Below are 56,528 nucleotides of genomic sequence, written 5' to 3'. Positions count from 1 at the left end.
CCGGATCTGGGCCTGATCTTCGAGCCGCAGATCCTGTTGCCGATCCTGGGGCTTTCGGCCCTTGCCCTGTTGCCCATGGCAATCAAGCTCCTGCGGGGCCGCCCCGGCCTCTGACCCTTTCGCGAAAGGACCGACCATGGCCCGCATCAAGACGGATATCTGCATCATCGGCGCAGGCTCGGGCGGGCTTTCGGTCGCGGCGGGGGCGGTCCAGATGGGGGCCGATGTGACCCTGATCGAGGGGCACAAGATGGGCGGCGATTGCCTGAATTACGGCTGCGTGCCGTCCAAGGCGCTCTTGGCGGCGGGCCACCGCGCCCATGCCGTGGCCAGGGGCGGGTTCGGGACGGCGGGCCATGATCCCGTGCCCGATTTCGCCGCCGCCAAGGACCATGTGCAGGCGACCATCGACACCATCGCCCCCGTGGACAGCCAGGAACGGTTCGAGGGCCTGGGCGTCCGCGTGATCCGGGCCGAGGCGCGCTTCATCTCGGAAACCGAGGTTCAGGCGGGCGATACGATCATCACCGCCCGCCGGTTCGTCATCGCGACCGGCTCGCGCCCCTTCATCCCGCCCATTCCGGGACTGGCCGACACGCCGCATCACACGAACGAAACCATCTTCGCGCTGCGCGAGCGGCCCGACCACCTGATCATCATCGGCGGTGGCCCCATCGGGATGGAAATGGCGCAGGCCCACCGCCGCCTTGGCTGCCGCGTCACCGTGATCGAAGGGGCGCGGGCGCTTGGCCGCGACGATCCCGAAGCTGCTGCAGTGGTGCTGGACCACCTGCGCGCGGAAGGGATCGAGATCGTCGAAGGGGCCGAGGTCACTTCCGTCTCCGGCACGGATGGCGCGATTCGCCTCGAAACCGGCGATGGCCGCCGCGTCGACGGCTCCCACCTGCTCGTTGCGGTCGGACGGCAGGTGAATACCGACAGGCTCGACCTTGACCGCGCGCATGTCGCCCATGACCGGCGCGGCGTCACCGTCGACAGCGGCCTGCGCTCGACCAACCGCCGAGTCTATGCCGTGGGCGATGCGGCGGGCGGGCTGCAATTCACCCATGTCGCGGGCTACCATGCGGGCGTCATCATCCGTTCGATGCTTTTCGGCCTGCCCGCCCGCGCGCGGACCGACCATGTGCCGCGCACCACCTATACCGACCCCGAACTGGCGCAGGTCGGCCTGACGGAGGCCGAGGCGCGCAAGATCCACGGCGACCGCCTGTTCATCGCCCGCGCCGATTTCGCCCATAACGACCGGGCCATCGCCAATGGCCAGACGACCGGCTTTTGCAAGGTCATGGTGGTCAAGGGGCGGCCCGTGGGTGCCACGATCGTCGGGCCGCAGGCGGGCGAATTGATCCAGATATGGGCGCTGGCGCTGGCCAATCGGCTCAAGATGTCGGCCATCGCCGGCATGATCTCGCCGTATCCGACACTGGGGGAGATTAACAAACGCGCCGCGGGGGCCTATTTCTCTCCCAGATTGTTCGAAAGCCCCATGGTCAAGCGCATCGTCCGTCTGGTGCAGCGCCTGCCCTGAGGTCTTCGGGCCAAGGATAGGCTGGGACCGCGTGAGACATTCGCTATCAGGGCGCTTTCTGATCCTGACCATCATCTTCGTGATGCTGGCCGAGGTTTTCATCTTCGTGCCCTCTGTCGCCCGCTTCCGCGAGGATTACCTGCTGGCCCGGCTTGAACGCGCGCAGATCGCCTCGCTTGCGCTTCTGGCGACGGACGGGATGATCTCGGACGAGCTGGAACAGGAACTTCTGGAGAATGCCGAGGTTCTGAACGTCGTGCTCCGGCGCGATGCCGTGCGCCAGCTGATCTTGTCCAGCGACACGATGCCCGCGGTGGCCGCCACCTATGACCTGCGCGATCCGATGCCCTGGGTGCTGATGCGCGATGCCCTGGCGCGCCTGGCCAATCCCGAGGCGCAGGTGATCCGCGTGATCGGCGAACCCGTGCGGGATGCGGGGCTGCTGATCGAGATCACCATGCCGACCGAACCCTTGCGGATGGCGCTGATCGACTACGGATTGCGCATTCTGGCGCTCTCCGCCGTCATCTCGATCTTCACGGCGCTTTTGCTGTTCGTCGCCGTGCGCCGCCTGATGGTCACCCCGATCCGGCGGTTGGTCGATGCGATGATGCGCTATGCCGAAGCGCCCGCCGACGCCACCCGCATCATCCGCCCCGAGGGCCGCGTGCGCGAATTGCGCAAGGCCGAGGATGCGCTGCAGGCGCTCCAGAAAGATCTGACCGGCGCGCTCAAGCAACGCGAAAGGCTTGCGCAACTGGGCGAGGCGGTCGCAAAGATCAGCCATGACCTGCGCAACATGCTGTCGGTCGCAACCCTTGTCGCCGACCGGCTCGAGGCGTCGAACGACCCCACCGTCCAGCGTATCGCGCCGCGTCTGGTCAATTCGCTGAACCGGGCCATCAACCTGACCGAGGCGACACTTGCCTTTGGCCGCGCCGAGGAGCCGCCGCCGAAGCTTGACCGCGTGGCGCTGCGCCCGCTGGTCGAGGATGTGGTCGAGAATGACCGCCTGTCGGCGGACAGCGCCGCCATCGCCTATCTATGCGAGGTGCCCGCCGGCATGATGCTGCGCGCCGATCCCGAGCAATTGCACCGCGTCCTGTCCAATCTTGTGCGCAACGCAAGGCAGGCAATCGCCGCCACGGGTGCGTCGGGCGAGATCAGGATCGGGGGCTGTGAAACCGCCGAAGGCTGGAAGATCACGGTCAGCGACACCGGCCCCGGCCTGCCGCAGAAGGCGCGCGACCACCTGTTCAAGCCGTTCCACGGCGCGGCGCGCAAGGGTGGTTCGGGGCTTGGGCTTGCGATCTGCGCCGAGCTGTTGCGCGGCCATGGCGGTCGGTTGGAGCTTGCCGAAAGCACGGGAACGGGGACGCGGTTCGAGATCATCTTGCCGCTTGGACTGGCGACCTGAGCAATCGGGATTTCCCCCTTGCAAGCCTCCGACAGCGGCGCTAAACCCCGCCCTCACGCACTGGTAGCTCAGTTGGATAGAGTACTTGACTACGAATCAAGGGGTCGGGGGTTCGAATCCTCCCCAGTGCGCCACTCCCCCTTTTTGCGCTATCGCTGCTCAGGTTACCTGAGCGGGACACTCCCCCAGATCACAGAGTTTCTGCTGCGACCCGAGGGCGTGGGCCGGGCGGTTTCGCCCGTGGCGTGACGCGGTCGGGCGTCTTGCTGCGGGGGCAGGTGCGGCCTGCACCGGGGGTATCTTTCGATTCGGTTTTGGGGATCGGTTACGGTTTCCAGCCGCCGGGAAAGTGTAAGGTTTGCCTTACCAATCCGAGGCAAACCTTAAAAGTTCATTGAAATTATGTTATTAGAATCTTTCTGCGCGGGACATAAATGTAAACCTTGATTGACAGTCCACTCGGTATACACTCGTCTTCAGAGAGGGAAGCGCGTGGGTCCCGGTTGCCCCGTTTCGGGTGTCGGGCTTGCAGACGAAAGAAGAACGACCGTGACGACCGATCATACTGACGTGGCGGAGGGGCAGGGCGGCTGCTCGCACCGGACCGCCGATCTGAACGATCTTGCGACAAGGGCCGTCGCGCGGCTGTGTGCCGAGCGGATGGCCGCGGTGGCCGATCCGGTTCTTGTCCCCGCCCAAGAGGTCCTGGGCGATCCCTGCGCGGCGGCGATGGCTTTCGCGCTTTGCGACGAGGATGATCTGGCCGCATCGGTTCTGGTCGACGAGCTTTTGGAGGCGGGATTGTCGGTCGAGGATCTGTGTCTCGATCATCTGGCCCCGGCGGCGCGGCGGTTGGGCGATCTTTGGGATCGCAACCGCCTGCCCTTTACCGATGTCGCCCTTGCCACCGCGCGCATCCAGACCTTGCTGCGGCGCTTGCCGATGGGGCGTGCGACGCCTGCCTGCACGCATGCCAAGGGGGCCGTCTTTGCCGCCGTGCCGGGGGAACAGCACACGCTGGGCGTGATGATGGCCGCCGACCTGTTCCGTCGCAACGGATGGGATGTCGGGCTGCTGGTGGGTTTGACCCATGACGAATTGATCGACCGGATCGCCCGCGACGACCGCCCGGTGATCGGGCTGAGCTGTTCGGGGACGCATTCCTACGCCGCGCTTCGCCGGTTGGTCGGGGCCTTGGCCGCGATGCGGCCCGATGCGCATCTGCTGTTGTCGGGGCAGGTGGCGCTGGATCAGGCAAAGGTCGCCGATCTTCCGGCGCAGGTGGCGGTGGTTGCCGATCTGTCGGCGGCCGAGGCCGAGATGAAGCGGATCGGGGCGCTGTTGTCGGCGCCACGGGCACGCCACGGGCAGCGCCGCTCGGGTTCGGCAGCCTGAGGCGCAGGCTGCGGATCAGACCATAAGTTCCCGCACGGGGATGAAGGGAAAGAACGTGCCCTGCGACCAGAGGCCGAACCAATCCTCGCCCCCACCCTCGGTTTCGACGCGATGCGCCTCTCCGATGTCGACCAGGCGGTAGAAGCTCTTGCGGTCGATCAGCGCCTCGAGCCCCGCGCGGACATGGACATAGGGGCTGGGTTCGCCCGCATCATCGCGCAGGACGCGGATCGGGTTGTCGGGCCCCGCCACGACGCTGTCGCCCACATTGGTGGTGAAGGTCACGACCTGCGCAGGCCCCGATCCTTCGTCCGTGACGGTGAAATCCTGCGCGACGAAGGGCGCATCCTCGACCCGGATGCCCACCTTTTCGACGGGGGTCACGAGGAAATACCTGTCCCCTTCGCGTTTCAGGATCGTCGAGAAGAGCCGCACAAGGGGCGCGCGCCCGATGGGCGTGCCCTCGTGAAACCATGTCCCGTCACGGCGGATTTCCATGTCGATATCGCCGCAAAAGGGTGGGTTCCACAGGTGGACCGGCGGCAATCCGCCTGCCTTTGCGGCGTCTTTCGTGGCCTTGAGAAGGGTTTCGAGGCCCGATCCCTCCGAGCCCGTCACGATCTTTTGTGTGGTGTCTCGCTTTGCCATTTGTGGTCCGCGGAATAGGTCTGTTACCACACCTACATAACCATCCAGCGGAGCATTGCCATGTCTGACCCCGATGCGCTTGTGGCCGAGATCGAAGCGCTGGGCGCGAAACTGGGCGAGGCGAAGGCCTCCATCGCCAAGCGGATCATCGGTCAGGACGAGGTCGTGAACCTTGCCCTGTCGGCGATGCTGTCGGGCGGTCACGCGCTGCTGATGGGCCTGCCGGGGCTGGGCAAGACGCTGTTGGTCGACACCCTGTCGACGGTGATGGGATTGTCGGCCAACCGCATCCAGTTCACCCCCGACCTGATGCCTGCCGATATCCTTGGGTCCGAGGTGCTGGAGACGGCACAGGACGGCAGCCGCAGTTTCCGCTTTCTGCCCGGTCCGATCTTTTGCCAGCTCTTGATGGCCGACGAGATCAACCGCGCCAGCCCCCGCACGCAATCGGCGCTGTTGCAGGCGATGCAGGAACGCGAGGTCACCATCGCGGGTGATCACAAGCCGCTGCCGCGACCGTTCCACGTGCTGGCGACCCAGAACCCCATCGAGCAGGAAGGGACCTATCCCCTGCCCGAGGCGCAGCTTGACCGGTTTCTCGTCAAGATCGACGTGGCCTATCCCGACCGGGATACGGAGCGCGGCATCCTGCTGGCCACGACCGGCACGGAAGAGGCGACATCGCATGCGGTGTTCACCCCCGAGGCGCTCATTGCCGCGCAGGGCGTGGTGCGGCGCATGCCGGTGGGCGAAAGCGTGATGGAGCTGATCCTTGATCTTGTGCGCGCCTGTCGCCCCGAGGCGGAGGAAGCGCCCGAGATCGTGAAGAAAACCGTGGCATGGGGCCCAGGGCCCCGCGCGGCGCAGGCGCTGATGCTGACGGTGCGGGCGCGTGCGCTTCTGGATGGGCGGCTTGCGCCCTCGCCCGAGGATGTGGCGGCGCTGGCGCGTCCGGTTCTCAGCCACCGGATGGCGCTGAGTTTCGGCGCGCGGGCCGAGGGTGCTGTTCTGGAGCAGGTGATCGACGAGGTCACGGCCCGTGTCACCCGGATCGGTCTTGCGGCTTGAGTGACGCAGCGCTCCATACGCCCGAAAGCCTGCGCTCGCGGTCCGAGGCGGTCGCGGCGACGCTGCCTGCGCTGATGGCCGATGCGCAGCATCTGGCGGCGACGGTGCTGTTGGGGGTGCATGGGCGCAAGCGGGCCGGGATGGGCGATGAATTCTGGCAATACCGTCCCGCGCAGGCCGGCGATGGCTATCGCCAGATCGATTGGCGCAGATCGGCGCGGTCGGATGGGCATTTCATCCGCCAGACGGAATGGCAGGCCGCGCAATCGGTGATGCTGGGGGTGGATGATGCCGCCTCCATGACCTTCAGCGGGCATCGCAACCGCCCCTCGAAGCTGCGCCGGGCGCAGACGCTGGCCATGGCGCTGGCGATTGTCGCGGTGCGGGGCGGCGAGCGTGTGGGCCTGACCCATCTGGCCGAACCGCCGCGCGGGGGCACGGCGCAGCTGATGCGCATGGCCCAAGCCCTGATGGAGGGGGAGGCGCCCGGCGATTACGGCGCGCCCAAGCCGCAGACGATGCCGATGGGCGGGCGCGCGGTGTTCCTGTCGGATTTCTTTGGCGATATCGCCGCCATCGAGGCGGCGCTGGGCCGGGCCGCCGACCGCGAGGTCAAGGGCGCGCTGGTGCAGGTTCTGGACCCCGACGAAGAGGTGTTTCCCTATGACGGGCGCACCGTCTTTGAATCGATGACCGGCGCGATCCGGTTCGAGACGCTGAAAGCGCGGAGTTTGCGCGAGGCCTATCTGGCGCGTTTGGCCGAGCGGAAGGCGCATTTGCAGGACCTGTGTCGCCGCACCGGCTGGCGGTATCATCTGCATCACACCGATCAGCCGGCCGAGCCCACGTTGCTGTGGCTCTATCGTGCGCTGGAAAAGGTGCGCGGATGATCGGATCGCTTGCCTTTGCCACGCCGCTTTTGCTGACCGCGCTCATCGGGCTGCCGGTGTTGTGGTGGATCCTGCGCGCGGTGCCGCCTGCGCCGATCCGGCGGCGGTTTCCGGGTGTGGCGTTGCTTTTGGGTCTCAAGGATGACGAGAGCCAGACCGACAAGACGCCGTGGTGGTTGTTGCTGCTCAGGATCGCGGCGCTGGCGGCGGCGATCATCGGGTTTGCGGGGCCTGTGTTGAACCCCGCGACGGTGCGCACGGGCGAGGGGCCGCTTCTGATCGTGATGGATGCCAGCTGGGCCTCGGCCCGCGATTGGTCGGACCGGATCGAGCGGGCGGGGCTGTTGCTGGACGAGGCGGGGCGCGCGGGGCGGCCCGTGGCGGTCGTGGCGCTGACCGATCTGCCGCCGGGCGATCTGCCGCTGCAATCGGCCAATGCCTGGGCGGCGCGGCTGCCTGCGCTGGTGCCCCGGCCCTTTGCGCCCGACATGGCGGCGGCTGTGGAATGGGCGGCGGGGTTGGAGGGGCCGCTCGAGACATGGTGGATCGCCGATGGCCTGGATCATCCGGGCCGGGACGGTGTGACCGAGGCGCTGCGCGCGCTGGGGCCCTTGTCCGTGTTCCAGGGCGACCGCGACGTGGTGGGTCTGGCCCCGGCCCGGTTCGAGGATGGCGCGGTTCGCGTCACGCTGACCCGGCTGGGCGGGGATCTGCCGCTGACGCTGGAGGTGGTGGCCCATGGTCTGGATCCCGCGGGCATCCCAAGGGATCTGGCGCGCAGCGCGGCGGCGTTCGAGGCGGGCGCGACCGAGGCTGTGGCCGAATTCGACCTGCCGCCCGAGTTGCGGAACCGGATCACGCGGTTCGAGATCGCGGGGTTGCGCGGGGCGGGGGCCGTGACGCTCGCCGATGACGGGTTGCAGCGGCGGCAGGTGGCCTTGATCGCGGGGGGCGCGACGGATGAGCAGCAGGCGCTGTTGTCGCCGCTCCATTACCTGCGCCAGGCGTTGGAGCCGACCGCCGATCTGATCGAGGGGGCGCTGTCGGACATGCTGCTCGCCAGCCCCGATGTCATCATCCTCGCCGATATCGCCACCCTGTCCCCCGAGGAAGAGGCGGGGCTGACCGATTGGGTGGAGCGCGGCGGGCTTTTGGTGCGTTTTGCCGGGCCAAGGCTGGCCGCATCCGATGTGGCGCGGGACGAGGCGGGGCTCTTGATGCCCGTGCGCCTGCGCGAAGGCGGGCGGAGCGTGGGCGGCGCGATGAGCTGGGGCGAGCCCAAAAGCCTGCGCCCCTTTCCCGATACCTCGCCGTTTTTCGGGCTGGAGATCCCCGGTGACGTGGAGATCAGCGCGCAGGTCATGGCGCAGCCCGATCCCGAGCTTGCCGCGCGCACCATCGCCTCGCTCACCGATGGCACGCCGCTTGTCACCCGTGCGGGCCATGGGCGGGGATCGGTCGTTTTGTTCCATGTGACGGCCAATGCCGAATGGTCGAGCCTGCCCCTGTCGGGGCTGTTCGTGCAGATGCTGGAGCGGCTGGCGATTTCCACCCGTCCCGCGACGCCCGAGGCGGCCGAGCTGGAGGGCACGATCTGGACGCCCGACCAGGTGCTGGACGGGTTCGGGACGCTGCGCGATGCGGGCACAAGGCCCGGTGTGCCGGGCGAGACCCTGGCCGAAGCGCCGCTTTCCGCCGATCTGTTGCCGGGGCTTTACGCCTCGGAGGCGCGGCGGATCGCGCGCAACGTGGTGACCGCCGAGACGGTGCTGGCCCCGGCAAGCTGGCCTGCCGCCGTTCCGGTCGAGGGTATGAGCGTGATCGCCCCCACCGATCTGATGGCCGGTTTCCTGACGGGGGCGCTGGTGCTGCTGTTGATCGATGCCATCGCGTCCCTGTGGTTGGCGGGGCGGCTGTCGGGGTTTGCGCGGGGGGCTGCGGTTCTGGCGCTGGTCGCCACGCTGCCGCAGGGCGGGCAGGCGCAGGATCTGTCGCCCGAGGATGCGCGCGCGCTTTTGGCCACATCGGAGGTGACGCTGGCCTATGTGCTGACGGGCGATGCGCGGATCGACGACACGTCGCGCGCGGGGTTGCAGGGCCTGTCGAACACGCTGTTCCAGCGCACCTCGGTCGAGCCGAGCGCGCCCATCGGTGTCGACCTGGAACGCGACGAGCTGGCCTTTTTCCCGATGCTCTACTGGCCGGTCACGGCAGAGCAACCCCTGCCCTCGGCGGCGGCCTACCGGCGGCTCAACGATTACCTGCGGTCGGGGGGGATGATCGTGTTCGACACGCGGGACGCCCATGTCGGCGGCTTCGGATCGGGCACGCCCGAGGGGCGGCGGCTGCGCGCGCTGGCGGCTGCGCTTGATATTCCGCCGCTCGAACCCGTGCCGCCGGATCATATCCTGACGCGGACCTTTTACCTGTTGCAGGATTTCCCCGGTCGCCATCTGAGCCGGGATGTCTGGCTGGAAGCCGCCCCGCCGGATGCCGAGGCGGTGGAGGGGATGCCGTTTCGCAATCTCAACGACGGGGTCACGCCGGTCCTGATCGGGGGCAATGATTGGGCGGCGGCCTGGGCGCAGGATGAAACGGGCCGCCCGCTTTTCCCCATCGGGCGGGGGTCGGCCGGCGACCGCCAGCGCGAGATCGCGCTGCGGTTCGGCGTCAACCTGGTGATGTACGTGCTGTCAGGGAATTACAAATCCGATCAGGTGCATGTGCCCGCGCTTTTGGATCGGTTGGGGCAGTAGCATGGCGCAGACGATCCTGTTCGATCCGCTCTTGCCGATGCCGGTGATCTGGGCGCTGGCGGGTATCGTGGTGCTAGTCATCGCGCTGGCGCTGTGGCGGGGGCTGAACGGCTGGCCCTTTCGCCTGTTCGCGGCGGGGGCCTTGCTGGCTGCCCTGTTGAACCCGTCGCTGCAGACCGAGGATCGCGAGCCCATCACCGATATCGTTCTGGTCGTCGTCGATGCCTCGGCCAGCCAGCGGATTTCGGACCGCGCCGATCAGAGCGCCGAGGCCTTGGCCTCGCTGGAGGCCGAGATCGCGGCGATGGGGATGGAGATGCGGCTGTCGACCGTGGCCGATGCCCCCGACAATGGCGGCACGCTGTTGATGGCGGAGCTGAACCGGATGCTGGCCGAGGAACCGCGCGCCCGGATCGCCGGTGCCATTCTCGTCACCGACGGGCAATTGCACGATGCGCAGCTGGTGCCCGATCTGCCCGCGCCGCTGCATGCGCTGCTGACGGGGCGCGCGACGGATTGGGACCGGCGGCTGGTGATCGAAACGGCTCCGGCTTTCGGCATCATCGGCGAAGAATTGATGATGACGCTCCGGATCGAGGATCAGGGGTCCGTGCCCACAGGCCTGTCGGGCCGGGCCGAGATCGCCATCGCCATCGATGGCGGCGAAAGCCGGACCTTTGTCGTTCCGACGAACGAGACGCTGCAATTGCCCCTGACGCTGGAACATGCGGGCCAGAACGTGGTGCAATTCACCATTCCCGAGGCTTCGGGCGAACTGACCGACCGCAACAATGCCGCCGTGGTGCAGATCAACGGCATCCGCGACCGGTTGTCGGTTCTGCTGGTCTCGGGCGAGCCGCATCCGGGCCAGCGCACCTGGCGCAACCTGCTCAAATCGGACCCGTCGGTCGACCTGGTGCATTTCACCATCCTGCGGCCCCCGGATCGGCAGGACGGCGTGCCGGTGACGGAATTGTCGCTGATCGCCTTTCCGACGCGGGAATTGTTCATGGATTCGGTCGATGATTTCGACCTGATCATCTTTGACCGCTACCAACGGCGCGGCATCCTGCCGATGCTCTACATCGACAACATCCGCCGCTACGTCGAGGATGGGGGCGCGCTTTTGTTGGCGGCGGGGCCGGATTATGCCTCGGCGGCGTCGCTTTACCGGACACCCCTGGCCGATATCCTGCCCGGACGGCCCACGGCGCGGGTGATCGAGGCGCCGTTCCTGCCCGAGATTTCCGATCTGGGTCGTCGTCATCCGGTCACGGCGGGGCTGGAGGCCGAGCATGAGCCGCTGGAGGGCAGCGATCAGCCCTGGGGCCGCTGGATGCGGCAGATCGAGGTGACGGAGCAGTCGGGCCAGACGGTGATGACCGGCAATGGCGGCGCGCCCTTGTTGATGCTGGACCGGGTGGGGCAGGGGCGTGTGGCGCTTCTGGCGTCCGACCATGCGTGGCTGTGGGATCGCGGCTACGAGGGGGGCGGCCCGCAGCTGGAGATGCTGCGCAGGTTGGCGCATTGGATGATGGGCGAGCCCGATCTCGAGGAAGAGGCGCTGGTGGCCGAGGCCGATGGCCAGACCATCCGCGTGACGCGCCGCACGCTGGCCGAGGGGGTGGGCGCGTTGCGCGTGACCGCGCCCGATGGGTCCGAGACAGAGATCACGCTGGAGGAAACCGCGCCGGGGCGGTTCACTGCCGAGATCGAGGGGGCGGAACAAGGGCTTTACCGCCTGGCCGAGGGCGATCTGGACACGGTGATCGCGCTGGGCCCGGCAGCGCCGCGCGAGTTCGAGGAAACGATCGCGAGCGGCACAAGGCTGGAGCCGTTGACGGCCCCGCTGACGGGGGCGGTAATGCGGCTGGAGGACGGGATGCCCGACCTGCGGCGGGTGGCCGAGGGGCGCAATGCCTCGGGGCGGGGGTGGATCGGGCTCACGCCGCGCGAGGCCTATCTGACGGTGGATGTGACGGTCACGCCCCTGATCGCGGCCTGGCTGTTCCTGCTGCTTGCGGCGGCGCTGACCGTGGCGGGATGGCTGCGCGAGGGGCGGCGGTAGGGGGTTGCGTCAGGGCTGGGGCCCGAGTGTCAGCATCCTTCCCTGCGACCAACGGATCGCTTCGAAACAGGTTTCTGCACCGCTCGCCCCGCACCAGCCGCCGTCGCGGGCCAGCAACAGGATCGGTATGCTGTTCCATGCGTCCAGACGCCAGCCTTCGACTTGAAAATCCCAGCTTTCGGATCCGACCACTGCGATCAAGCTGCAGCCGCCCGAGCCGCAGTAAAGGCTGGCCGCCGAGGTGCAGCTGAAGCGGGCGGTGTCGACCAGCCGGTCATTCGTGCCGTCGCCATCCAGATCGGCTTCGGTCACAGCATTGCCTGCGTCGAACCGGCCATTTTCGAACCCTGCGCAGTCGGCCTCCGCCTCGGACAGGATATCGGCCACCGGGTCGGCCTGGGCGGCGAACGGCAGGGCAAAAACGAGGATGGTGACGCACAGAAGATTGAAACGTGTCATCGCGTTCTCCCTTGCGCAGCGACTACGCGGGAGTGTGCCGTCAAAATGGTTTGAACACCACGATGATCAGCACGCCGATGGCGCCGAAGACGCTGATCTCGTTGAAGACCCGCAGGTAGAAGTCGCTTTCGGTGAAGATGCCGCGCCGGGCGCGCAGCACGAGCCGCCCGGTCCAGCCGTAATGCGCGGCCAGGAGCGTCACGAGGCCGAGCTTGGTCCAGACCCAGATCGGGTAGCCCCAGAACCAGCCGAGCCAGAGGCCGGTGAGGATGGCGATCACGCCAAGCCCCAGCGAAAAGCGGTAGATGCGGATCGTCAGATCGCCGGTCGGGCCGAATTCCCCCAGCCGCGCATGTTCGCGCTTCCAGAAGATGATCGCACGCGGCACCGCGAAGATGCCCGTCATCCAGCCCAGCACGGCCAGAAGGTGAAGAACCTTGATCCATTCCATGCCCGCAGTTGCCCAGCATTCGCGGGGCGCGGCAAGGCGCGGAGTTGTCTCAGGGCATTTTTCGTTGCCTAATCGTCGTATTGGTTATATTTCTTTACCAATTCAGCGATGAGGAGGATCGCGACATGGAGATGCCGACCCCGGACGCCGCCATTTTATCGCGCAAAAGCAAGATCGTGGAGCTTTTGCGCGCGGCCTTGCCCAAGGCTGCGGTGATTCACGACGAGGCGGAGGTGCGCGCCTATGAATGCGATGCGCTGACCGCCTACCGCTGCCCGCCGCTGGCCGTCGTCCTGCCCGCCACCACCGAGGAGGTCGCCACGGCGCTGCGGATTTGCCATGCCGAGGGCGTTCCGGTCGTGCCGCGCGGTTCGGGAACGTCGCTGGCGGGTGGGGCGCTGCCCACGGCCGACAGCGTGATCCTCGGCGTCGCGCGCATGAACAAGGTGCTCGAGACCGATTACGACAACCGCTTCATCCGGGTGCAGACGGGCCGGACCAACCTGAGCGTGACGGGGGCGGTGGAGCAGGAGGATTTCTTTTACGCGCCCGATCCGTCGAGCCAGCTGGCCTGCGCCATCGCGGGCAATATCGCGATGAATTCGGGCGGCGCGCATTGCCTGAAATACGGGGTGACGACCAACAACCTGCTCGGCGTGACCATGGTCACGATGGCGGGCGAGGTGCTGGAGATCGGCGGCGCGCATCTGGATGCGGGCGGTTATGACCTGTTGGGGGTGATCTGCGGGTCCGAAGGGCAATTGGGCGTGGTGACGGAAGCCACGCTGCGCATCTTGCGCAAGCCCGAGGGCGCGCGGCCCGTCCTGATCGGGTTTGACAGCAACGAGGTGGCGGGGGCCTGTGTCTCGGACATCATCAAGGCGGGTGTTCTGCCGGTCGCCATCGAATTCATGGACCGCCCCTGCATCGAGGCGACGGAAGCCTTTGCCAAGGCGGGCTACCCGATGTGCGAGGCGCTCTTGATCGTCGAGGTGGAGGGCAGCGCGGCCGAGATCGACGCGCAATTGGGCCTGATCGCCGGGATCGCGCGCCGCCACGACCCGGTGGAACTGCGCGAGGCGCAATCGGAGGACGAGGCCAAGCGCATCTGGCTGGGCCGCAAATCGGCCTTTGGCGCGATGGGACAGATCAACGATTACATGTGCCTTGACGGCACGATCCCGGTTTCCGCGTTGCCCTACGTGCTCAAGCGCATCGGCGAGATGTCGAAGGAGTACGGTTTGGGCGTGGCCAATGTGTTCCATGCGGGCGACGGCAACATGCACCCGCTGATCCTGTTCGATGCCAACAAGCCCGGGGATCTGGAACTGTGCGAGGCTTTTGGCGCGGATATCCTGAAGCTGTGCGTCGAGGTGGGCGGATGCCTGACCGGCGAGCATGGCGTGGGGATCGAGAAGCGCGACCTGATGGAGACGCAATTCGCCCCCGCCGACCTGGAGGCGCAGATGCGGGTGAAGGATGTGTTCGATCCCGCATGGTTGCTGAACCCGGCCAAGGTCTTTCCGCTGTCGGTGTCGCGGGAGCGCCGCGAGAGACAGGTCGCCGCCTGACGGCGCCGATCCGCCGGGAGGTTCTGTCTGCCCCTGCCGGACCCACAAGTCCCCAAGCCGGGAGGTTCTGTCTGCCCCTCCCGGACCCACGAGCACCCAAGCCGGGAGGGGCTGTCTGCCCCTCCCGGACCCACCCCGAGAGTTTTCCTGCCAAGATGAAGGATGTGGTCGATGTCGAGCCCCGCCACCGAGAGTGAACTGAGCGAGATGCTGGCCGGCGCCAAGGGGCCGCTCCGCGTGGTCGGGGGCGGGACGCGGCCCGTGGGCCGGCCCGTCGCGGGGGAGGTTCTGTCGGTCGCGGGTCTGTCGGGGATCGAGCTTTATGAACCCGGTGCGCTGACCATCGTGGCCAAGGCGGGCACGCCCCTGGCAGAGGTCGAGGCGGCGCTGGCCGCCGAGGGGCAGCGCCTGCCCTTCGAGCCGATGGATCATCGCGCGCTCCTGGGCACCACGGGCGCGCCCACGATCGGCGGCGTGGTGGCGGCCAATGTCTCGGGGCCGCGGCGCATCCAGGCCGGGGCCTGCCGCGACAGCCTGATCGGGGTGCGGTTCGTCGACGGGTCGGGTGCCATCGTCAAGAACGGGGGCCGGGTGATGAAGAATGTCACGGGCTATGACCTCGTGAAGCTGATGGCGGGCAGTTGGGGCACGCTGGGGGTTCTGACCGAGGTCGCCTTCAAGGTGTTGCCCGCCCCCGAGGCGGCGGCGACGCTGAGCCTTGCGGGGCTTTCCGAGCTGCAGGCGGTGGAGGCGATGGCGGTGGCGCTTGGCTCCCCCTTCGAGGTGACGGGGGCGGCGCATCTGCCCGAGGAGGGGCGGACGCTGTTGCGGATCGAGGGCTTCGCCACGAGCGTGGCCTATCGGGCCGGGCGGCTCGCTGACCTGATGGCGCCCTTTGGCGGGGTCGAGGTGGAGGAGGGCGCCGAGGCCGTGGCGCGGCGCTGGCAGGCTTTGCGCGATGTCGAGGCGTTTGCGGGGCAGGCGGGCGATGTCTGGCGCATCTCGGTCAAGCCCACGGATGGGCCGGGGATCGCTGCGCGCATCGGGGGCCGGGTGATGTTCGACTGGGGCGGCGGGTTGATCTGGGCGCTGGTGCCCGAGGGCACCGACCTGCGCGCCCGGTTGGGCGCATTCGCGGGCCATGCCACGCTGCTGCGCGCCGCGCCCGAGACGCGGGGCCGGATCGCGCCCTTCCAGCCCGAGCCTGCGCCGCTGGCGGCGATTGCGGCAGAGCTGAAGCGGCGTTTCGATCCGCGCGGCATCCTGAACCCCGGCCTGATGGCGGCATGAGGGGGCGGAGGACGATGATCGACACCCTGTCCGTGGCGCTGGCTTCGGCGCTTTTGTTCGGCGCTTTCGCGCTGATGTCGGATCGCAAGCGCGGCGCGTTCCTGGCGCAGGGGGCGCTGGTCGTGGCGGTCGTGGCGATGTTTGTCGCGATCACGGCGCGCGGCACGCTTGCGGGTCTTGCGCCCGAGCGGCTTGCGGCCATCGCCACCGGGCTGATCGCGGCGGCCGTGGCGGGGATGCTCTACCATCTTTATCTCGGGCGGTTCGAGCGGGTCTGGGCCGCACGCGCCGTGTTCAGTGCCGTCTATCTCGGGCTTGCGGGCCTGTTCGGCCTCGTCTTCCTCTCCCTGTTCTGAAAGCGCGACCATGCAGACGACATTCACCCCCGACCAGTTGAAGGACCCCGCGATCCAGCGGTCGAACGAGGTTTTGCGGTCTTGTGTGCATTGCGGGTTCTGCACGGCCACCTGCCCCACCTACCAGGTTCTGGGCGATGAGCTGGACAGCCCGAGGGGGCGCATCTACCTGATCAAGGACATGCTGGAAAAGGGGCGTCCGGCGGATGCCAAGACCGTGCAGCACATCGACCGCTGCCTGTCGTGCCTGGCCTGCATGACCACCTGCCCGTCGGGCGTGCATTACATGCACCTGGTCGATCACGCGCGGGAATATATCGAGCAGACCTACAAGCGGCCCCTGTTCGAGCGGGTATTGCGCTGGGTGCTGGCCAGGATCCTGCCCTATCCGACGCGGTTCCGGGTGGCGTTGCTCGGGGCCAAGATCGGGCGGCCCTTTGCCTTTCTCATGCCCGATGCGCGGCTGAAGGCGATGTTGGCCATGGCGCCCAAGGTCATCCCGCCCGTCAGCCGCAACGATGATCCGCAGGTTTTCGAGGCCGAGGGCGCGCGCAAGATGCGGGTGGCGCTGATGACGGGCTGTGCGCAGCGCGCGCTCAACACCGATATCAACGATGCCACGATCCGGCTTTTGACGCGGCTGGGCTGCGAGGTGGTGATCGCCGAGGGGCAGGGATGCTGCGGCGCGCTGACCCATCACATGGGCAAGACGGGCGAAAGCCATGCGACGGCGGCGAAAAACATCCGGGCCTGGCACCGCGAGATGACGGGCAAGGGCCTCGATGCCATCGTGATCAACACGAGCGGCTGCGGCACCACGGTCAAGGATTACGGGCATATGTTCCGCAACGAGGCGCTGGCGGGGGAGGCCGCGGCGGTCAGTGCCATCGCGATGGATGTGTCCGAGGTGCTGATGAAGCTCGACCTGCCCGAGGGGCGGATGGGCCACAAGGTGGCCTATCACGCGGCCTGTTCGCTGCAGCATGGCCAGAAGATCAAGACCTATCCCAAGGACCTGCTCAAGCGCGCGGGCTTTACGGTGGTGGAGCCCGCCGACAGCCATCTGTGCTGTGGATCGGCGGGGACCTACAACCTGATGCAGCCCGAGATCTCGGGGCAGCTGAAGGCGCGCAAGGTCGAGACGCTGGAGGCGACGGCACCCCAGATCATCGCGGCGGGCAATATCGGCTGCATGATGCAGATCGGGTCGGGGACCGATATTCCCATCGTCCATACGGTCGAATTGCTGGATTGGGCGACGGGCGGGCCACGGCCGGCGGCGCTCGATGCGGCGGGCAAGCGCGAGGTTGCGGTGCCGATCCTGCGGTGAGGCGGGGCTTGGTGTGGGGGTCTTGACCGGGGGGCTTGACGGGGGGCTTTCGCCTTCCCAGCTAAGGGGGGCAGGGGTGCCGCGATGCGGGCCCCCGCGCTTTCACCAAGGGTCGTGCCCGGCATGGGGCGGCCCGAGAACCTCAAGTTGTCGCTCGATGGAGGATGACAGATGCGAACCTATGACCTTTCCCCGCTTTACCGTGCCAGCGTCGGTTTCGACCGGATGGCCGATCTTCTGGACCGCGTGATGTCGCAAGACACCTCCGCGCCCAGCTATCCCCCCTACAATATCGAGAAGACCGGCGAGGATGCCTATCGCATCTCGATCGCGGTTGCAGGCTTCACCGAGGCCGAACTGGGCGTCGAGCAGCGCGAGACCGAACTGGTCGTGACCGCGCGCAAGGCCAAGGACGAGACGCAGCGGACCTATCTGCATCGCGGGATCGCCACGCGCGCTTTTGAAAAGCGGTTCCAGCTGGCCGATCATGTGCGCGTGACCGGCGCGCTGCATGAGAACGGGATGCTGCATATCGATCTGGTCCGCGAGGTGCCCGAGGCGCTGAAACCGCGCCAGATCGAGATTTCGCGCGGCGCGTCGCGGGTGATCGAGGCCGAAACGGCCTGAGCCTGTCGCGGGTGAGCATGGGAAAGGGCGGTCCGGTCGGGTCGCCCTTTTGTCATGGGGCGAGGCGGCGGAGCATCAGCGCCCCGGTGAGCGGTGCGGCGACGCAAAGCGCGATCACCGCGCCATGGCCCATGAGATCGGCCAGCACCGCGCCGAGACCGGGGGCCACGGCAAAGGCGAAAAGCGACAGGCGGGCGACCGCGCCCGCGCTTTCGCCGAAGCCCTGTTCGCCCATCGCCTCGCGGATCACGACGGGCCGCAGGATCGAGATGACGCCGTTGCCCACGCCCTGCGCGATGGCAAAGGCCAGCGCGAGCGCGGGCACGGCGGCGGTGGCCCCCAGCAGGACGGAGGCGGCGGCGAGCATGAGAAAGGCGCCGAGCACCACGGCCCGCGCTGCCACCCGCGCGCCCGCAAGGATCAGGAGAACGCGGCCCGCCACCTGCGCGGGGCCGATGGTGGAGGCGGCAAGGATGGCAAGGGGTGTGGGCACGTCGAGCGCCGCCATGAGCGGCATGAGATTGCTCAGGACGATGCCCACCCCGAGCGAGGTGAGCGCGAAGCCCCCGGCGATGGGCCAGTAGCCGGGGCGGTTGCTGACGCGCGTGCGGGGGGGCGCGGGGCCGGTGGTGGCGGGGGTTCGGGCCTTGGCCTCCCCCTCGAGCCTGTGGGCGGCATAGGCGACCATCGGCAGGACCAGAAGGGCGACAAGGCCCGCCAGCACCCAGACCGAGGCGCGCCAGCCCGCCAGCGCCGTCACGAAAGCCGTGAGCGGATAGGCAAGTGTCGAGGCAAAGCCCGCCGCCAGCGTGATCGCGGTGATCGCGGCCCGCGCACGGGCGCCGCGTGCGCGCGTCACGACCGAGAAACAGGCGTCATAGAGCGTGAAGCCCATCATCAGGCCGAGCCACCCCCAGACGAGGTAGAAGGCCCAAAGCGTTTGCACCTGCGTCAGCGCGGCAAGCCCCGCGATGGCCCCGAGCGTGCCGAGCGGAAAGCCCCAAGGGGCCAGACCCCGGTCGATGGCCCGCCCGACCCAGGGCGCGGCAAGCCCCTGCAGCCCGAGCGCGAGGCTGAAGGCCCCGAGCGCCGCTGTCGCGGACCAGCCGAATTCATCCTGCCAATGCAGCACGAGCGCCGGAAAGCTGTAGAAGATCGCGGCCCAGACGAGCGTTTCGGCGACCATGAAGGCCAGCACCGGCCCGTCGCGCCAGATCGGTGGCGCATCCGTCATGCGATCAGAACCATTGCCCCGGTTCCATCAGGCCCAGTTCCATCAATTGCAGCGAGGACCAGTGAAAGGGCGTGGATTTGTGCCACCGGAAATCGCTGATGTCGTAGCGCGATCCGGGGTTGGTGCGCAGCGCCTTGGCCACCCGGAAGGAACAGATCGCGGCGGTCAGCGAATGATGCCACGGGCAGGCATAGGTGTTGAGTTCCTCGTCGTTGAGCGTGTGGTCCTCGAGAAGGCGCAGGCCGGGACGCGCCTGGAACAGGCCGATGCGGTCGATCTTGCGCTTGGGATTGGGCACATGTTCCTCGAACCGCCAGCGCAGGCCGCCGTAGAAATCGAGTTGCCGGTCCTTGGGGTTGCCGTGTTCGTCCGGTCGCCCCTCGGCGTAATAGCCCGAACTGTCGAGCATCGCGGTGTCGAGCGAGACCGCATCGGGATAGAGCCGGAGGTCGGGGGCATAGAGGTCGATCACATAGGTCAGGATGGCGAAACGGCGTTCTTCCATCACCCAGGTGAACATCTCGCCCACGCTGCGATCCTCGCAGAAGGGATAGAACAGGTATTCCCCGTTGTAGCAGTAATGCAGCCATTCGCCGGGCATCTTTTCGATCAGGATGTTCACGGCGGCCTGTGCCGCGCCGGGGGCGCGGCTGCGGGCGCGGATGACATGCTGCTGGGATTTCACGCCGGCGGGGGGCGGTGGCACGGCAAGGTCGGGGGGCGCCAGCACGAAGATGTGGCGAAACCCCAGGGACCGGACATGTTCGAGGGTCGATGCGACCTCGACCCGATCCTCGGCGATGACAAGCGCTGCCGGACCCTTGCCGAAGGTGCCGGGCCGCACGGCGTCGAATTGATCGAGAGTGTCGAAATCCATCGGGAACGACCGTGCCTTGCCTAAACTGATCTCATCGTGACTGCCGGTGCTGACCTGCGGCGCACCTTGGCGCGAGCGGCGGGGGAATTCAATCGCGCGCATCGGTTGAAGCCGGGCGCTCTGCGCTGTACATGCCGCAGATCAAGGTTTCCTGAAGATATGGCCGGATGCGCGCGATGACCGAGGCGAAAAAGCTCTACGTCAAGACCTATGGCTGCCAGATGAATGTCTATGACAGCGAACGCATGGCCGAAACGCTGGGCGCGCAGGGTTACGTGCAGGTCGACACGCCCGAAGCGGCGGACATGATCTTGCTCAACACCTGCCATATCCGGGAAAAGGCGGCGGAAAAGCTCTATTCCGACCTGGGGCGGCTGAAGCCGCTGCACGAGGAAAAGCCCGATCTCAAGATCGGGGTGGCAGGTTGCGTGGCCCAGGCCGAGGGCGAGGAAATCATGCGCCGGATGCCCATCGTGGATCTGGTCGTGGGGCCGCAGACCTATCACCGCCTGCCCAGGATGATGGAGGCCGTGGATCGCGGCGAACGCGCGCTCGACACCGAGTTTCCCGAGGAAGACAAGTTTGCCCATCTGCCCAAAGATCGCCGCACGCGGCGCGGGCCGACCGCCTTTCTGACGGTGCAGGAAGGCTGCGACAAATTCTGTTCCTTTTGCGTGGTGCCCTATACCCGCGGGGCCGAGGTGAGCCGCCCGGCGCCCCGTCTTTTGGGCGAGGCGCGCGAGCTGGTGGCGCGCGGGGTGCGCGAGATCACGCTTCTGGGCCAGAATGTGAACGCCTATCACGGCGCGGGTGCGGAAGGATCGGAATGGGGTCTGGCGCGGCTGGTGCGCGAATTGGCCCGGATCGAGGGGTTGGACCGTATCCGCTACACCACCTCCCATCCCAATGACATGGAAGACGATCTGATCGCCGCACATGGCGAGTGCGACAAGCTGATGCCCTATCTGCATCTGCCGGTGCAATCGGGGTCGGACCGCATCCTGAAGGCGATGAACCGCAAGCATACCGCCGAAAGCTATATCCGCCTGATCGAGCGCATCCGGGCGGCGCGGCCCGACCTGGTGCTGTCGGGCGATTTCATCGTGGGCTTTCCCGGCGAGACGGAGGCGGATTTCGAGGCGACGCTCGATCTGGTGCGGCAGGTGGGCTATGGCAGCGCCTATACCTTCAAGTATTCGGCCCGTCCCGGCACGCCGGCCGCCGAACGCGCGCCCGTCGATGCGGCCGAGGCCGATGACCGGCTGCAACGCTTGCAGGCGTTGATCACCGAACAGCAGCGCGCCACGCAAAACGCCATGGTCGGGCGGCGTGTGCAGGTCCTGTTCGAGAAACCGGGGCGCATGGAGGGGCAGATCACCGGCAAATCGGAGTATCTGCACGCGGTCCACGTGGAGGGGCCCGAGAGCCTTTTGGGTCAGATCGCGGCGGTGGATATCCTGGCCTCCGGTCCGAATTCGCTGGCGGGGCGGTTGGTGGGTTGAACCGCGCAGGGCGGTTTTTGCGGCGCATCGCGCCCTGCCGTCGCGGGCGTGTTCGGGCAGCGGTGACATCCCCGCCCGTTTTGTTTCCGGATCGGCAACATACCACTTAAGTTTTTTCTTCCCCTTTCGGGGGTTGCTGCTATCGTGCGGCAATCAATGGCGTTTTCGCGTGGCCCCCTGCCAGGGGCCTGATCGCGCCGACCGGGCGAGTAGGAAACTGGGGGAATTTGTTGTGATGACCGGGATGTCACGCATGCTTTGTCGGGTCGTGGGTGGGGCGGCTCTTTTTGCCAGCGTGCTGGCCTTGGTGCCGGGGACTGCGATGGCGCAGGATCGCAGCGGCGTCACCGGGCGGGTGCAGCCCGGTCTGTGGATCGATCCCGACGGCTGCATGCATTGGGTCGCCGATGGCGGTTCCGAAGGCTACATGGAAGGCCGGGTGAACCCGCAAAACGGCATGCCCGTCTGCCTTGACGTCAATACCTGCGCGGTGACCAACACCGATGTCCTGTTCCAGACCGACAGCGCGCGGTTGACCCATTCGGGCCGGGCGCAGCTGGAACAATTCTTCCGTTCGGCGGGGGCCTTTGCCTATGCGGTCTACGGGCATACCGACAGCCGGGCCTCGGACGAATACAACATGGCGCTGAGCCAGCGCCGCGCCGCCGCCGTCGCCGATGTCGCGCGGTCTGTCGGGGCACGGGTCGCGCGCGAGATCGGTTTCGGCGAACGCCGCCCCGCCGCGTCGAACGCCACCGCAGCGGGCATGCAGCAGAACCGCCGCGTCGAAATCGTGTGTTATCGCTGAGGGTTGGGTATCATGGCACATATCATCAAGAGCGGTGTACTGGTCCTTGCGATGCTCGGCCTATCGGGCTGTATCGGCGTGCGCCCCTCGACCGGGTCCGGCAACGAGGTCGTGGCGGTCGGTGAGGATCGCGGGATCGACAGCGGCAGCCTGAGCCAGCTGGAGGCGGGCATCTACATCGACCCGGACGGCTGCCATATCTGGATGATCGACGATGGCCTCGAAGGCTATTGGTCGCGGCGGCGCGACCCGGTCTCGGGTCTGCCGGTCTGTACCCCCGTGGCCGCGCCCAATTCCATCGTGGGCGATTTCCGCGCGGGCAGCCGCGGGCGCGATTGGGTTCCGGCGGGGCGCTGAGCGACGGAACAAGCGGATCATTGTGACGGGCACCTTGGCGGGTGCCCGTTTTTCCGTCGCGGATGGGACAGGATCAAGAAACTTTGACGACAAGGACCACAACCTGTTGCGTTGTGCCCTGCCTGTCGGCACAGTCTGTACCAGACGCAACCCCAAACCGGAGCGTGATTTGGCGATCACCACCTTGGCGGCCCCCACGGAAGGCACCCCGGTCGAGCTGTCGCTCGAGTTTCCCGACAACCGTCTGCTGATCGAGCTTTGCGGCGAATTCGATCGCAACCTGGCCCAGATCGAGCATCTTCTGTCGGTCCATGTGCTGCGACGGGGCAACCAGCTGGCCGTTCTGGGCGAGGCCCGTGCCGAGGCGGCGGAGGTTTTGCGCAAGCTCTATGCAAGGCTCGAGGCCGGTCGCGGTCTGGAACCCGGCGATATCGATGCCGCCGTCCGGCTGGGCGGCTCGACCGAGGCGACGGGCGTTCGCGCGGGCGACCAGATCGAGATGTTCCAGCGCGGACAGCTGGAGATCGGCACGCGGAAAAAGACTGTCGAACCGAGGACCGAGGCGCAGCAGGCCTATGTCCGCGCGCTCTATGAACACGAGCTGGCCTTCGGCATCGGGCCTGCGGGCACGGGCAAGACCTATCTGGCGGTCGCGGTCGCCGTGAACCAGCTGATCAACGGACGCGTCGACAAGATCATCCTCAGCCGTCCCGCCGTCGAGGCGGGCGAGCGTCTGGGCTTTTTGCCCGGCGACATGAAGGACAAGGTCGACCCCTACATGCAGCCGCTTTACGACGCGCTGAACGATTTCCTGCCGGGCCGCCAGCTGCAAAAGCTGATGGAGGAAAAGACGATCGAGATCGCGCCCTTGGCCTTCATGCGCGGGCGCACCTTGTCCAGCGCCTATGTCGTGCTGGACGAGGCGCAGAATGCGACCGGCATGCAGATGAAGATGTTCCTGACCCGTCTGGGCCGGGGCAGCCGCATGGTCATCACCGGTGACCGGAGCCAGGTCGACCTGCCGCGCGGCGTGACCTCGGGGCTGGCCGAGGCGGAGCGTATCCTGAAGAGCGTAAATGGTATCTCGTTCAACTACTTCACCGCCAAGGACGTGGTCCGCCACCCGATGGTCGCCAAGATCATCGAAGCCTATGATGCGGACGCGCAACCCGGCTGATCCATCGGGGATCGGGCGGAGGGCCTGTCTGGGTCTTGTCGGGGCCGCGGTCCTGTCTGCCCCCCACGTGCTGCGCGCCGAGACCCTGCGCGCCGAGACTCTGCGCGATGTCGATGTCGTGGTCATCGGGGCCGGGTCCGCCGGGATTTCGGCGGCCCGCCAGTTGATCGCCTGGGACTACGAGGTGGCGGTGCTGGAGGCGCGGGGCCGCATCGGCGGGCGGGCCTGGACCGATCCGGGCGCGCTGGGCCTGCCCTGGGATCGGGGGGCGCAATGGCTGCACAATGGCGGGGACAACCCGCTCAGGCGGCTGGCGCGGGATCTGGGCCTGTCCCTGACGGCCAGCGATTTCGAGGACATGACCGCGAGCGGCACCCCGCTTGACCCGCGCCATGCGGCCGAGCGGCTTCTGGCGGCGCTCGATGTCTTCGATGCGGGGCTTGATGCGATGGCGGGCGGGACCCCGCCGGGGGCCACGCTTGCCACGCTTCTGGGCGGCGATCCTTGGACGGATGCGGCGCTCAGGCTTTCGGCCATTTCGCTTGGCGGGGACCCGGACCAGCTGTCGCTGGCGGATGCGATCACGCTTGCCTCCGGTCAGGATTGGTTGGTGGAGGGGGGCACCGGCGGGCTTTTGTCACGGTTGGCTGCCGGTTTGCCGATCCACACCGGCCATGCCGTCACGGGCATCGACCTGCGGCCCGCCGATCATGTCGCGGTCACGGGCGGTTTCGGCACGATCCGGGCCGGGCAGGTGGTGGTGACCGTGCCGCCGCCCGTCCTGGCCGCAGGCGGTATCCGGTTTACCCCCGACCTGCCCCCGGCCCATGGGCAGGCCATGGCCGCGCTGGAAGGGGCCGAATTCCTGAAGGTCGGATTTCGCCTCGCGGAACGGCCTGCCGAGGCTGCCGAATTCCAGCTCGACCTGCCCCGGCTGGAGGCGGGGGAGGGGGCCTTGATCCATCTCGATCCCAGGATGCCGGTCGCGGCGGTGATTTTCTCCGGGCGCCCCGCAGAGGCGCTGCGCCGGAGCGGCGCTCAGGCGGTGATCGCCGAGGCCGCGGAGGTATTGCGCCGCCAGACGGGCCTGACCGGCATCGCCTCTGCCTGGAATGATTGGTCGGCCGATCCGTTCAGCCTTGGCCCATGGGCGCGGCCCCGTCCCGGTGCCGAGGAGGCGCGCGAGATCTATGCCACCCCCATCGACGAAAGGCTCTTCATGGCGGGAGAGGCCGCCCCCGGCCCCCTTGCCCTGACGCTGGGCGGGGCATGGGAGGCGGGGCTGGCCGCGGCAGAGGCGATCTGGGAGGTGACCTGAGCCGCCGCGGTTGACGGCGCGCGCGGCGCAGGGCATGGGCCGGGAATGGAGATCGACATTCTCATCGAGGACGACGGCTGGGACGCCGAGGCACTGGACCGCATCGCGGAGGCGGCGCTGTCTGGTGTGCTGTCCGAGCTTGGGCTTGCGTCCGAGGGGGTCGTGGTGTCGATCCTTGCCTGCGACGATCACCGGATCGCGGCCCTCAACGCGGAATTCCGGGACAAGCCCACGCCCACCAACGTGCTGTCCTGGCCGTCGGAAGATCGTGCCGCCGAAGAGCCGGGCGCGCTGCCCGACCTGTCGGACCTGTCCGATCCCGACCTCGACGGCCCGCCCGCCGAACTGGGCGATATCGCGCTGGCGCTGGGCGTTCTGACCCGCGAGGCGGCGGAGGCGGGCAAGCCGTTCGAGCATCATCTGACCCATCTGGTGGTGCATGGCCTGCTGCACCTGTTGGGTTTCGATCACATATCCGACCCCGATGCCGCCTTGATGGAGGGTCTTGAGACCCGCATCCTTGCAAGATTGGGTATCCCTGACCCATATTGAAGCTGCGGGCCGCCTAGGGTCCGTGCAGTTCCGGAAAGGAGCCATGAGCTCGAACCCTGATCCCTCGTCTCCTGCGGCGCATGGCGCGCAGGAAGAGGAAGACGATCCCGGGCCCCAGAGGCAGGGATTTTTCGCCAGATTGTTCGGTGCATCCGAGGATGCCGAACCCAACACCTCCACAACCGGAGACAGCGCCCCCGCGAATGGGGTGACCGTGGCCCAGATGCCCGTTCTGGGCATGTCGAACCTGCGGCGGATGCGGGTCGAGGATGTCGCCATCCCCCGCGCCGAGATCGAATCCGTTTCGGCGGACGAGGATCTGCAAGGCCTGGTCAAGGTGTTCCGCGACAGCGGCATGACGCGCCTGCCGGTCTATGAGGGTACGCTCGACAGCCCGCTTGGGCTTGTCCATCTCAAGGACGTGGCGCTGCGCTACGGGTTCAACGGCAAGGCGCAGGATTTCTCGCTGCGCACGATGCTGCGGCCGCTCCTTTACGTGCCGCCCTCGATGCCCATCGGCGTGCTTTTGACCAAGATGCAGACCGAACGCACCCATATGGCTTTGGTGATCGACGAATATGGCGGGGTCGACGGGCTGGTGACGATCGAGGATCTGATCGAACAGGTCATCGGCGAGATCGAGGATGAGCACGACATCGAAGAGGCCCAGCCCTGGACCCGCGAAGGCGAAAGGCAATGGCTGGCGCTGGCCCGTGCGCCGCTCGACGAATTCGAGGCGGAACTGGGCATCGCACTGTCCGAGGTCGATGACGAGGAAGAGGTCGACACGCTGGGCGGTCTGGTCTTCTTGTTGTCGGGCCGGGTGCCCGCGCGGGGCGAGGTCGTGCCCCATCCCTCGGGCGTGGAATTCGAGGTGATCGATGCCGATCCGCGCCGGATCAAGCGGTTGCGCGTCAGGGTCCCGAAAGGGGCCGCCGCTTGACGCAACCCGTGCCGGCTGCGTCTGCGGTGCCTGATCCGGGCGCGCGCGCGCGGCTGGCGCTGGCCGCATTGGCGGGGGCTGTCGCGGCCTTTGGTCTTGCGCCCTTCGATCTGTGGCTGCTCGGCTGGGCCGGGTTCGCGGTGCTGATGGGGCTGGTGGCCCGCGCCCCCGGCGCGCGGCAGGCGGCGCTTGCGGCCTGGATCGGGGGGAGCGCCTATTTCGCCGTCGCGCTGCATTGGATCGTCGAGCCCTTTTTCGTCGATGCGGCGCGTCATGGCTGGATGGCCCCCTTTGCCCTTGCGCTGATGGCCGGGGGGCTGGCGCTGTTCTGGGCGCTGGCGGGATGGGGAATGGCGCGGCTTGTGCCCGTGGGGCGGAGCGGCCTGCGGCTGGTGGTCATAGCGGGTTTGCTGGGTCTGGCCGAGCTGGCGCGGGCCAGCATCCTGACGGGATTTCCATGGGCCCATCCCGGTCACATCCTGATCGGGGCGCCGCTCTTGCCGCTGGCCGCGCTGATCGGTCCGCATGGAATGACCGCCATCGTTCTGGTGGTCGCGGCTGGCATGGCCCATGCGGTGCTGTCGCGGCCCCTGATGGTGCCGGTCCGGGCGGCTGGCCTGCTCTTCGCGGTGCTCATCGCCGGTGCCGTGGCCCCGCCCGCCCCCGCGCCTGCGCCGACGGCACCCATCGTGCGGTTGGTGCAGCCCAATGCGCCGCAGCATCTGAAATGGCGCGCCGACATGATCCCCGTCTTTTTCCAGCGGGGTCTGGACCTGACCGCCGCCGCCCCGGAAACCGGCGCGGCGCCGTCGCTTGTCGTCTGGCCCGAAACCGCCCTGCCGGTGCTGCTGGATCAATCCGCGCCCGAGCGGTTGCGCATCGCCCGTGCGGCGGGTGCCGCGCAGGTGCTGATCGGCGGTCAACGCTACGAAGGCTTCAGGCCGCGCAACACATCCGCGCTGCTGGCCCCCGGTGGGGCGATCGCGGCGATCCATGACAAGCATCACCTCGTGCCCTTTGGCGAATACATGCCGGGGGGCGGCATGGCCGAGGCATTTGGCCTGCGGGGGCTCGCAGAGGTTCTGGGGGGCGGCTATACGCCCGGCCCCGGCCCCGCGCTGCTCGACATGGGGGCGGGGCTGGGACGTGCCTTTCCGATGATCTGCTACGAGGCGATCTTTCCCGGCTATATCCGGCAGGTCGCGCGCCCAGACTGGATGGTGCATCTGACCAATGATGCCTGGTTCGGCAGCTTTTCCGGGCCCTATCAGCATCTGGCGCTGGCCCGATTGCGCGCCGCCGAACAGGGTCTGCCGGTTCTGAGGGCGGCCAATACCGGCGTCTCGGCGGTGATCGATGCGCGCGGGCGCGTGGTGGCCTCGCTGCCCCTGAACGCGGCGGGCTATCTGGATGCGCCCCTGCCGCCCGCCCTGCCACCGACGCTTTATGCGCGGATGGGCGATTTTCCCGTCATCTTCCTTGTTCTTTTTGCAACAACGCTGGCCCTGCTGGCCGCGCGCCGCGTCCGGCCATTGCACCTCGGCGCATAAGGGCGTACGGCGCGACATCACAGCCCCACAACGGCTTCCTGGCGTGGGGACGATCAACAATGGAGCACTCTCAGCACATGGCACGCGACAGCTTTCTGTTCACTTCCGAATCCGTTTCGGAGGGGCATCCCGACAAGGTCTGTGACCGCATTTCCGATGCTGTTCTCGACGCTTTCCTGTCCGAAGAACCCGAGGCGCGCGTCGCCTGCGAAACCTTTGCCACGACCAATCGCGTCGTCATCGGCGGTGAGGTCGGCCTGTCCGACAAGGCGAAACTGGCCGAATACATGGGCCGGATCGAACAGATCGCGCGCGATTGCATCCGCGACATCGGTTACGAGCAGGACAAGTTCCACCACGCCACGGTCGAGGTGACGAACCTGTTGCACGAGCAATCCGCCCATATCGCACAGGGCGTGAACGCGTCTGAAAACAAGGACGAGGGCGCGGGCGACCAGGGCATCATGTTCGGCTATGCCGTCGACGAGACGCCCGACCTGATGCCTGCGCCGATCCAGTATTCCCATGCCATCCTGCGCCGTCTGGCCGAGGTGCGCAAATCCGGGCAGGAGCCGACGCTTGGCCCCGATGCGAAAAGCCAGCTGACGCTGCGCTACGAAGGCGGCAAGCCGGTCGAGGTGACCTCGATCGTGCTGTCGACCCAGCACCTGGACGAGGCGATGACCTCGGACGATGTGCGGGCCGTGGTCGAGCCCTATATCCGCGAGGTTCTGCCCGAGGGTTGGGTGAGCGCTGACACGCAATGGTGGGTGAACCCCACGGGCAAATTCGTGATCGGCGGCCCCGATGGCGATGCGGGCCTGACGGGCCGCAAGATCATCGTGGACACCTATGGCGGGGCTGCCCCCCATGGCGGCGGTGCATTTTCGGGCAAGGACCCGACCAAGGTGGACCGCTCGGCGGCCTATGCCGCGCGCTACCTGGCCAAGAACGTCGTGGCCGCCGGTCTTGCCGCCCGCTGCACCCTGCAGCTCAGCTATGCCATCGGCGTGGCCCAACCCCTGTCGGTCTATGTCGACACGCATGGCACCGGCGAGGTGGACGAGGCCCGCATCGAAAAGGCGATCCGGCAGGCCATGAACCTGACGCCGCGCGGCATCCGCCTGCATCTGGGCCTGAACCGTCCGATCTACCAGCGCACGGCGGCCTATGGCCATTTCGGCCGCGCGCCCGAAGCCGATGGCGGGTTCAGCTGGGAAAAGACCGATCTGATCGACGCGCTCAAGGCCGCTGTCTGATCTTGCACCACGGGTGGGGCGCAATCGCCCCGCCCGTCCTTTGCGACCGGCCCCTGCGCCCTGTCCGACCCCATCCAGAGAGTGCCGATGACCCCTCCGACCGAGCGTCCGCACCGGAATTTCTATGGCCGCCGCCGGGGCAAGCACCTGCGCGACAGCCAGGAAACCTATCTTCAGGAAGATCTCGACGCGCTGTCGCCCGGTCCGGTGGATTGGGAGGTCAATCCGGAGCGGGAAGACCTTGATCTGGAAGCGGTTTTCGGCGGGCGCGAGGTCTGGCTCGAGGTCGGGTTCGGTGGCGGCGAGCATATGGTGCACCAGGCCAGCCGCAATCCGCAGGCGGGCATCATCGGCTGCGAGCCCTATATCAACGGTGTCGCCATGTTGCTGGGCAAGATCCGGCGCGCGGGCGTGGACAATCTGCGCGTTTATCCCGGCGATGTGCGGGATATGTTCGACGTTCTGCCCGACGCCTCGATCGCCAAGGCCTTCTTGCTCTATCCCGATCCCTGGCCCAAGGCGCGCCATCACCGCCGCCGCTTTGTCACGCCCGAGCATCTGGAACCCTTGGCCCGCGTGTTGAAACCGGGGGCGGAATTCCGCGTGGCGACCGATATTCCCGATTATGTCCGCCAGACGCTGGAGGAAGTGCCGCAAGCGGGCTTCGACCTGCTGACGGCGGTTCCCGGGGGCTGGCACGTGCCGTGGGATGACTGGATTTCAACGCGTTACGAGCAAAAGGCGCTGCGCGAGAACCGGGTTCCGCATTACCTGACATTCCGGCGCAAGGGCTGACGGGACGGGTTTTGCTGCAGCAAAACCGTTGGGAAAACTGCAGTTTTCCTGCTCGAAAAACTCGAGTTTTTCGGGCGTTTCGCCCGGATCGGCGGGCGTTTTGTCGCCTTTGGGTTGCATCCTGAGGGTCTGGCCCGTTACCTCGGGCCAAGCCCCAGACAGGAGATCGCGCCATGCTCACCAACGACCAGCTTGCGAAATGGGATCGGGACCATTTCATGCACCCCTCCACCCATCTGGCGCAGCATGCGCGCGGCGAGGCGCCGGGGCGGGTGATCCAGACAGGCGAGGGCTGCTGGATCACGGACCGGGACGGCAACCGCCTGCTTGATGCCTTTGCGGGGCTTTATTGCGTCAACATCGGCTATGGGCGGCAGGAAGTGGCCGAGGCCATCGCGGAACAGGCGCGCGAATTGGCCTATTACCACGCCTATGTCGGCCATGGGACGGAGGCCTCGATCACGCTGTCGCGCATGGTGATGGAGCGCGCGCCCGATCACATGTCCAAGGTCTATTTCGGCCTTGGCGGCAGTGATGCCAACGAGACCAACATCAAATTGGTCTGGTATTACAACAACATCCGGGGATTGCCGCAGAAGAAGAAGATCATTTCGCGGTGGCGGGGCTATCATGGCTCGGGGCTCATGTCCGGCTCGCTCACGGGGCTCATGCTGTTCCACCAGAAATTCGATCTGCCCTTTGACACGGTGCGGCACACGACCTCGCCCTACTACTACCGGCGTGCGGACGTGACCCAGACGGAGGAGCAGTTCAGCGCGCAATGCGCCGCCGATCTGGAAGAGCTGATCGCGCGCGAAGGGGCCGACACGATCGCGGCCTTCATCGCCGAGCCGATGCTGGGGACGGGCGGCATCGTGCCCCCGCCCAAGGGCTATTGGGAGGCGATCACCCCGATCCTCGAGAAACACGATATCTTGTTGATCGCGGATGAGGTGGTCACCGGATTTGGTAGGTTGGGGTCGATGTTCGGCTCGCCGCATTACGGGTTGAAGCCCGATATCATGACCATCGCCAAGGGTCTGACGAGCGCCTATGCGCCGATGTCGGGGTCCATCGTGTCGAAAAAGGTCTGGGCGGTTCTGGAGCAGGGGACCGATGAAAACGGGCCCTTTGGCCATGGCTGGACCTATTCGGCCCATCCCATCGGGGCGGCGGCGGGGATCGCGAACCTGAAGCTGGTGGACAGTCTTGGGCTGGTGAAAAACGCCGGCGAAACAGGGCCTTACCTTACGCGGACCATGACGGAGGCCTTGGGCGAGCATGCCCATGTCGGCGAGGTGCGCGGCGAGGGGATGCTGACGGCGGTGGAACTGGTTCAGAACCGCGACACGCGGGCCGGGTTCGATGCTGCCGACAAGGTGGTGCCGCGCATCGTGGCGGCCATGGCGCGGCGCGGCGTGATCGCGCGGGCCATGCCGCAGGGCGATATCCTGGGCTATGCGCCGCCGCTCTGCCTGACGCGGGAGGAGGCCGACACGATCGTCACCGTCACCGCCGAGAGCATCGCGGAGGTTCTGGGCTGAGGCCGGAGATTGGTAAACGGGCCCGGAATATCCTGATGAAAGGTTAAATTCCGGGCCCGTTTCCTGACGAAAGCTTGGCGCGCCTTGCGGCCGTTTACCCCTTGTTCAGGATTGCGCGCATGGCGCGGATGCCGCCCTCGGTCACGCTGTGACCGGCCCCTTGGGTCACCTGCAAATCGACCAAGGCCCCCCGGTCGCGGAAGACGGTCGCGCTGTCCTCGGCGCGCTTGAGGGGGATGTGGGGGTCCTGGGTGTGGACCGTGATCGTCACGGGCAGTCCGGTCAGGTCGGTGTCATAGGCAAACCGCTTGGGCATCGCGCCATAGAGCGCGGCATCGGGGCCGCCCATCGCATCCGATGTGCCGACGAGACCCGCCGACAGCCCGAAAACCGCCGCAAGCCCACCGCGCCGCGCGGCATATTCGAGCGCGAGGCATCCGCCCTGGCTGAACCCCGCCAAGGCGATGCGGTCGGGGGTCAGCCCCGCAGTCAGTAGCGTAGCGATCGCTTCGTCCACGGCGGCCAGGCCTGCGTCGACATGGGGGGCCATGCCGCCCATCGGCGCGAGGAAGGAGGTGGGCCACCAGCTGCGGCCCGGTGCCTCGGGTGCGACCAGCGCGATGTCGGGCAGGCCGAGCGCCGCGCCAAGGCCAAGGATATCCTCGGCCCCCGCGCCGCGCCCGTGCAGGAGCACCAGACCCATCCGCGCCGTATCGGGGGACGCGCCCGCGCGAAGGACGCGGGTCATCGTGCCACCTGCAGCGGCGGGAGGACCTTTTCGATCCGGTCGCGGTAGGGTTCGTATTTCGCGGGCAGCATCAGCGCCTCGCCCAGGTGGGCGGGGTCTTCGTCCACGGCGAAACCCGGCGGGTCGGTCGCGATCTCGAAGAGCACGCCGCCCGGTTCGCGGAAATAGATCGCGTTGAAATACTGTCGGTCGATGACGGGCGTGGTGGGATGGCCCGCGCTGGCGAGCTTGTCCATCCAGTCGCGTTGGATCGCGTCGGTTTCGGCGCGGAAGGCGATGTGATGGATCGTTCCAGCGCCCTGCCGCCCGATGGAGGGCGCATCCGAGCGCATGAGGTCGATGACCGCGCCGCGCGCATCGCCCGGGGCCTGCAGGCGCAGGCGTTCGGTGCCGCCCGCCGTCTCGTGGCCTGTTTCCACGTAGCCGAAGATCTCGGTCAAAAGCCGCGCGGTGGGCGCGATGTCGCTTTCCCAGAGCGTGACGGAATGGAAGCCGTCGAGCGGCGCGTCGCTGTCGCGGGCGGTTTCGACCAGTTCGACCGGCGCGCCATCGGGATCGCGCAGCGTGAGGACGCGTTGCCCGAAGCGTTCGGTCGGGCCGTCGAAATCCACCGCATCGAGCGCGAGGCTTTCCATCCAGCCGTCAAAGCCGCCCTTGGGCACGGCATAGGCATAGGCCGAGGCCATGCCGGGACCGGCGCGGCCGGGGCCTGCATCGGCAAAGGGAAAGAAGGTCAGGATCGTGCCGGGGCTGCCCGCGCTGTCACCGTAATAGAGGTGATAGGTGCCGGGATCGTCGAAATTGACGGTTTTCTTGACGAGCCGCTGGCGCAGCCTGCCGGTGTAGAAGGCGAGATTGGCCTGCGGCGGGCCGGAGATGGCCGTGACATGGTGCAGGCCCGGAATTTTGCGGGTCATCTTGGGGTCTCCTGAGGCGATGGGGGGTGTTCCCTGGTTCGCTGGGGAAGATGGGGCGGATTGATTGCTGCGAAAATGCACATGAGCACAGGGGTGATGTGCCGGGATGCACGGAAGCTCGGTCGGGGCTCAGACACTGGGGCCTAGACACTGGGGGTGGTGTTGCAGGCCGCGAAGGCTGCGACCTCGGGCGCGGCGCCGGCGAGGGAGGCGGTCCATTCCGCATCGCCCAAGCGGAAATGGGCGGTCGTGTTGCCCGAGAGCCCGGCCAGCACATTGCCGAAACCCCGGTCGGTGACGGTGAGCGACAGGCCATCGGGCGAGAGGCTGTGGCGGTCGGTGGAGATCGTCAGTTCCGCCCCGCCCAGAAAGGCGATGGAGAAGATCGGGGCCTCGGGCCAGGGCGCGGGGGCGGTGATCGTGATGGTCCAGAGCGGCGGACCGGGATCATGGGTCAGGCGGATGTCGAGGCCTGCTTGCTCATGGGTGAGCGTGCAGAGCGCGCCATCGGTTCCGGCCTGCCAGGCGGCGGCGGGGCTGGCGAGGGCGAGGGCTGCGAGGGCGGCAAGGATCGGGCGCATGGGGCGAGGATAGGGCGTGGGAGGCGCGGGGAAAGGGGCGGCGCGGTTCTGCCCGTTTGGCGGGGGCGCGCAACTGTTGGTTGACTTGGTCCATCAACAGGCGGACGCTGGGCGCAGAGGAAAAGGGAGGATGTCATGCGTATCACGGCTTTTGCTTTCGCGATGGCGGCTGTGCCGGGGCTGGCCATGGCCGATGGCGTGGGGATCACGCCCGACATGATGTCGGCAAGCGTGCCGACGGCCACGGGGATGGTCGAGATCTCGCGCAACCAGGATAGCGCGCATCGGCTGGAGGGGGATTGGACGCTGACCTCGCGCCCCTGTCCGAATTTCTGCATCCAGCCGATGGTGCCCGCGCCCGGTGTGACGCCCGTGGGCGAGCTGGAGGTGATCGCGGCCCTGCAGGACCCGAATATTGTGGTGATCGACGGGCGCATCCGGCCCGAATTCGAGGCGGGCACGATCCCCGGTGCCGTGTCGGTGCCCTATAACGAGGCGGCGGACCGGTTGGGCGAATTGGGCTGCGAGGTCGATTTCGACGGGTTCATCTGCGAGGGGGATATCCCGCAGGTGGTGTTGTTCTGCAACGGCCCGTGGTGCGGCCAGTCGCCGACGGCGGCGCGCAACATGATCGAGGCGGGGTTCCCGGCGGAGAATATCTCGTATTACCGGGGCGGCATGCAGAATTGGCAGGGGTTGGGATTGACCGTGGTGCCGGGGGGCGCCGGGGGGTGATGTGACGTTGGGGGGGGGCGTAGGGTGGGCAATCTGCCCACCACCCCCGTCGACAATCCCACCACCACGGCTTGTCCAATCCACGAATTCACGCGGGTATTGGTGGGCAGATTGGTGGGCAGATTGGTGGGCAGATTGCCCACCCTACGGTGGCCGTGGGTGGTGGGCCGTGGGTGGTGGGCAGATTGCCCACCCTACGGGCGAGTCACCGCCCCCTTCTCGCCTTCCCACCCCGCTGCCCCGGGCGGCCGGCGGTTGAGCGGCCCTTCATCCTCTGGGCCTCGTCCACCGCTTCCTCCACCGCCGATTGCCGCGCCAAAGGGTCGTCGGCCACGGCCAGTTCCACCGCCTCCAACCGTTTGACCTCGTCCCGGAGCCGTGCCGCTTCCTCGAATTCGAGGTTCTCGGCGGCCTTGCGCATCTGGGCGCGCAGCCCGTCGAGATGGGCGGCGAGGTTCGCGCCCACCATGGGCTTGTCGACCTTGGCCGTGACGCGGTTCATGTCGGTGTCGCCCTGGTAGAGGCCCGCCAGAACATCCTCCACGTTCTTTTTCACCGTCGCGGGCGTGATCCCGTGTTCCTCGTTATAGGCGATCTGTTTTTGCCGCCGCCGGTCGGTTTCGCGCAAGGCGCGTTCCATCGAGCCGGTGATGCGGTCGGCATACATGATCACGCGCCCCTCGGCGTTGCGCGCGGCGCGCCCGATGGTCTGGATCAGCGAAGTTTCGGAGCGCAGGAAGCCTTCCTTGTCGGCATCGAGGATGGCCACGAGCCCGCATTCGGGAATGTCCAGGCCTTCGCGCAGCAGGTTGATGCCGATCAGCACGTCGAAGGCCCCGAGCCGCAGGTCGCGCAGGATCTCGATCCGTTCGATCGTGTCGATGTCGGAATGCATGTAACGGACGCGGATGCCCTGTTCATGGAGGTATTCGGTCAGATCCTCGGCCATGCGCTTGGTCAGCGTGGTCACAAGCGTGCGGAAGCCACGGGCCGCGACCTTGCGGATTTCGTCGAGCAGATCGTCTACCTGCATCTCGACGGGGCGGATTTCGACGACCGGGTCCAGAAGGCCCGTGGGGCGGATCACCTGTTCGACGAACACGCCGCCCGCCTGTTCCAGTTCCCATGCCGCGGGGGTGGCCGAGACATAGACCGATTGCGGGCGCATCGCGTCCCATTCCTCGAATTTGAGGGGGCGGTTGTCCATGCAGGAGGGCAGGCGGAACCCGTGTTCGGCCAGCGTGAATTTGCGCCGGTAGTCGCCGCGATACATGCCGCCGATCTGGGGCACGGTGACGTGGCTTTCATCCGCGAAGACGATGGCATTGTCGGGGATGTATTCGAAAAGCGTGGGGGGCGGTTCGCCCGGGGCGCGGCCCGTGAGATAGCGGGAATAATTCTCGATCCCGTTGCAGACGCCCGTCGCCTCGAGCATTTCGAGGTCGAAATTGGTGCGCTGTTCGAGGCGCTGGGCCTCGAGCAGTTTGCCCTCGCCCACGAGCTGGTCGAGGCGTTGGCGCAGCTCTTCCTTTATCCCCTTGATCGCCTGCTGCATCGTGGGGCGGGGCGTGACGTAGTGGGAATTGGCGTAGAGGCGCACCTTGTCGAAAGTGTCGGTCTTGTGGCCGGTCAGCGGGTCGAATTCGGTGATCGATTCCAGATCCTCGCCGAAGAAGGACAGCCGCCAGGCGCGATCGTCGAGGTGGGCGGGCCAGATTTCCAAGGAGTCGCCGCGCACGCGGAAGGAGCCGCGCTGGAACGCCTGGTCGTTGCGGCGGTATTGCTGGGCCACGAGATCGGCCATGACCTTGCGCTGGTCATACTGGCGGCCCGCGAACAGATCCTGGGTCATCGCGCCATAGGTTTCGACCGAGCCGATGCCGTAGATGCACGAGACCGAGGCCACGATGATCACGTCGTCGCGTTCCAGAAGCGCCCGGGTCGCGGAATGGCGCATCCGGTCGATCTGTTCGTTGATCTGGCTTTCTTTCTCTATGTAGGTGTCGGAGCGTGCCACATAGGCTTCGGGCTGGTAGTAATCGTAGTAGCTGACGAAATATTCGACGGCGTTTTCGGGGAAGAACCCTTTGAATTCGCCGTAAAGCTGGGCGGCGAGCGTCTTGTTCGGGGCGAGGATGATCGCGGGGCGCTGGGTTTGTTCGATCACCTTGGCCATGGTGAAGGTCTTGCCGGTGCCGGTCGCGCCCAGAAGCACCTGGTCGCGGTCGCCGCCCAGAACGCCCTGCGACAGTTCGGCGATGGCGCGGGGCTGGTCGCCTGCGGGTTTGAATTCGGTCTGCATGACGAAGCGCCGCCCGCCTTCGAGCTTGGGGCGGGCGCGGACCGCATCGACCGACAGGCCGGTGTCGGGCATCGATTGGGGGGAGTTGTTGTGCATCGCGTGGGCCTCCGTCACCCCTGCAAATTGACCTGATCGGGCCGAGGTTCAACCCCGCAGGCCGGGGGCGGGGCATGGTTAACGGTGGCTTTCGAAATCCGCGACAATTTTTACAACTTTAAGGAGAAAATTTCGTTGCGCGGCCCGGGGGGGTTGTCGTAGATTTCAAGGGCAAGCAGCAGATGTGGTTGCCGGTCGGGGTCGAACCACCCACCCACCCCTCGCTCCCTCGGCGCCGGTCGGCAACCCTCTCCTGCTTCGCGTTTTCCTTTTTCCGCCGACGATGACCTGCGCCCCGCGACAGCTTGGGGTGTGGACAAGCGCGCGGCGCTTTTCCATAAGGCGACAAGCGATCTTGACCGGGATGAGATGACCATGCGCGCCCGTATCTACAAACCTGCGAAAACCGCCATGTCCTCGGGGACGGCGAAGACGAAGGAATGGGTTCTGGAATTCGCGCCCGAAGCCCCGCGCGAGGTCGATCCGCTGATGGGCTGGACATCGTCGTCGGACATGAACAGCCAGGTGAAGCTGCGGTTCGACACGCTGGAGGCGGCGCAGGATTACGCCAAGGCCCATGGGATCGAGGCGGTGGTGCTCAAGCCCAAGGCGCGCAAGCCCAACATCCGGCCGCGCGGCTATGGCGAGAATTTCGCCACCGACCGCAAGGGCGCCTGGACGCATTGAACGGTGTGAACAAAACGGACCGAGCGCGCGCTGGCGGCGTGGCGCAGGGCCGGTGGTCTCTTTGATCTTTCCCTGATAGCGTCCGGGTTGGCGCATCCGTGTGGCGTTTGGGTGCGCGGCGGTCTGGGGTGTGGCGTGGCGGGATGCCTGCCGCCGACAGGGCCGCGTGCAATTCGGGGCTGGCGGCGATGCCGTATGTCCCGAGGGGTGCAAACCTTCCTCCCGGATCAAGGGTATTGTGACAGATCTTTGTTTTTACCTAAGGCTTGGTGCCCGCGTTCGGGGAGGTTCGATTGCGGCCCTTTTCAAGAGGGGGAATGGCGCGGCCAGAATGGCCTGACGCCCAAAGAGCTGAAGCAGAGCAGGGGTGAGACGTCTTGACGGACAGGAGATCCATATCGCCGATCAGTGCCATCGTGACCGATGGCAGCGGGGATCTGATCACGCACAAGGGCGCGAATTTCGGGGAGTTCCTGGAATACGGGCGGACGCCTTTCGCGCGGGTGTCCGAGCTGGTTTCCAGTTTTCCGCATCGTCTGAAGATCGGCGGGGAAACCGCGACGCTGGACGATCTGCGCAAGGCGGTTCTGCGCGGGACGCTTGGCCCCGGGGCGCTGGAATTTTTCCTCTACCAGGAGAATGCATCGGGCGGCACGGCGCGGATGTCGGTCCTGCCCATCAAGCTTTCGCATCACGATGCGGTCGTCTGGATCTTTGAATGGGTGGGGGAGGTGCCCCAGTGGATCCTCGACCGTCTGCCCAAGCTGGGGGATGATCCGATCGCGTCGGTGGCGGTCGTGCCTTACAGTTACATCACCTATGCCGATGACCCCGATGGCATGGGCGAATTTCATTTCGGTCCGCAATGTCGCGATATTTTCGGCCTGACTGCCGAGGAAATCACGCGCGACCCTGCACGTGTCTGGGCGCTGGTTCTGCCCGAGGACATCGACGGCCTCATGGAGGCGCGCAGGCGGTCGATGACCGAGAAAATACCCTTTCAGGCTCATATGCGGATCCGGGTCGGCAAGGGCATCAAAACGCTTTATGCCGAGACCTATCCCAAGGAACGTGAGGACCGCGCGACCGTCTGGGACGGTGTGATCATCGACGTGACCGCCTACAACCGCATTCGCGCCGAGGAAGCCGCAAGCCACGAGCGCGATCTGATGGTGGCGCGCAATCTTGGCCAGATGGTCGAGCGCGAACGGGTCATCGGCGAATTGCATGACGGGCTTGGGTCGATCTTGCTGGAGCTGAAATACCGGATGCGCAACGACGCGACCCCGGCACCGGAGCTGCGCGAACTGGTGGATCATGCCGTGGATGAATTGCGGCTGATCGTGATGGCGGCGGAACATGCCAACAAGCCCTTCGTCGATGCGCTGATTGCGCTGTGCGAGCGGTTGGCCGGGTCGTTTTCCGATACGGCGCTGCGGCTGGAATGGGAGATCGACGTGGGCGACCGGTCGATCCTGACGAAAAAGCGGGCGCTCAATTGCCTGCGGATCGTGCAGGAGCTGGTGGCCAATGCGGTCAAGCATTCCAAGGCCACGCTGGTGCGGGTGACGGCACTGGACCTGACGGGGAGCAGGATCCAGATCTGCGTCGAGGATAATGGCACCGGTATGCCGACAGGGTCCAAGCGCCAGCAGGGTCTGGGCCTGATCAGCGTGGAAAAGCGTGCCCGGTCGCTGGAGGCGGAATTCGCCGTGGAGACGGGCGAGACGGGGACGAAGGTCTGCGTCACGGTGACGATCTAGCGTGCGGGGAAACGGGTTTTCCGCGCTGTCGGATGGCCGCGCGGATGCAGGATGGCTGTCAGTGCGGTCCGTGTTTGCGGCTGGTCTTGGCCCCTAGATCGGGCGGGTCTGTCGGGCCGAAGCCTGTTGCGAGCAACAGGCGGTCGACCACGTTGCCGGTCACGGGGCCGGGATGGACCTGGCCCGATCCGGTTTCCGCCTCGGTCAGGGCGAAGCCTTGCATGTTGGTGGCGATGATCGCGCATCTGTCGCGATGGTCGGCCATTTCGGCGCTGTCGAGGAGGTCGTGGATCTTGTCCATCTCGTCCCGGCTGCGGCATTCGAAAATGACGCAATCGAAGGTTTCGCGCCCGAGGCGCGCGGCGGCATCGGTCAGGTCGAGGAAAAGCGCCACGTCATGGCCGCGCTTTTGCAAGAGCATGGCCATCGCCGTGACGTTCGCGGGATCCGCGCCGATCACGAGCGCCCTGAGGGGGGTTGTTGCGTCCTTGGACGAGACCTTGCGCATATCCATCGCGGTTGCCTGGGTTTGCGTGGGAAAATGCCCACGGACCAAGGCCTTGTCTCGCTGGAGGCAGGCATGGGGACAATGCCCCAGTTCAGGGGTGACGCCCTGTCAGCCCTCTGATCCCGGCGCGGTCGGGGCATCATGGACGCGCGGGGCCGTGCCCTATTCGAACAGGCCCAATTCATGCGCCGCCGCCGCGGCCTGGCTTTGGGAATGCACGTTGAGCTTGCGATAGAGGTTCTTGGAATAGGTCTGCACGGTGGACAGCTGCAATTCCATGATATGGGCGCATTGGGCGTAGCTGTTGCCCTTGCCGATCAGTTCCAGCAGGCGCAGTTCCTGCTTGGACAGATTGGGAACGGGTCTGCCGCCGGCGGATTTCCGGTTCACCGACAATTCGACGAGATAGCGGGCGATTTCGGGGCTGATGGGATAATTGCCTTCGAGCACCTGCTGGATCGCGGTCGCGATCGCGATGGAGCTGTCATCCTTGAGGATATAGCCCGATGCGCCCGCGCGGATCGCATTGATCACCTGGTCGCGGGAATTGAGCGAGCTGATCACCAGGGTCGAGATCTCGGGGAAGGATGTGCGGGCATGCGTGATGACATCGACCCCCGGCATGTCGGGCAGGCCGAGGTCGACGAGCATCAGGTCGGGTTCGCGTTGTGCCTTCTTGAAATACTGGGTGGCGTCGTAGCCGTTGCTGAAGGTCATGACCGTGGCATGCCACGGCAGATGGGAGACGGCTTCGATCATGGCTTCCTGCCAGATCACGGAATCTTCCACGAGGATAAGACGTTTCATGCGCGCTGGTGTCCAAAGGGATAATGGGCCCCCGGGGGTGGGAGCCAAGATGGATAATTCTTGTGACAAGCGGATACTGGGAAAACTACGCGCGAGTGGCCTGATGAAAATTCGCCGCCCGCAGAGTCAACATACGGGGGGCTTGGGCTGCGCACAATCGGTCAGGGAGACACAGGTAGCGCGATGGGGCGGCCGGGACAGGACGAGACTGCGGTTCCCGCGCCGCGCAAGGCACGGAGGGTGGATCGCGCGCCGGAAACCGGCCCTTTGCGCCGTGATCGCGTGACGCGGGAGGCCCCGCCCACCCCGCCCCGGGGGGCGGTTCAGCCCCCGTTCAAGGGCTGTTCGCGCGGGGCGGTGACCCCGCCCTCTGCCGCCTCTTGGCGCGACCAGGTGACGAATTCCGGGACGTTCAGGGGTTTTGCGATGAAGAAGCCCTGGAGGATATCGGCCCCGAGGGCGGCCATCATGTCGACGGTTTCGCGGGTTTCCACGCCTTCTGCGATGGTCGCGATATCGAGGCGGTGACACAATTCGGAGATCGTGATCAGGAAGGGCGAGGGGCTGGCTGCATCGGTCGTTCCCTCGATCACGAGGCGCTTGTCGATCTTGACGTAATCGGGGTTCAGGGCGAGCAGCGTGGTCAGGGAGGCATGGCCGGACCCGAAATCGTCGACGGCGAATTTCACGCCGAGATCGCGCAATTCGGCGATGCGCGCGAAGACATCCTGGTGGGAACAGCTGAAATCCGTGGCTTCGAGAAGCTCGAAGATGAGTTCGCCCGGATAATCGGGGAGATTGGCGACGTCGGCGATCAGATCGGGTTGGGTCAGGCGCTCGACGCTGATGTTCATGGACAGGCTGGGCAGCACGATCCCCTGCCGGGCAAGGGTTTTTGCGGCCTCGACGGCCTGTTTCATCATGATCCTGTCGAGCTCGGGCAGAAGGCCGAGTTCGGTCGCGACGGGGAGGAATTCCGGCGGAGACAGCTCTCCGCGCTGCGGATGCCACCAGCGCATCAGCACTTCGGCCCCCGACAGGGTTTCGCTGCGCGCACAGACCTGCGGTTGCAGACGGATGCCGATCTGGCCCTGTTCGATGGCGATGGTGAGGTCATCGGCCAGATGCTTCTTTTGCTCGGATTTCACGCGCATCTCGTGGGAATAGAGCTGCGACTGGTTGCGCCCGGAATTCTTGGCCGCGTAGAGGGCGATGTCCGCATCCTCGAGCAGCCTGTGGGCTGCCGACAGCTTGCCGATGGCGATGCCGATGCTGGCCGTGTAGCGGATCGTCATGGTCTTGTAGGGCACGGGTTCCCGGCATAGCGCGAGAATCCGCTCGCTCATGGTCTGGGCGCGGTTTTCCAGATCCGCGCCGCACAGGATCATCGCGAATTCATCGCCGCCGATGCGGGCGACATAGCCATCCGCGCCGAGGGCGGTTTCCAGCAGGGTGGCGACGGTCTTGAGTAGGTGATCCCCGCCGGTATGGCCCACCACGTCGTTGACCATCTTGTATTGGTCGATGTCGAGCAGCAGGACCGCTGTCGGCGCATCCTCGCGATACCGGGCGGCGAGCGCATCGACGTGATAGAAGAAGCCGCGCCGGTTCCCGATCCCCGTGAGCGCATCGTGGGTGGCGTCGTGTTCGATGCGCTCGAGCGCATCCTTGAGCGCCATTTCGCGGGCGATTTCGCGCGTGATGTCGAGATTGACGCCGATCATGTGTTTCGACCGGCCATCGGGCCCTTCGGTGATGCTGGCGGAGGCCTGGAGTGTCCGTTCTTCGCCCTGCGGGGTCAGGATGCGGAATTTCGCGGTGAGATCGGTTCCGGTTTTGACAGCCTTTTGGAAGGTGGCGATGGTGTTGGCCATATCCGCCGGGTGAAGCCTTTCGCGCCATGCCTCGAAGGTGGCGGGAAAGGTCGCGGGATCCGTGCCGTAGCACCGGTGCATCAGCGCATCCCAGACCACCTTGCCCGAGCTGATTTCCAGGTCCCAGATGCCGATGCCGCCGGCGCTGGTGGCCAGGCGCTGACGTTCTTGCAACAGGCGCAATTGCCGAGCGTCCGCGCGCACCCTGCGCAACATCACGCGGCCGCGCAGGAAGATGAAGAGCATCAAGGCCGACAGGATGCCCGTGAGGCTTCCGACGAATGTCCCCGCCTTTGCCGCCTCGGCGTCGATCTCGTCCGTCGGGCGCGAGACGATGACGCCCAGACCCTCGTGGCTGGTCCGGACGACGAAGGCGGTTTGCCCCGGTATCGGCAGGCCGTGGGGCAGGTCGTCGATGTGCTGGGTCCCGATGTCCAGAGCCGCGCTGCCGATGCGCGCCTGGGGTGCCAGCAGCGGGTGTTCGAGGTCGAGGTCGAAGACGCTGCCCGTTTCGAGGGCCAGCAGGTGCAAGTTCGTGCGCGCGCCCAGCGTCTGCCAGGCGTCAGGCTCGAAATACCCGTATTCCACGCTTGCGGTCACGACGCCCCGTAGCACGCGGTCGGTGTCGAGGATCGGCGCACTGACCGGCAGCACCCATTGGCCGTCGAATTGCGAAATGATCGGTGCGCCGACGAAATAGATCCTGGACGGGTCCGTCACGATCTCGCGGAAATAATCGCGGAACGACACGTCCGTGCCGACCGCAGCCCCCCCGCGGCCAAGGTCGGCGGCAATCGTGCCCGACATGTCGATGATCAGCACGGTCCGGAAATCGCGCCATTCCTCGGAGAGCTGGGGCCAGAGCTGTACGGCGCTGTCGGCCATGTTGTCGGGATCGATGTTGGCGGCCACCGTCGTCACCGCAAGCCGCAGGTTCCGGGCGAGCAGTTCGACCGTATCGACCGCCAGAAGGGCATCGCGGTTGAGGTCGGACACGATCGCCGCCTTGTTGCGCGCGGTGTCCCTGACGCCGACCGCGACGCCGAGAATGCAGCCGAGCATCACGCTGAGCAGCAGGGCTTTCCACAGGTCGTTCAACATGGACATCGACCCATGCGCCGGAGGGCCATGAAAGATCCCGCCACGGGGCAGGACCCGGCCCCATCCATGGGGTGCGGGTATCGCAAGCTGCGGGTGTCCGCCGGGGCAGATTTTGTGCGCATCGTGGAAGGCAGCCTTTCCTGATCCGTCAAAGCCGAGGCATGGCCCCGAAAGAAGCCGGTGCCGCCGAAGGTGTCTGGTCTTGACGCACAGCAAGACGCGCAGGCGCGTTGCCCTGCCGTCACGTGCAAGACATCGATGGGGCGCACACCCCCGCAGGGTTCGAGCCGCGCAATTCGCTTCAATTCCATGCGCGGACACGGCACCTGTTAAGGCACTGATTATGGCGTCGACCGGATCAGGTGATGAAAATCACTACGGCGACTTTCGAGCCAAAGTCATTTTTGAAAACTTTATACGAAATTAAAAACACCGAGAGTATGGATAATCCGAAACTTAGAATGTACAAATGGTCAAAAAAGACAATAATTGCACTTTTGATAATTCCTTAATACGGCGGCCGAACCGCGCCGTAAGGCAGGATTGGTCGAATGGATCGCGCTGTTCCAAACCCCCACGCGCCCGCAGGGGCAGAACGGCATGCCGTCGCCCGCTGAGCTTGGGATCGGATGGCCGAAACGGCGCGAAAGGGGGGCGCACGACAGCAGGGGCATCCTGGTCCATTGCAACGCCAAGCCCCGCAACCGCGAAACCGGGCCGGTTCCGCCATCATTTCTGCCGCCTGTCAGAGCTGCAGGACGACCGTATCGAGTGTATCTTGAGACGGGGTTTGTGCCTGCTCGGTCTGAAGCTTGGGCAGGTGTTGCTGCCAGAAGGCCGACATGTGCAGGATCGAGGTCACGACATCGTTGACTTCGGAGGCGCTGGTGATGCCCTTTGTGGCGATGAAGCGGACATAGGTGATGTCGCCCGAGGCCGCATCGATGGCCAGCGCCCCGCCGCCCGAGGTTTCGGCATCAAGATTTGCCTCGAGCAGATCGGCGTAGGAGCCGCGGAACTCCGACGTGCTCATCAAGGGCACGCGGCAGGCCAGGGTGTAATCGTCCGTTTCGACCGAGAAGGTGAGTTTGTAGGCCCCGTCCACGACGATCGCGGCTTGCCCGTCTGCATCGGGGGCAAGGTCGCTGAGGCCGGTGGATGACGCAAGCGCCGCGATGAATTCCTTGCAGTTCACAGAAAAGATCCTTTGCATTTGGCGGGCCGGGGTTTTGTCCCGGCCCTGCGCATGGAAACATGGTGGTGGCAGGCATCAGCCCTGGGTCTTGAGCTGGTCCGATGTCGGCATGCTGGCGAACATCTGGCTCAACTCGGCCTGCAGGGTCTGGACCGCGGGCAGGATGAAGGCGCTGCGCACAGCGGCGAGATCCGTGTTCATCCCCGGCCGACGGTCTTGGGCATCCGCGATGTCTTCGACCGTTTGTTCCTGGAATTGCCCCACGAGGTCGATCGCCGTCTTGATCCCGTCGCGCAGCGTGTCGGTTCTGCCGGCGGTCAGTTCGGTCATCTTCGTGGTGAGCGTCTCGACGTAATTCTCATCGCCCGACTTGCGGGCCAGGGTCATGAGCTTGTTGAGCGTCGAGACATCCGGGTGCGGCTTGCTCAGCTCGGTCAGGAGCCCGCGACCGGCCTTGGTCATGGTGGCGTCGAGCTTGTCCGACTTGGCCTCGGCCTTGGCGGTTTCGACCTTGGCCTGCCAATTGTCGAATTTCGCGGCAATGTTGGACAGGAAGGATTTGATCGCGGAAAAGACGCTGCCGTGCTTGGCGGGTCTTTCGGCGGGTGCGCCGGCGGCAGCGTCCTTGCCGCCGATGCTGCCCGTGGTGAGCTGGGTTTGTGCGATTGCGGGCGACGGCCCTCTGACTTCTGTGACTGACATGGCACTCTCTTTCCTGAAGCTTTGAGCCAGTCTCGCCGCATTTCGCGCCGGGGGCTGTGTCAAATCTCACTGGCTGCAGGGCGTGTGCCGATGAAGGGCGACAGTCACGGGAAATTGGCGACCCCTGAAGGACTCGAACCCTCAACCTGCTGATTAGAAGTCAGCTGCTCTAATTTTCCGGTGGAGATCATCGGCAACCAAAAAGCGTTGTTTTTTTGATTTTTTACGGGCAACTTCTGCGCATGGATTTTCACTGTCGACCATAGCTCGCCACGTTTTTGTAACCCAATTGTAACCCACAGCAAGGGGTTTGCCATGCCCAAGACCGTTGAACGGAACCTGACCGATAATGTCCTGCGCAGCGCGCAAGGTAAGGAGGGGCGGTACGATCTTTACGATGCGCAGGTGCGCGGTCTTGGTGTGCGGATCGGCACTTCCGGCACGAAGAGCTGGTTCGTGATGACCCGCGTGGCCGGACGCATGACACGTAGGACGATAGGTCACTACCCGCGGATCGGTTTGAAGGAGGCCCGCATCCGCGGCGCCGAAGAGCTGGCCAAGATGGCCCGAGGGGAGATGGAGGCGCCAGCGAAGCGGCAGTGCTTCCATGACGTATATAGGGAATGGTTGCAGCGCGATCAGGGTGGCAACAAGACGGTGTCGCAGGTCAAGAAGGCGATGGAGCTGCACGTCCTGCCCAAGCTCGGTCAGCGCCGTCTCGACGACATCAAGAAGGCCGACGTGCTCAAGCTGATCGACGGTATCCGTGATAGTGGTGCCGAGGTGCAGGCAAACCGCGTGCTGGCGTTCCTGCGCCGCTTCTTCAACTGGTGCCTTGAGCGTGACTATCTCGATGGGAATCCCACGTTGGGTATCGCAAAGCCCACCAAGGAGGTCGCCCGCGACCGCGTCCTATCACCAGACGAAATCGCCCGAGTGCTGCAGGCTGCAGAGGCGATCAGATATCCTTTTGGCCCCTTCGTTAAACTGCTGATCCTGACTGGACAGCGCCGCGACGAGGTGGCTGGAATGCGATGGCGTGAGATCAACGACGCCGACTGTGTTTGGGTTCTGCCCGCCGAGCGTTCAAAGAACGGCAAAGCGCACACTGTCCACCTGTCGGATGCAGCCATCGCGGTCTTGAGGTCAGTGCCGCGCATCGACGGGTGTGAACTGGTGTTTCCGGCTACGCGCGTCCGGCGCAAGACTGATGAAGGCGAGCCAGCACCTGTCCTGCCCATAAGCGGGTTCTCTACGACGAAGCGGCAGCTCGACGAACTGAGCGGCGTAACCGGCTGGACCCTTCATGACCTTCGACGCTCATTCGCCACACACTGCACCGAAAAGCTTGGCGTTAGCCCGGTGGTTGTCGACAAGGTGTTGAACCACCAGTCGGGTGCCGTGCGCGGCGTCGCCGCAGTCTATCAGCGCGGACAGTACCTCGAGGAGCGGCGGAACGCGCTGGAGGCTTGGGGGCGATGGATCGAGGTGAAGTCATGAGCAAATCTGTTTCATCCGGAGCGTTGCAATCTGGCACTGCGGATCCAGTCGCGGAAGCGGCCAGCATCATGATTCTGCTGGGGCTCAAAGAGGCGGGCGTCCCAAACGTTGGCTATGGAAAAGCCAGTGCAACGCGCGCATCGCTGCTACAGCAGGCGCGTAGTCTTTTGGCCACGGCAAGCCCGGTCACATTAGAAGAGCGGCATCGCTTCCTTGCAGTGAAGGCGGCCCTTGAGGCGCTTGAGGCGACGGAACGTGGCGACGAACTCTTGCCCTTCAGAGACCAGTTTCGAGGGCATGTAGAGGCTGTGCGCGGCGGTGAAGGTGCCGAGATTTTTGGTGGACGGCGGATCACCAACAAGCCGAACGTGGAAACCGCATTTCTCCGTGCTGCCATGTATGTTCTGTGGGAGCGCGCTGAAGGTGATGACGTCGCTCGGGCTCAAATCGTCAGAGATGCTGTGTCGTTAGAGATCATCGGGCGAAAGACTGATAGCGATAAGAAGAACACAAACGCTGTTAAGAAACGGGTTGCCAACATCAAAAACAGAGCGCGCGATGGGGCTGGCAATGTAGCGGCGGAATGGGAGCACATTGATATAGTTACACGTCTTGTTGACGCCGCCGGATACCGTCGGTTGCACGACTTCCAGTAGCCGGACAAACTACACGAGCCTACAGTCGTGTAGTCAGCATTCCGTGTTTGAGGTTGCCCATGGTCAACCTTACACGGAGATCGCTATGCCTCCTGAGACAACCGTCCGCATCCTGACCGAAATGCAAGTCAAGGAGCGGGTGCCATATTCGTCGTCGCACATACGTCGTATGGAGCGCGCTGGGCGGTTCCCTAAGCGGGTCCGTCTAGGCCCCTGCCGTGTCGGCTGGGTGGAGAGCGAAGTGCAGGACTGGCTGGCTGAAAGGCTGGCTGAGCGCACCAGCACCTGCGACGACCTTTAAACGAAACCGCGCGCCCGAAGGCACGCGGAAGAGCAGTTCATCAATTGTTCTTATAGCATGCCCACGGCGCGCTGCCAAGGAAAGGCAGCCCTATGGATGATTTTTCGTGCACCGACGAAGTGTCCGTAATCAACCGTGATTTCCTCGCGAAGGTCATACCGAACGACGGTGTGCACTTCATTTTCAGGGCGCATCGTGTGCTCAACAGGAAAAGCCAGACGTCCGTGGGTGATTTGGACGCCTTGGCTTCCGAGCTCGCCGAGTTCTGCGACAATGGCTGGCACGTATATCACGCCTGTGCGTCATTCGGTGACGGCACAACGCGCGCGTCCGATAACGCAAGATCGCTCAGGTCTTTGTATATCGATCTTGACTGTGGGGAGGAGAAGGCCCGCAAGGGTGAGGGTTACGCAACAAAGACCGAAGCGGACGTGGCCCTACGCGGCTTCTGCGACGCCACAGGTTTACCAGTTCCCCTGCTGGTAGACAGTGGTGGTGGCTTGCACGCCTATTGGCCCCTTGAGGGGGTGGTTCCAGCAGCGGAATGGAAGACAGTGGCGGAGCAGCTCAAGGCCCTCTGCGCCGCGTGCGGGCTCATGGCTGACCCCAGTGTCACGGCGGATGCGGCCCGGGTCCTGCGTCCGGTAGGTAGTTTCAACTGGAAGTTTGACCCGCCGCGTCGTGTGGCCCTGCTCGAGGACAACGGGCCGTACTGTTTTGAGGGGCTGCGCGATCAAATCGACAAGGCGTGCGCTGAGTTTGCCGTCTCTGACCTTGGGGAGCGCAAACGGTCGCAAACTGCTCCATTGCTGCCTAGTGCATTCGGCGAGTTGAGGGTGCCGGACACCATCAAGGCGTCACCACGCTACGCGGAAATGATGCAACAGACGGTTCGGCTTGCTGGGGGGCTCGCGGGCACTTGGGACGAAACCCCAGACAACGTCGCAAAGGTCAAAGCTATGCTTGCCTGTATACCGCCAGATGTTGGGAGGAAAACGTGGCTGCGACTGGCATGGTCGGTCGCGTCGCTCGGCTGGACGATCAGTGAGCAGATTTTCACGGATTGGAGCAAGGGCTGGGACAAACACTGGGCTGATGCAGCCGATGGGGGTGCCGACGCGGCCAAACAAATAAGGGATCTGTTTTCTGGGTACGATGCTGATCGAGGGACCTCCATTGCTACGCTGGTCCATCACGCCCGGCAGCACGGCTACGTAGAACGAGCCAATCCAGCAGCTATGCAAACGCGCGAGTGCGCCAGTGACGTTCCCGACTGGGTCGGTCAGATGAACAAGAAATATGCGTGGGTCGAGGCACAAAAGACCATCTACAGGTTCGAGTTTGGGGACTTCGCCAAAACCTCGGAGCTCAAGACCCAGTACCTGAACGCCAAGCTTCAGGTGCCGGGTGACGGCAAGATGGCTCACCTGTGCCGGGTCAGTGCATGGCTTGGCCACCCGCTGCGGCGGCAACATCGCGGTCTTGTGTTCGCACCAGGCCAGCCTCCTGTTACAGGGGGCAACGATATCAACACGTGGACCGGCTTCGCAGTACCGCCGGAGCAGGGTGATATAGGACCCTATATCGAACTCCGGGATCACCTATTCCCGAACCCAGACGAGCAGCGCTACGTCGAGCAGTGGCTGGCCCATAAGCTCCTACGCCCGGGAGTAAAGATGAACACCGCGCTGTTGGTCTGGAGCCGCGACCACGGTGCCGGGAAAAATCTGTTCTTTGAGACCTTCGGGAACATCGTTGGTGAGCGACACTACTGTCTGGTGACAAAAGACAGCCTGACAGGGGACTTCAATTCGTGGGCCAAGAACCGCGTCTTTGTTATTGGCGACGAGGTCTTGAGCGGCAGTAACCGCCAAGACGCTGACAAGTTCAAAACGCTCATCTCCGGGACGAAGTTGCGGATCAACGAGAAACACCAGCCCGAGTATGAGATCGACAATCACATCGGGTTTGTTTTCCTGTCCAACCACGAGGATGCCATACATCTCGTGACGGAAGACAGGCGCTTCTTCGTCGTCGAGGTCAACAATGGGCGCAAGTCAGATGCCTTCTACGGGCAGTTCGTCGACTGGCGCGACAGTGGGGGATACGCGGCATTGCACCACCACCTGACCAATCAGGTTTCGCTGTTGGGTTTCAACCCCACGGCCCCTGCGCCGACAACGGAGGCAAAGCGGCAGATGATCGCCGCTGGCCGGAGCTCATTGGAGCAGTGGATGGTGGACGCGATCGAAGACGCAGCGGCGGTTTTTGGCGGGGAGGTCATTTCTACTGAGCTGCTACACGAGGCATACCGCGAACACACCGATGACAGACGCAGCTCGGACAAGGCCGTCCAGAATGCAGCCAAGAAAGCTGGTGGATATGTCCACCAGAAGCAGCTGCGCGTTACTCCAGGCCGGAGAGTCCGGGTTTGCTCTTTGGTGAACCATCAAGAATGGGGAGAGCGCAGCATGCAGGAATGGCGAGACGAATTTCAGCGGGTGGAAGAACACCTGCGCAAGCCGTCTGCCTCAGTGTCCCGATGGCACAGATGAATTCGGGTTTGCTGAGTTCGGCGCGGCAGGCGGGTGAGGTGGCGGGTGGGGCAAGCTCTCGTCACCATCATTATCTTTTTAATTAATCTTGAAGATGCGTGGGGCACTGAGGCAGCACCCCTCAAGCAATTGATGTTACATATATTTTTGTGCCTCATTTGTTTGACCCCAACCGAGGCACGGCTGAGGCGGTGAGGCACAGCGCCGCGTGGTGGCCGTGTCAGCATGCGAAAAATCACAACGCGAACGCCGCAACATATTGTGTTTTTGGGTGCGCAAATGCACCGAAAATGCTACACTTAGTGTATGCAATTCACGAGGTTCCCATGACTGTACGTTCCTGCCGCCGCGCGTTCGAAAAAGGCCAAGCGGACCGTCGGGCTCATCCGCTGACAAGCGGCGCATACAAACTGCGCGACGTGATCGACAGCCTGACGAAGGACTTAGCTGCGATCAACGAAATCCGTGACTACCTACTGAACCGGAAAGGGTACGCTCGACCGGCTTATCTGGTGCGCTGCACCTCAGATGACATGGCGATCTGGCTAAAGGGGCTACCCGAGGATTTAGCGCACCAATTCGGCTATGACGTGCTGCCGGCCATCGACGCTTTGCAAGGGGACGGCGTACCTCACCTGTATGTCGATGCAGCCGTCCGCCAATTCACGCGACGCATACACGTGTACGTGGACGACTGCGAAATACAGCGCATCCGGCTGAAGTCAGGCATCGCGGGCGAGTACGCCAGCATCAGGAGTGGGTATTCGGACCTTTACGGCCTCATTACCAATGGGTTGAGGATCACGCATGATGCGCTGCAAGTGTCTGATCAAAACAAATCGAGCTTGAGCGCAGCCGATATGGATGCGCTGCACGAAATCAGGCTGGAGACCCTCTGACTCCTTGGGTCAGCGCGTAATTGTGACCGGTCGAACGCCCGCCCCGGCTTGATAAAGGTAAACTGCTATGCCTTTGCCCACAGTGCTCGCCGGACACGCGGCTCGCTGCACCGCTCGATCAAGGACAACTGGTGAGCGCTGCTGGAACCCTGCTGCCTTCGGCATGGCTACGTGCCGCTATCACGGCGCACGACGTCAGGAGACTGTCCGGAAGGGCGTAGAACACCCTCAATACAAAGGCGGGCAGGAGACGCGACAGGCCAAGCATCGGCGAAGTCAGGCGTTGGCCCGCCTCACTGTTTACGAAGCGGTCTTGGCGAAGGCGGGTCAGCTGAGTGGTCCTCGGACCCGTGGGCCGAAACCGAAGGAACGTCCTGTTGGCGTCATCGTTGTTGGCTATAGTCCAACCGTAGAGGTGTAGCTGGGGCACATCGCCTGGTTTTAGATGCGAATGCCTTGAACGTCGCGTAATCTCGTTCAGGTGTGCTTTCGGATTCCCTTGAAAATCATCACGCCCTTAGATGCCAAAATTGTTGCGGGCGCCCGATACATTCGTGGTCGTGGCGGTTGCCAGTGGCCTACAGGCCCCCACCGTTAAATCACGTCATATTTTTAAAGCGCCTACTGGCAAGATAAACGGCGCCCGCTCAAGGAGGGGGCGCCGAACACAAAACGTTGATTGAGAGGATCAGACGACCTTAACTGTGAGAGTGCCAACCCCTTCGATCGTCGCAACCATCTCGTCGCCGCGATCGACAGCGTTTACCCCGGCCGGAGTGCCAGCCATGATGACATCGCCGGCCGCCAGCTCGAAATACTCCGACAGGTAGGAGATCATCTCGGGCACTTTCCAAATCATCTGGTTCAGGTCGCCGTCCTGCCGCAACTCGCCGTTGATGGTCAGGGAAACCCGCCCCTGGTCCGGGTGGCCCACGTCGGAGACGGGATGGACCGGACCAACGGGACCGGACCGTTCGAAGGCTTTGCCGATTTCCCACGGGCGACCCATCTTCTTGGCCTCGCCCTGCAGATCGCGGCGGGTCATGTCGAGACAGACGCCATAGCCCCACACATGGTCGAGCGCGCTCTCCACCGAGATATTCGTGCCACCCGATTTCAGAGCGACCAGAAGCTCGACCTCGTGATGGACATCGCTGCTGTGCGGCGGATAGGGAAATTCGCCCGAAGCATCGAGATTATTGGGGTTTTTCTGGAAAAAGAAGGGCGGTTCCCGGTTCGGGTCATGCCCCATCTCGACCGCATGCGCCGCGAAGTTTCGTCCGATGCAATAGACCCGGCGCACCGGGAAATCGGCACCTTCCGAGGTCGGGATGACAGGAACCGCTGGGGCCGGGATGACGGTTTTGGACATGATCTTCCTCTTTGTAGATGGTCGGGGCGCGGACCCTTGCGCGTCTGGAAAGTATATGGGTCCAGTCGGGGTCAAGAACGCCACGGGCTGGCCCGGTTGCCGTACGATGGGTGGTCGTACCGGAGCCTTGTTTGGCGCATTGCGCGCCGAAGGTGCAGCAACCAATTTGGAAATTGGTTTCGCCCGCTTTCGGCATCTCAGACATGCGACGGAATGGCCTCGGGCAAGATCCGCGAATAGACCGATTTCAGATGCGAGGTCATTCTTTCCGCGGCCAGCGCCTCGTTTCCCTCGGCGATGGCCGCAACGATTCCGTCATGTTCGAGAAAGCTGGAATAGTCTTCGCTTGGCTTGAGGGTGGCGCGGGGACGCCCCCAGACGACCGAGCGGCGGACAGCGTTCAGGGTCTCGAAAAAATAGAGGTAAAGCTGGTTGCGCGTCGACCGCGCGATCGCGTGATGGAGGTTGTTATCCCAAGCCTCATAGGTGCGCCAATCCTTTGCCATTCGGCATTTTTCTGAACAAATTCTGAGCTGTTCGCGGTCCGAGCCAGTGGCGTAGCGCGCCGCGAGGCGGCTCAGTTCGGGTTCAATCGAGAACCGGACGGCGACCACCTGCGCCGGTTTGATCTGGTCTTGCAGATAGGTGATGTCCTTGAGGTTGAGGACCGGACGGGCCCCGACGAATGTCCCGCGACCGACATGGCGCCAGATCCGTCCCTCGGCCTCGAGTTCGGCGAGCGCACGGCGCAGCTTGGCGCGCGTGGTGCCCAGAACCTCGCATAATTCCCGCTCGGGCGGCACGCGGTCATGGTGCCGATACCCCGCCGTATCGATCAGGTTCCTGAGGTCTTGGACCAAGTCTTCGGAGGCCATGTCACCACCCAATTGAGCCATTGGTTGTTTGATTGAAACCATGGCTCGACCGAAAATCAATCGAAATCGGAATTCGGCGCAGCCTTGCCGCCCGTCCGGCCATGCAGGGATCGGCGACCACAAGTCAGGGAGGACAGCCGGGTGCAACTGGCGACTATTTCGGGGAAAGACGCGCCGCGCGGTGTGGCGATCCTGTCGACCGGCGACATGCTGGATATCGCGCTCGCAGCGCGCAACCTGCCGGGCGATATCGGAGATGCGCTTCGGGATGGCAGCTTGCAGCGCCTGATCGAAGCAGGCCCCGCCGCGCTGGCCGTGCTGGGCGATCTCGTGGAAGCGGCAGAGGCCGGGCGGCACGCCCATGCGGTGCTTCTCCCCGGTGCCCGCCTGCTCGCCCCGATCCCGCAGCCGCGCAAGAATATCTTCTGCGTCGGACGCAATTACGCCGAGCATATCGCCGAAGGCGACCGGGCCCAGAACCAGAAGGTCGGCGTGACCGAGCATCCGGTCTTTTTCACCAAGCCCCCTACCTCGATCGTGGAGCCGGACGGCGATGTCCTGATCTTTCCGACCGTGTCCGAAGCCATCGATTACGAGGTGGAACTTGCGCTCGTCATCGGCAAGCCGGGCCGCAACATTTCCCCGACCAAAGCCTATGACCACGTTTTTGGATACACGATCCTGAACGACATCACCGCGCGCGACATCCAGCGTCGTCATGGCGGACAGTATTTCAAGGGAAAGGGGCTGGATGGATCCTGCCCCATCGGCCCCTGGATCGTGACCGCCGATGCCATCGAGAACCCGCATGACCTGGCCATCGGGCTGTCGGTCAATGGCGAGCGGCGCCAAGACGGCACGACCGCCGATATGATCTTCGACATCCCGACCCTGATCGCCTCCCTGTCCGAAGGGCTGACGCTGGAGCCGGGTGACATCATCGCGACGGGGACACCCTCGGGCGTCGGCTATGCGATGGACCCGCCTCGCTTCCTCAAGGACGGCGACCGGGTGGAGTGCAGAATTTCCGGGATCGGCACGCTCTCGAACACTGTGCGCGCCGTGTAAGCGCCCAATCCCGCCAGAAGGCACATGGGGGTGGGTCAACCTACTTTGGGAGGAGAGACAGAAATGATCACGAGACGAACGTTCAAGGCGATGTTATCGGCGCTCCCCGCACTGGGGTTGCTGGGGGCAACGGCTTTCGCGCAGGACCTCAGGGATATCACATTCGTGCAGCCCAGCCCGTCCGCCATCAACTCGTTCCCGGTTTTCGTTGCCATCGGGGAAGGGTTCTTCGAGGAAGAAGGGCTGAATGTCAGGGTCGAAGCCATTAACGGTTCGGGGGCGGTTCTGCAGGCGCTTTCGGCCGGTCAGGCCCATTTCGGTCGTCCGGGACCGGGACCGCTCATCGCAGCCCGTTCGCGCGGGGTGGATGCGGTGCACATCTACAATGTCTCGGCGCGCAGCAATTTCGGCATCGCGGTACCGGTGGATTCCGATGTGCAATCCGTCAACGGCCTGCGTGGCCTCGTGATCGGCACGGGCACGGCTGACGGGGCCGAGGTGGGCTTTGCCCGCAACGTGATGACCGCTGCCGGCATGGTCGAAGGGCAGGATTATACCTTCCTCACCGTGGGCGACGGCGGCCCCGCGACCGCGGCCTTCCTGAACGGCGAGATTGACGCCTATTCGGCCTCGACTGCGGATACCGCGATCCTCAACCAGCGCGGCATGGCCGTGCGCGACATCACCCCTGCCGAATTCGGTCGCTTCTTCGGCAATGGCATCGCCACCATGGGCGAAACCATCCGCAACGACCGCGAATTGGTCGAGGCCTGGAGCCGCGCCTTTGCCCGTGGACATGCTTTCGCGCTGGATGACGCCAACCGCGAGGCGGTGCTTGCGCATCTGTCGGCGGGCAATCCGCAAGAAGGCGAGGATCGCGAATTCCAATCGGCGCTTTTCGATGCCGTGCGCTCCAAGACCGTCCCGCCCGAAGGCAGCCCCCATCTCGGCTGGTATCCCGCGGAAGTGTGGCAGGAATGGCAAGATGCGCTGGTTGCCGGTGGCGAGATCGCGGCTCCGCTCGATGATCTGGGCGCAGCCTGGACCAATGAATTCGCGGAAATCGGCTACGAGGCTGTCGGCGAATGAGCATGGCCGTAGCACATGACTATTCCGGCGCGCCCCTTGGCGCGCCGGTTTACGAGCTCACCCATGTGGGCAAGACATATGCGCGCAACCGCGTCGTGGCCCTCGAGGATGTCAGCCTGACCCTGCGCAAGGGCAGCTTCACATCCGTCATCGGCTCAAGCGGTTGCGGCAAGTCCACGCTCCTCAAGATCATGGCGGGCCTCATTCCGCCCAGCAGCGGGCGGGTGGTCTTGCAGGGCAAACCCGTCACCGGGCCGCGCCGCGATATCGGCATGATGTTCCAGCAAGCCACCCTGTTCCCGTGGAAAACCGCGGTCGAAAACATCGTTCTTCCGATCGAGATCCGGGACGGCAAGGCGGCGGCGAAAAAGGCGCGGGAAAAGGCCCTTGAATTGCTCGATATCGT

The 56,528-nt window shown here is 65.1% G+C and carries 52 protein-coding genes, 1 tRNA gene and 1 riboswitch (2 of these 54 only partly in view); of the genes, 36 read left to right on the top strand and 17 right to left on the bottom strand.

What is annotated here, in order from left to right:
* The 5 genes from AABA51_RS14350 to AABA51_RS14330 all read left to right on the top strand — a co-directional run.
* Positions 1–114, top strand: the 3' portion of a protein-coding gene (locus tag AABA51_RS14350; protein ID WP_338272678.1) for a TVP38/TMEM64 family protein. The gene continues 621 nt to the left of window position 1, outside the view; 114 of the gene's 735 nt are visible here — the last part of the coding sequence; its start codon lies off the left edge, out of view; the stop codon is at positions 112–114.
* Between the two features lie 22 nt (positions 115–136).
* Positions 137–1,549: a dihydrolipoyl dehydrogenase family protein gene (locus tag AABA51_RS14345; RefSeq protein WP_338272676.1), complete on the top strand. Its 1,413-nt coding sequence runs from the start codon at positions 137–139 to the stop codon at positions 1,547–1,549.
* 31 nt (positions 1,550–1,580) lie between these two features.
* Positions 1,581–2,966, top strand: coding sequence for a sensor histidine kinase (locus tag AABA51_RS14340; RefSeq protein WP_338272674.1), 1,386 nt, complete (start codon positions 1,581–1,583; stop codon positions 2,964–2,966).
* Between the two features lie 57 nt (positions 2,967–3,023).
* Positions 3,024–3,100: transfer RNA gene (locus AABA51_RS14335), tRNA-Arg, on the top strand.
* 415 nt (positions 3,101–3,515) lie between these two features.
* Positions 3,516–4,361: a cobalamin B12-binding domain-containing protein gene (locus AABA51_RS14330; protein WP_338272673.1), complete on the top strand. Its 846-nt coding sequence runs from the start codon at positions 3,516–3,518 to the stop codon at positions 4,359–4,361.
* Between the two features lie 15 nt (positions 4,362–4,376).
* Here AABA51_RS14330 and AABA51_RS14325 read toward each other — a convergent pair whose 3' ends face one another.
* Positions 4,377–5,009 carry a DUF1285 domain-containing protein gene (locus AABA51_RS14325; protein WP_338272672.1) on the bottom strand — a complete coding sequence of 211 codons (633 nt, stop codon included), beginning with the start codon at positions 5,007–5,009 and terminating at the stop codon, positions 4,377–4,379.
* A 60-nt stretch (positions 5,010–5,069) separates the two neighbouring features.
* Between AABA51_RS14325 and AABA51_RS14320 the strand changes: the two genes are divergently transcribed.
* From AABA51_RS14320 to AABA51_RS14305, 4 genes are read left to right on the top strand one after another with little or no spacing between them, the layout of a single operon-like run.
* Positions 5,070–6,077, top strand: coding sequence for an AAA family ATPase (locus AABA51_RS14320; protein ID WP_338272671.1), 1,008 nt, complete (start codon positions 5,070–5,072; stop codon positions 6,075–6,077).
* Positions 6,074–6,967, top strand: coding sequence for a DUF58 domain-containing protein (locus tag AABA51_RS14315; RefSeq protein ID WP_338272669.1), 894 nt, complete (start codon positions 6,074–6,076; stop codon positions 6,965–6,967). Before AABA51_RS14320 ends, AABA51_RS14315 begins: the two co-directional genes overlap by 4 nt.
* Complete coding sequence (locus tag AABA51_RS14310) at positions 6,964–9,723, top strand: DUF4159 domain-containing protein (protein ID WP_338272668.1); 2,760 nt, start codon at positions 6,964–6,966, stop codon at positions 9,721–9,723. The genes AABA51_RS14315 and AABA51_RS14310 overlap by 4 nt, the downstream gene beginning before the upstream one ends.
* 1 nt (position 9,724) lies before the next feature.
* On the top strand, positions 9,725–11,791 hold the full coding sequence (locus AABA51_RS14305) for a hypothetical protein (protein WP_338272667.1): 2,067 nt from the start codon (positions 9,725–9,727) through the stop codon (positions 11,789–11,791).
* Positions 11,792–11,800: 9 nt separating this feature from the next.
* Here the strand turns inward: AABA51_RS14305 and AABA51_RS14300 are convergent, their stop codons facing one another.
* Both AABA51_RS14300 and AABA51_RS14295 read right to left on the bottom strand, forming a co-directional pair.
* Positions 11,801–12,250, bottom strand: coding sequence for a hypothetical protein (locus AABA51_RS14300; protein WP_338272666.1), 450 nt, complete (start codon positions 12,248–12,250; stop codon positions 11,801–11,803).
* Between the two features lie 40 nt (positions 12,251–12,290).
* Positions 12,291–12,701 (bottom strand): CopD family protein, encoded by a 411-nt coding sequence (locus AABA51_RS14295; protein WP_338272665.1) that lies wholly within the window; start codon positions 12,699–12,701, stop codon positions 12,291–12,293.
* A gap of 125 nt (positions 12,702–12,826) precedes the next feature.
* On the opposite strand from AABA51_RS14295, the gene AABA51_RS14290 reads away from it, so the two are divergent.
* The 5 genes from AABA51_RS14290 (at position 12,827) to AABA51_RS14270 (ending at position 17,875) form a co-directional block, all read left to right on the top strand.
* On the top strand, positions 12,827–14,272 hold the full coding sequence (locus AABA51_RS14290) for an FAD-linked oxidase C-terminal domain-containing protein (protein WP_338272664.1): 1,446 nt from the start codon (positions 12,827–12,829) through the stop codon (positions 14,270–14,272).
* 171 nt (positions 14,273–14,443) lie between these two features.
* Positions 14,444–15,562 (top strand): FAD-binding protein, encoded by a 1,119-nt coding sequence (locus tag AABA51_RS14285; protein WP_338272663.1) that lies wholly within the window; start codon positions 14,444–14,446, stop codon positions 15,560–15,562.
* A 14-nt stretch (positions 15,563–15,576) separates the two neighbouring features.
* Positions 15,577–15,918, top strand: coding sequence for a hypothetical protein (locus AABA51_RS14280; RefSeq protein ID WP_338272662.1), 342 nt, complete (start codon positions 15,577–15,579; stop codon positions 15,916–15,918).
* Between the two features lie 10 nt (positions 15,919–15,928).
* A complete protein-coding gene (glcF, locus tag AABA51_RS14275) occupies positions 15,929–17,248 on the top strand; it encodes a glycolate oxidase subunit GlcF (protein ID WP_338272660.1) in 1,320 nt (439 codons plus the stop codon).
* Positions 17,249–17,419: 171 nt separating this feature from the next.
* Positions 17,420–17,875: an Hsp20 family protein gene (locus tag AABA51_RS14270; protein ID WP_338272659.1), complete on the top strand. Its 456-nt coding sequence runs from the start codon at positions 17,420–17,422 to the stop codon at positions 17,873–17,875.
* A gap of 52 nt (positions 17,876–17,927) precedes the next feature.
* Here the strand turns inward: AABA51_RS14270 and AABA51_RS14265 are convergent, their stop codons facing one another.
* Positions 17,928–19,109, bottom strand: a complete 1,182-nt coding sequence (locus AABA51_RS14265) for an MFS transporter (RefSeq protein WP_338272658.1) — start codon at positions 19,107–19,109, stop codon at positions 17,928–17,930.
* A gap of 4 nt (positions 19,110–19,113) precedes the next feature.
* Complete coding sequence (locus AABA51_RS14260; RefSeq protein ID WP_338272657.1) at positions 19,114–19,986, bottom strand: hypothetical protein; 873 nt, start codon at positions 19,984–19,986, stop codon at positions 19,114–19,116.
* Between the two features lie 176 nt (positions 19,987–20,162).
* On the opposite strand from AABA51_RS14260, the gene miaB reads away from it, so the two are divergent.
* From miaB to AABA51_RS14205, 11 genes are all read left to right on the top strand, one after another.
* Complete coding sequence (miaB, locus tag AABA51_RS14255) at positions 20,163–21,488, top strand: tRNA (N6-isopentenyl adenosine(37)-C2)-methylthiotransferase MiaB (RefSeq protein ID WP_338276618.1); 1,326 nt, start codon at positions 20,163–20,165, stop codon at positions 21,486–21,488.
* Positions 21,489–21,732: 244 nt separating this feature from the next.
* Positions 21,733–22,296: an OmpA family protein gene (locus AABA51_RS14250; protein ID WP_338272656.1), complete on the top strand. Its 564-nt coding sequence runs from the start codon at positions 21,733–21,735 to the stop codon at positions 22,294–22,296.
* A gap of 12 nt (positions 22,297–22,308) precedes the next feature.
* Positions 22,309–22,653 (top strand): hypothetical protein, encoded by a 345-nt coding sequence (locus AABA51_RS14245; protein WP_338272655.1) that lies wholly within the window; start codon positions 22,309–22,311, stop codon positions 22,651–22,653.
* Between the two features lie 169 nt (positions 22,654–22,822).
* On the top strand, positions 22,823–23,830 hold the full coding sequence (locus AABA51_RS14240) for a PhoH family protein (protein WP_338272654.1): 1,008 nt from the start codon (positions 22,823–22,825) through the stop codon (positions 23,828–23,830).
* Positions 23,805–25,148, top strand: coding sequence for a flavin monoamine oxidase family protein (locus AABA51_RS14235; protein WP_338272653.1), 1,344 nt, complete (start codon positions 23,805–23,807; stop codon positions 25,146–25,148). Before AABA51_RS14240 ends, AABA51_RS14235 begins: the two co-directional genes overlap by 26 nt.
* Positions 25,149–25,193: 45 nt before the next feature.
* Positions 25,194–25,700 carry an rRNA maturation RNase YbeY gene (gene ybeY / locus AABA51_RS14230; protein WP_338272652.1) on the top strand — a complete coding sequence of 169 codons (507 nt, stop codon included), beginning with the start codon at positions 25,194–25,196 and terminating at the stop codon, positions 25,698–25,700.
* 43 nt (positions 25,701–25,743) lie between these two features.
* Positions 25,744–26,643 (top strand): transporter associated domain-containing protein, encoded by a 900-nt coding sequence (locus tag AABA51_RS14225; protein ID WP_277826154.1) that lies wholly within the window; start codon positions 25,744–25,746, stop codon positions 26,641–26,643.
* 26 nt (positions 26,644–26,669) lie between these two features.
* Entirely contained in the window at positions 26,670–28,193 is a 1,524-nt protein-coding gene (gene lnt / locus AABA51_RS14220) for an apolipoprotein N-acyltransferase (RefSeq protein ID WP_338272650.1), read from the top strand.
* Between the two features lie 19 nt (positions 28,194–28,212).
* Positions 28,213–28,260: riboswitch (SAM-SAH riboswitch) on the top strand.
* 10 nt (positions 28,261–28,270) lie between these two features.
* Positions 28,271–29,452 carry a methionine adenosyltransferase gene (gene metK / locus AABA51_RS14215; RefSeq protein ID WP_338272649.1) on the top strand — a complete coding sequence of 394 codons (1,182 nt, stop codon included), beginning with the start codon at positions 28,271–28,273 and terminating at the stop codon, positions 29,450–29,452.
* Between the two features lie 87 nt (positions 29,453–29,539).
* On the top strand, positions 29,540–30,247 hold the full coding sequence (gene trmB / locus AABA51_RS14210; RefSeq protein WP_338272648.1) for a tRNA (guanine(46)-N(7))-methyltransferase TrmB: 708 nt from the start codon (positions 29,540–29,542) through the stop codon (positions 30,245–30,247).
* A gap of 173 nt (positions 30,248–30,420) precedes the next feature.
* Positions 30,421–31,791 carry an aspartate aminotransferase family protein gene (locus tag AABA51_RS14205; RefSeq protein WP_338272647.1) on the top strand — a complete coding sequence of 457 codons (1,371 nt, stop codon included), beginning with the start codon at positions 30,421–30,423 and terminating at the stop codon, positions 31,789–31,791.
* Positions 31,792–31,885: 94 nt separating this feature from the next.
* Here AABA51_RS14205 and AABA51_RS14200 read toward each other — a convergent pair whose 3' ends face one another.
* The 3 genes from AABA51_RS14200 to AABA51_RS14190 form a co-directional block, all read right to left on the bottom strand.
* Complete coding sequence (locus AABA51_RS14200; protein WP_338272646.1) at positions 31,886–32,539, bottom strand: alpha/beta hydrolase; 654 nt, start codon at positions 32,537–32,539, stop codon at positions 31,886–31,888.
* A complete protein-coding gene (locus tag AABA51_RS14195) occupies positions 32,536–33,456 on the bottom strand; it encodes a ring-cleaving dioxygenase (RefSeq protein ID WP_338272644.1) in 921 nt (306 codons plus the stop codon). Before AABA51_RS14195 ends, AABA51_RS14200 begins: the two co-directional genes overlap by 4 nt.
* A 143-nt stretch (positions 33,457–33,599) precedes the next feature.
* Positions 33,600–34,037: a hypothetical protein gene (locus tag AABA51_RS14190; RefSeq protein WP_338272642.1), complete on the bottom strand. Its 438-nt coding sequence runs from the start codon at positions 34,035–34,037 to the stop codon at positions 33,600–33,602.
* A gap of 135 nt (positions 34,038–34,172) precedes the next feature.
* Between AABA51_RS14190 and AABA51_RS14185 the strand changes: the two genes are divergently transcribed.
* Positions 34,173–34,772: a rhodanese-like domain-containing protein gene (locus AABA51_RS14185; RefSeq protein ID WP_338272640.1), complete on the top strand. Its 600-nt coding sequence runs from the start codon at positions 34,173–34,175 to the stop codon at positions 34,770–34,772.
* 205 nt (positions 34,773–34,977) lie between these two features.
* Here AABA51_RS14185 and uvrB read toward each other — a convergent pair whose 3' ends face one another.
* Positions 34,978–37,170: an excinuclease ABC subunit UvrB gene (uvrB, locus tag AABA51_RS14180; protein ID WP_425328817.1), complete on the bottom strand. Its 2,193-nt coding sequence runs from the start codon at positions 37,168–37,170 to the stop codon at positions 34,978–34,980.
* 375 nt (positions 37,171–37,545) lie between these two features.
* Between uvrB and AABA51_RS14175 the strand changes: the two genes are divergently transcribed.
* Both AABA51_RS14175 and AABA51_RS14170 read left to right on the top strand, forming a co-directional pair.
* On the top strand, positions 37,546–37,857 hold the full coding sequence (locus AABA51_RS14175; RefSeq protein WP_338276614.1) for an ETC complex I subunit: 312 nt from the start codon (positions 37,546–37,548) through the stop codon (positions 37,855–37,857).
* A 416-nt stretch (positions 37,858–38,273) separates the two neighbouring features.
* Positions 38,274–39,620 carry a PAS domain-containing sensor histidine kinase gene (locus AABA51_RS14170; RefSeq protein ID WP_338272639.1) on the top strand — a complete coding sequence of 449 codons (1,347 nt, stop codon included), beginning with the start codon at positions 38,274–38,276 and terminating at the stop codon, positions 39,618–39,620.
* Between the two features lie 58 nt (positions 39,621–39,678).
* Here the strand turns inward: AABA51_RS14170 and AABA51_RS14165 are convergent, their stop codons facing one another.
* The 6 genes from AABA51_RS14165 to AABA51_RS14140 all read right to left on the bottom strand — a co-directional run bounded on the left by AABA51_RS14165 (position 39,679) and on the right by AABA51_RS14140 (position 46,124).
* A complete protein-coding gene (locus AABA51_RS14165) occupies positions 39,679–40,134 on the bottom strand; it encodes a hypothetical protein (RefSeq protein ID WP_338272637.1) in 456 nt (151 codons plus the stop codon).
* Between the two features lie 156 nt (positions 40,135–40,290).
* Positions 40,291–40,935, bottom strand: a complete 645-nt coding sequence (locus AABA51_RS14160; RefSeq protein WP_338272635.1) for a response regulator transcription factor — start codon at positions 40,933–40,935, stop codon at positions 40,291–40,293.
* A 323-nt stretch (positions 40,936–41,258) separates the two neighbouring features.
* Positions 41,259–43,916: a bifunctional diguanylate cyclase/phosphodiesterase gene (locus tag AABA51_RS14155; protein ID WP_338272634.1), complete on the bottom strand. Its 2,658-nt coding sequence runs from the start codon at positions 43,914–43,916 to the stop codon at positions 41,259–41,261.
* A gap of 739 nt (positions 43,917–44,655) precedes the next feature.
* Complete coding sequence (locus AABA51_RS14150) at positions 44,656–45,105, bottom strand: type III secretion system chaperone (RefSeq protein WP_338272633.1); 450 nt, start codon at positions 45,103–45,105, stop codon at positions 44,656–44,658.
* Positions 45,106–45,180: 75 nt separating this feature from the next.
* Positions 45,181–45,807: a hypothetical protein gene (locus tag AABA51_RS14145; RefSeq protein ID WP_338272632.1), complete on the bottom strand. Its 627-nt coding sequence runs from the start codon at positions 45,805–45,807 to the stop codon at positions 45,181–45,183.
* Between the two features lie 104 nt (positions 45,808–45,911).
* The gene (locus AABA51_RS14140) at positions 45,912–46,124 is read right to left on the bottom strand and encodes a hypothetical protein (protein WP_338272631.1); all 213 of its coding nucleotides are present in this window, start codon (positions 46,122–46,124) and stop codon (positions 45,912–45,914) included.
* On the opposite strand from AABA51_RS14140, the gene AABA51_RS14135 reads away from it, so the two are divergent.
* The 5 genes from AABA51_RS14135 (at position 46,123) to AABA51_RS14115 (ending at position 51,718) form a co-directional block, all read left to right on the top strand.
* Positions 46,123–47,307 carry a tyrosine-type recombinase/integrase gene (locus AABA51_RS14135; RefSeq protein ID WP_338272629.1) on the top strand — a complete coding sequence of 395 codons (1,185 nt, stop codon included), beginning with the start codon at positions 46,123–46,125 and terminating at the stop codon, positions 47,305–47,307. The two genes, AABA51_RS14140 and AABA51_RS14135, sit on opposite strands and share 2 nt — an antisense overlap.
* Positions 47,304–47,963 carry a hypothetical protein gene (locus AABA51_RS14130; RefSeq protein WP_338272627.1) on the top strand — a complete coding sequence of 220 codons (660 nt, stop codon included), beginning with the start codon at positions 47,304–47,306 and terminating at the stop codon, positions 47,961–47,963. Before AABA51_RS14135 ends, AABA51_RS14130 begins: the two co-directional genes overlap by 4 nt.
* 85 nt (positions 47,964–48,048) lie before the next feature.
* Entirely contained in the window at positions 48,049–48,264 is a 216-nt protein-coding gene (locus AABA51_RS14125) for a helix-turn-helix transcriptional regulator (RefSeq protein WP_338272625.1), read from the top strand.
* Positions 48,265–48,356: 92 nt separating this feature from the next.
* Positions 48,357–50,819, top strand: a complete 2,463-nt coding sequence (locus tag AABA51_RS14120) for a DUF5906 domain-containing protein (protein ID WP_338272624.1) — start codon at positions 48,357–48,359, stop codon at positions 50,817–50,819.
* Positions 50,820–51,145: 326 nt separating this feature from the next.
* Entirely contained in the window at positions 51,146–51,718 is a 573-nt protein-coding gene (locus AABA51_RS14115; protein ID WP_338272623.1) for a hypothetical protein, read from the top strand.
* A gap of 688 nt (positions 51,719–52,406) precedes the next feature.
* On the opposite strand, the gene AABA51_RS14110 is transcribed toward AABA51_RS14115, so the two are convergent.
* Positions 52,407–53,090, bottom strand: coding sequence for a fumarylacetoacetate hydrolase family protein (locus AABA51_RS14110; RefSeq protein ID WP_338272621.1), 684 nt, complete (start codon positions 53,088–53,090; stop codon positions 52,407–52,409).
* 197 nt (positions 53,091–53,287) lie between these two features.
* On the bottom strand, positions 53,288–53,965 hold the full coding sequence (locus tag AABA51_RS14105) for a FadR/GntR family transcriptional regulator (protein ID WP_338272620.1): 678 nt from the start codon (positions 53,963–53,965) through the stop codon (positions 53,288–53,290).
* Between the two features lie 141 nt (positions 53,966–54,106).
* Between AABA51_RS14105 and AABA51_RS14100 the strand changes: the two genes are divergently transcribed.
* The 3 genes from AABA51_RS14100 to AABA51_RS14090 form a co-directional block, all read left to right on the top strand.
* On the top strand, positions 54,107–55,033 hold the full coding sequence (locus AABA51_RS14100; protein ID WP_338272619.1) for a fumarylacetoacetate hydrolase family protein: 927 nt from the start codon (positions 54,107–54,109) through the stop codon (positions 55,031–55,033).
* Between the two features lie 90 nt (positions 55,034–55,123).
* Positions 55,124–56,122, top strand: a complete 999-nt coding sequence (locus tag AABA51_RS14095; RefSeq protein ID WP_338272617.1) for an ABC transporter substrate-binding protein — start codon at positions 55,124–55,126, stop codon at positions 56,120–56,122.
* Between the two features lie 2 nt (positions 56,123–56,124).
* Positions 56,125–56,528, top strand: the 5' portion of a protein-coding gene (locus AABA51_RS14090) for an ABC transporter ATP-binding protein (protein WP_425328816.1). Its footprint extends 400 nt past the window's final position; 404 of the gene's 804 nt are visible here — the first part of the coding sequence; its start codon is at positions 56,125–56,127; its stop codon lies off the right edge, out of view.

Origin of the sequence: Roseicyclus marinus (assembly GCF_036322625.1) — a bacterium.
Taxonomy (GTDB): Bacteria; Pseudomonadota; Alphaproteobacteria; order Rhodobacterales; family Rhodobacteraceae; genus Roseicyclus; species Roseicyclus marinus_A.
This window is presented reverse-complemented; position numbering and strand designations above follow the sequence as displayed.

Bases quoted from the DNA above. Each gene is read 5' to 3' on its own strand.
- AABA51_RS14205 (WP_338272647.1), top strand. From the start codon at position 30,421: ATGCTCACCAACGACCAGCTTGCGAAATGGGATCGGGACCATTTCATG.
- AABA51_RS14305 (WP_338272667.1), top strand. From the start codon at position 9,725: ATGGCGCAGACGATCCTGTTCGATCCGCTCTTGCCGATGCCGGTGATC.
- AABA51_RS14185 (WP_338272640.1), top strand. From the start codon at position 34,173: ATGCGTATCACGGCTTTTGCTTTCGCGATGGCGGCTGTGCCGGGGCTG.
- AABA51_RS14290 (WP_338272664.1), top strand. From the start codon at position 12,827: ATGGAGATGCCGACCCCGGACGCCGCCATTTTATCGCGCAAAAGCAAG.
- AABA51_RS14270 (WP_338272659.1), top strand. From the start codon at position 17,420: ATGCGAACCTATGACCTTTCCCCGCTTTACCGTGCCAGCGTCGGTTTC.
- ybeY (WP_338272652.1), top strand. From the start codon at position 25,194: ATGGAGATCGACATTCTCATCGAGGACGACGGCTGGGACGCCGAGGCA.
- AABA51_RS14325 (WP_338272672.1), bottom strand. From the start codon at position 5,009: ATGGCAAAGCGAGACACCACACAAAAGATCGTGACGGGCTCGGAGGGA.
- AABA51_RS14110 (WP_338272621.1), bottom strand. From the start codon at position 53,090: ATGTCCAAAACCGTCATCCCGGCCCCAGCGGTTCCTGTCATCCCGACC.
- trmB (WP_338272648.1), top strand. From the start codon at position 29,540: ATGACCCCTCCGACCGAGCGTCCGCACCGGAATTTCTATGGCCGCCGC.
- AABA51_RS14245 (WP_338272655.1), top strand. From the start codon at position 22,309: ATGGCACATATCATCAAGAGCGGTGTACTGGTCCTTGCGATGCTCGGC.
- AABA51_RS14125 (WP_338272625.1), top strand. From the start codon at position 48,049: ATGCCTCCTGAGACAACCGTCCGCATCCTGACCGAAATGCAAGTCAAG.
- AABA51_RS14165 (WP_338272637.1), bottom strand. From the start codon at position 40,134: ATGGATATGCGCAAGGTCTCGTCCAAGGACGCAACAACCCCCCTCAGG.
- AABA51_RS14190 (WP_338272642.1), bottom strand. From the start codon at position 34,037: ATGCGCCCGATCCTTGCCGCCCTCGCAGCCCTCGCCCTCGCCAGCCCC.
- AABA51_RS14285 (WP_338272663.1), top strand. From the start codon at position 14,444: ATGTCGAGCCCCGCCACCGAGAGTGAACTGAGCGAGATGCTGGCCGGC.
- AABA51_RS14115 (WP_338272623.1), top strand. From the start codon at position 51,146: ATGACTGTACGTTCCTGCCGCCGCGCGTTCGAAAAAGGCCAAGCGGAC.
- AABA51_RS14145 (WP_338272632.1), bottom strand. From the start codon at position 45,807: ATGTCAGTCACAGAAGTCAGAGGGCCGTCGCCCGCAATCGCACAAACC.
- AABA51_RS14160 (WP_338272635.1), bottom strand. From the start codon at position 40,935: ATGAAACGTCTTATCCTCGTGGAAGATTCCGTGATCTGGCAGGAAGCC.
- uvrB (WP_425328817.1), bottom strand. From the start codon at position 37,170: ATGCACAACAACTCCCCCCAATCGATGCCCGACACCGGCCTGTCGGTC.
- AABA51_RS14195 (WP_338272644.1), bottom strand. From the start codon at position 33,456: ATGACCCGCAAAATTCCGGGCCTGCACCATGTCACGGCCATCTCCGGC.
- AABA51_RS14120 (WP_338272624.1), top strand. From the start codon at position 48,357: ATGGATGATTTTTCGTGCACCGACGAAGTGTCCGTAATCAACCGTGAT.
- AABA51_RS14200 (WP_338272646.1), bottom strand. From the start codon at position 32,539: ATGACCCGCGTCCTTCGCGCGGGCGCGTCCCCCGATACGGCGCGGATG.
- AABA51_RS14295 (WP_338272665.1), bottom strand. From the start codon at position 12,701: ATGGAATGGATCAAGGTTCTTCACCTTCTGGCCGTGCTGGGCTGGATG.
- AABA51_RS14300 (WP_338272666.1), bottom strand. From the start codon at position 12,250: ATGACACGTTTCAATCTTCTGTGCGTCACCATCCTCGTTTTTGCCCTG.
- AABA51_RS14105 (WP_338272620.1), bottom strand. From the start codon at position 53,965: ATGGCCTCCGAAGACTTGGTCCAAGACCTCAGGAACCTGATCGATACG.
- AABA51_RS14280 (WP_338272662.1), top strand. From the start codon at position 15,577: ATGATCGACACCCTGTCCGTGGCGCTGGCTTCGGCGCTTTTGTTCGGC.
- AABA51_RS14345 (WP_338272676.1), top strand. From the start codon at position 137: ATGGCCCGCATCAAGACGGATATCTGCATCATCGGCGCAGGCTCGGGC.
- AABA51_RS14320 (WP_338272671.1), top strand. From the start codon at position 5,070: ATGTCTGACCCCGATGCGCTTGTGGCCGAGATCGAAGCGCTGGGCGCG.
- AABA51_RS14250 (WP_338272656.1), top strand. From the start codon at position 21,733: ATGTCACGCATGCTTTGTCGGGTCGTGGGTGGGGCGGCTCTTTTTGCC.
- glcF (WP_338272660.1), top strand. From the start codon at position 15,929: ATGCAGACGACATTCACCCCCGACCAGTTGAAGGACCCCGCGATCCAG.
- AABA51_RS14155 (WP_338272634.1), bottom strand. From the start codon at position 43,916: ATGTCCATGTTGAACGACCTGTGGAAAGCCCTGCTGCTCAGCGTGATG.
- metK (WP_338272649.1), top strand. From the start codon at position 28,271: ATGGCACGCGACAGCTTTCTGTTCACTTCCGAATCCGTTTCGGAGGGG.
- miaB (WP_338276618.1), top strand. From the start codon at position 20,163: ATGACCGAGGCGAAAAAGCTCTACGTCAAGACCTATGGCTGCCAGATG.
- AABA51_RS14235 (WP_338272653.1), top strand. From the start codon at position 23,805: ATGATGCGGACGCGCAACCCGGCTGATCCATCGGGGATCGGGCGGAGG.
- AABA51_RS14260 (WP_338272657.1), bottom strand. From the start codon at position 19,986: ATGGATTTCGACACTCTCGATCAATTCGACGCCGTGCGGCCCGGCACC.
- AABA51_RS14310 (WP_338272668.1), top strand. From the start codon at position 6,964: ATGATCGGATCGCTTGCCTTTGCCACGCCGCTTTTGCTGACCGCGCTC.
- AABA51_RS14140 (WP_338272631.1), bottom strand. From the start codon at position 46,124: ATGGCAAACCCCTTGCTGTGGGTTACAATTGGGTTACAAAAACGTGGC.
- AABA51_RS14135 (WP_338272629.1), top strand. From the start codon at position 46,123: ATGCCCAAGACCGTTGAACGGAACCTGACCGATAATGTCCTGCGCAGC.
- AABA51_RS14265 (WP_338272658.1), bottom strand. From the start codon at position 19,109: ATGACGGATGCGCCACCGATCTGGCGCGACGGGCCGGTGCTGGCCTTC.
- AABA51_RS14130 (WP_338272627.1), top strand. From the start codon at position 47,304: ATGAGCAAATCTGTTTCATCCGGAGCGTTGCAATCTGGCACTGCGGAT.
- AABA51_RS14175 (WP_338276614.1), top strand. From the start codon at position 37,546: ATGCGCGCCCGTATCTACAAACCTGCGAAAACCGCCATGTCCTCGGGG.
- AABA51_RS14225 (WP_277826154.1), top strand. From the start codon at position 25,744: ATGAGCTCGAACCCTGATCCCTCGTCTCCTGCGGCGCATGGCGCGCAG.
- AABA51_RS14095 (WP_338272617.1), top strand. From the start codon at position 55,124: ATGTTATCGGCGCTCCCCGCACTGGGGTTGCTGGGGGCAACGGCTTTC.